Source organism: Flavobacterium sp., assembly GCF_044361015.1.
Classification (GTDB): domain Bacteria; phylum Bacteroidota; class Bacteroidia; order Flavobacteriales; family Flavobacteriaceae; genus Flavobacterium.
In genome coordinates this window covers 1-44248 of sequence record NZ_JBIKJL010000017.1, presented here as the reverse complement: position 1 = coordinate 44248, position 44248 = coordinate 1, and the positions used below count along the sequence as shown (strand labels likewise).

Genomic DNA, 44248 nt, shown 5'->3' with positions numbered 1-44248 from the left:
CCGAAAGAATACACTTCTACCATCAAAGGATTTGAAAGCAACAGCAAGCCGGTAAAAGCTCGTTATGTAAAAGTAAAAGCAACCAATTTTGGAAAATTACCAGACTGGCATCAAGGTTTTCCGTTTAATGGCGAGGCATTTATTTTTGTAGATGAGATTAAGGTAGACTAGATAACCTCCCATCAAACCTTTCCAAAGGAGAGAGACGAGACATATAAAAATTCTCTAAATTTTAAGGGAATAATCCTTTTCAATCTATTTCAATCGTAGCGAATCAAAAAAATTAGCAAAATCTATTAAATCTATTAAAGGCTTAATAGTTTTCAGCAGTAGAAGAAGTTGTCAGAAAAAAACCTAATCTTTCCAGCCCCATGGTGCGGAAGGATTTTCAATTGTTTTTGTCAAATCAAATTTCACCGAAAAAACTCTGTCAGAACCAATTCTTCTCAAATTATAAGTAAATGAAGTTTCGTCAACGGTTATCCACCAAACGTTATTTGAAGCATAATCAATCAAATCACATGTTTGTTGGTCGGCCGGAAATATTTGTATACCGGGTAATCCTGAGTTGGGAGTAGTGCCACCGTATTGGGTGACTTTATCTTCTGTTCCATCTTCATGGCGATGGTCATGTTTGAGGGTAATTAGATCATTATTGAGGGTTAATATCCACGTTCTTGACTTGTCATCTCCAACGAAAAAAGGAATCTTTATGGTGTTTTCAACGCAACTTCGAACATGCATAACCAATCTTTTGCCACGAAAATCATCATCAGCAGGACCTTCTGTAATTTGTCCTTCAAACGATTTTTCGCAATGTGCTTTCAAGGTAGCCCAAAACTGTTGAGCTCCTGATTTTTCTTGTGAAAAAAGAGAAAAAGAAGTTACTAAAAAAAAAAAAACTATTTTTTTCATAGAATAAATTTTGTCTAAGGTAAGAAATAATAAATAATGTATTTTTATAAAAAGTTTTAGACATGAAAATTTCACTTATTCAAGCTCCCATAGTTTGGGATAATCCAATTGCGAACATATTGTATTTTCAGCAAAAAATAATGGAAATTGATGAAGAAACTGCTTTGATTGTTTTGCCGGAAATGTTTACTTCCGGTTTTACGATGGAACCATTTGCTTCAGCAGAAAACATGAACGGAGAAACCATCTCCTGGTTAAAAAAAATAGCCGAAACGAAGAAAGTGGCCATCACCGGAAGTTTAATCATTTTTGAAAATAAACATTTTTATAACAGATTGGTTTTTGTTTATCCCTCCGGTAAAATAGATTATTATGACAAGCGGCATTTATTCACTTTGGCGGGAGAAAATAAAATTTATGAACCGGGAACAACTAAAAAAGTAATTAAATACATGGGTTGGAAAATATGTCTTCAAATTTGTTATGATTTGCGATTCCCTGTTTTTTCCAGAAATACAGAAGACTACGATTTGTTGATTTATGTTGCAAATTGGCCTGAAACTCGAATCAATGCTTGGGATATTTTACTGAAAGCAAGAGCTGTTGAAAACATGTGTTATGTTTTGGGGGTTAACCGAATTGGTTCCGATTTTAATAAATTGGAATATGTTGGCCATTCCCAAGTAATTGATGAATTAGGTTATTTTTTGTTGGAACCGCAAGTAGATGAAGGAATTTTTCAAGCAGATTTAGATATGAAAAAGCTCTTGAATACGAGAAAAAAGTTAAATTTTTTAGCAGACAGAGATGAATTTGTAATTAAACTAAACAAAAGTGCTGAATAATCATTCGCTACTGAATTTCAGCGTTTGATCAACGTCCCAATTTGCACGAACATCAATTTCTGTTGGAAAATAACGTACTTCTTCCGTTTGTCGTTTTTCTAAATAACTTCCGGTATCCCATACTCTGTTTTTGTTGTCATCATAGACGATTCGTACGGTAAACAAAGCCGGCTGGAGTAAATTAAAATCAATCGTAGTTTCACCCTCTGAATAGGCGGACGCTTGTATATCTCCTTTTGCATTGGTTAATTCAACTATGATTGGGAAAGATTTAATACCTTCTAAATGCAGTCGTAAATTACCATAATCCGTCAGGTTTTTGGTCCCAATTGTAAATGCTAGTGAGTCACTTTCTCTTTCTAATAAATCAGTAAATGCACCTTTTTCAAGGGTTAATTTATATCTTTCAAGAGGTTCTTTCTTAAAATCGATAACGACAAGTTGTTTTGGTTCATCATATTGCGTTGTAAAAACAACGGCAACAGAATCTTTATTAGTAAGTTTGATTTTTGACGCATCAATCTTTGTAATTGGGATGGAACTTTTCAGGGTATATTTCTCGCCTAGATGTAAAACGCCACTTTGAACAGCATTAATACGCAGCGAATCTGCTTTTTGGGTATTAAATTTTAGTTTAAATTCTTTTTCCAACACATTTTTTTTCACTTTTATTGAAAGTGAATCAGCTTTAATTGGTTTAAACCAAATTTGTAATGAATCTTTATTTTCAAAAGGAGTAACAACAGTTGGAACAATTTCATCTCCATTTTTGAGTTCGATTTTTACATCATTGGATTTACCTTCATGACCTAAAATAATTCGATTTCCGGATGCTTGTGAAGGTCTAATAGGTTTAAAAGGCAACTCTTCTTTGAATAATTCTAATTCATAAGCTGCATTATCTGGAATAGTAACGATTTCACTATGAAATGCTATTTTGTCTTTTTTCGGATCAAATTTATTATTGTTGTTATAATCTTTCATAGCCACCAATAAGTATTCACCGGCCTTTATATTTTCTAACGTGAAGGTCTTTAGGCTGTCTAATGTATTGGTAATATACCTTGGAACTTCCTTATAAACAATTGAATCATAAAATTTTTCATTCCGCTCATAAAGCATGACGGAAACAAAATTATCTGTTTTTTTGGCGTAAGCATCCTTTATTTGACCTACTAATTGCAGGGAATCGATATATGTTCCGGTGGAAAAAATATATTTAAATTGTTGGTATGGATTGCCTTCATTGTTATCTTGAATGCTTTGTCCGAAATTAAGACTATACGTAGTATTTGGCGTTAAAGTATCATTTAGGGTGATTGTCAAAATTTTTGTAGGCGTAGAAGGCAAAATCAACGGCATATTTTTCATCGGAGGCGAAATAATCAATTGTTTGTTGATGTCTTTCAGCTTGATGTATTCATCAAAATACAATTTTATTTTATTTCCTTTAAATTCGGTAGATAAGTTTTTAGGCTCGCTCATTTTCATGATTGGTGGAATAGAATCTTTCACTCCGCCAGTAATAGTACCTCTTTTTGCGCAACTTGCAAACAAAACCGATAAAATGATAAGGATTAAAACTCTCATGAAATAAAATGCTTTCTTCGTAGCCACAAAATAACAATTATATTTAGTGGAAATGAAATGTTTTAGGTTTTTCTTTGCGTTTTATGAATGAGTATAGGCCATGCAAACAATACTTAATTTAGCTCCGGGTATTTTCAAAATTGCCTTTCCACATTGTTCCAGCGTTGATCCGGTGGTAATAACATCATCAATTAAGAGATAATGTTTGTGATGGTCTTTTTCTGTAAAGTCAACATCAAAAACCGACTTTTTAGTTTCCGTTCGTTCCAAAAAATTCTTTTTGGATTGTGTTTTAGCATAACTATCTCTGTGTAGAATGTTTTCACACAAAGGTATTTGAAGCGATTTTGAGATAGCCTGACCAAAAGTAGTCATTTGATTGTAACCACGTTCTTGCATTCGTTTTTTGTGTAAAGGAACCGGTATAATGGCATCAAAGAAAAGTTCAGCATGAATATTTTTAAGGTCTTCAGCATACCATTCTCCTAATAAAGTGCCAATTTCCTGCCGGTTTTTGTATTTTAAATTGTGAATGAGTTCTTGAACAATGCCATTTTTGTGAAAGTAAAGTAAAGCGGAAGCATGTTCTAAAGTCAAACGGCCGTAAAATTTTCGAATAATTTCATTGTTCTGATTTTCACAATGAAGTGTTAACGGAAAATGATGACGACAAGTTGTGCAAACTATATTTTCATTGGCTAACAAATGTTCTTTGCAAGCCAAACAAACTTTAGGGAAGAATAAATTGAGTAAATCTTTTAGCATAAACAATTATAAACTACAGTCTTTATTTTTCAAAATAAAGATACATTAAATTTATAATTATTCAATTACAAACGAGTTTCTTGATTTCTTTTTTTTAAGCTTACATAGAAAAAGAGTAGATAAAAGATAAAAACGGAAAATAAATTCAATACCAATATGCCCAAAAAGCCACCGCCATAAATGAAAATTATAGAAAACAACATAATAAAAGCATTAACTATTGTTGCTTTTGCCAATGCTTTTTCTCTGTAAACGCGTAAGAATTCAAATTCATTTTTTTCCTTAGAAAAAACAATAAGTCCAAAACCTAGAACAAAAAGAATGAGGGTAATTTCATCTATAAAATTGCTTTGGGATATTACAAAAATTTTAGTTTCTAAATAAATCGAAACTATTGCAAATACGGGTATTGTATAATTTAAATCAAATTTTAAATAAAGTACAGAAAAAACAATCGCAATAAGAACCAAAATAACGCCAACGGCTTTGTAATAATAGGGGAAAAGAAAATTTTTCATTGCAATTTTAAGATAGTAAGTATATTAAATTTTTATATTCGATTAGGCAAGGTAGAAAACCTTACCTAATCGAAAAACAATGTATTAAATTGTTAATTTTCAGCACTGGTGTAAACCGGGAATGTAGAGCTGGTACCATCTTCAAAGTCAACTTTTACACCGACCATTCCAAATTTGTGATTTGCGATGTATGTAATTTTATTGATTCCACTCACTCTATTTGAATTGCCTAATGTTGATTCCACTTGAATAGTTTTAATCATGTAAAAACCATAAGGATAATCATCAACACCGGTTTTACTAACAACGGTTCTTACGTTTCCTGAAGTTCCGGCAGCATAAGTGTCACCAACTGATGAATCATATTTAACTAAAACGCCTGCCAAAGGACCGGTAACACATTTAATACCGCCTGTTGTTTGTTGGATTTTTAAATTGTCAATAGAAACAGAATTGCCATCGATTACTACACCGGGGAAGTTTGAAATCATATTTTTTACTAACGAATTAGTTACAGTGGCTTGAGCACTATAGCTTGAAATTCCGTCTTCAAGGCTTTCAACTACTGCCGAAAAATCACTTACACCCGCAATTTCAGAAGAACTTGAGTGAACAGTTACACCAACTAAACCCATCTCAGACTGAGTCCCATTTATTTCATTGGGATCATCTTTATCAACCAAATCATCACATGATACGCTTAAAATCCCTATAGAAAAGAACATAAGCAAGTTTACTAAATTTTTCATGATATATATTTTAATAATTATGAAATATCAACTTTATCGCTATTAAAGTTAAGAAATTATCAAATTAAAACCTAATAAATTCAGCATAAAAACAATGTTTGCATCAATTAAATTAACTTAAAAAATAAAAGCAATTCTTCTCTTTTTTATCTATTCACTTTTTATATTTTTGTATCATTATGGCAAAACAAGAAGATAATTTTAAGAACGTAATTTCACATGCAAAAGAGTACGGATTCATTTTTCCGTCGAGTGAAATTTACGACGGTTTGAGTGCAGTATACGACTATGCTCAAAACGGAGCAGAATTAAAGAAAAATATCAGGGAATATTGGTGGAAATCAATGGTGCAAATGCACGAAAACATTGTAGGTATTGACGCTGCGATTTTTATGCATCCTACCACTTGGAAAGCTTCCGGTCACGTGGATGCGTTTAACGACCCATTGATTGACAACAAAGATTCCAAAAAAAGATACCGTGCCGATGTTTTAATTGAGGATTATGCTGAGAAACTAAATCAAAAAGCACAAAAGGAAATAGACAAAGCGAAAGAACGTTTTGGAGAAGCTTTTGACGAGGCACAATTTGTGGCAACTAATGCTCGTGTGATGGAATACAAAGCTAAACAACGTGAAATTTTGGAAAGAATGGCTCGTTCGTTAGGAAATGAAGATTTAGCCGATGTAAAAGCTTTAATTGAAGAATTAGAAATCGCATGTCCGGAATCGGGTTCTCGCAATTGGACTGAAGTGCGTCAGTTTAACTTGATGTTCGGGACAAAAATTGGGGCTTCTGCTGATTCTTCTATGGATTTATATTTACGCCCTGAAACTGCTCAGGGGATTTTTGTAAATTTCTTAAACGTTCAAAAATCGGGGAGAATGAAGATTCCTTTTGGAATTGCTCAAACCGGAAAAGCATTTAGAAACGAAATTGTAGCCCGTCAATTCATTTTCCGTATGCGGGAATTTGAACAAATGGAAATGCAATTTTTTGTGAAACCGGGCGAAGAAATGAAATGGTATGAATATTGGAAAGAAACCCGTTTAAAATGGCATTTATCACTTGGTTTAGGAAGAGAAAATTACCGTTTTCACGACCATGAAAAATTAGCTCATTATGCCAATGCTGCAGCCGATATTGAATTTAATTTTCCATTCGGATTTAAAGAATTAGAAGGAATTCATTCTAGAACCGACTTTGATTTGAAAGCTCATGAACAATATTCAGGCAAGAAGTTGCAATATTTTGATACAGAGGAGAATAAAAATTATGTTCCATATGTGGTAGAAACTTCAGTTGGTTTGGACCGTATGTTTTTGGCCGTTTTCGCCAATTCATTAACAGAAGAAACATTGGAAGACGGTTCCACCAGAACTGTTTTGCGTTTGCCATCGGTTTTAGCACCAACAAAAGCGGCTGTTTTACCATTAATTAAGAAAGACGGTTTGCCTGAAATTTCAAGAAAGATTGTAGAAGAATTGAAATGGGATTTCAACGTAGCCTATGATGAAAAAGATGCTGTGGGTCGTCGTTACAGAAGGCAAGATGCGTTGGGCACACCTTTTTGCATTACAGTTGACCACCAAACGACAGAAGATGAGACGGTAACTATTCGTCACCGCGATACCATGCAACAAGACCGCGTGAAAATTTCTGAGTTAAGAGACATTATTACAAACGATGTTTCCATGCGAAACTGGTTGATGAAAATGTAAGCTTCCAAAATTTAAAATAAAAAAATCCCAAGTTTCAAATAATTGAAATTTGGGATTTTAATTTATCAATTAATTTATTAGAATCTATATCCAACAGTTATACCACCTCTTCCAATAAATTCATAATCGCGAGTGTCATTATATTCACTGAATAAGTTTCGGCCAACGCCGGCATTAATTTCAACAAGAACACCTCTTTTAGAAACCCATTTTCCGCCAACGCCGATACCAAAGGCAAAATCAGTGATAGTTTTGTTAGCATCTTGGTAATAACCATTATAATCATAAACATAGTCATCCACTTGATTCAACATCCCAAAACCTTCTAAAAAAAATCCGGCTGCCGGTTTTTTACCAAAATAGAAACGATAGTAAGGTGTAACTGAAAAAACGACATCTTGATCTTTGGTAAAAGGAATGTTTACACTAATTCCAATGCCTGATTCTTCGTTTAATAATCGTTCATAAGTAGCTTCAAAACTCCCCAAAACTAAAAATAAAGCATTTCCTTTCAATTCATTCCTTTTGAATTCCGGAATTTCATTTTCTTGTGCAAAAGACGAAAAGCCGATCAGGCTAATAAGTAAAAAAAGTGTTTTTCTCATAATTTAATTGATTTTTTTTACGAAAGTAACAAATAACATGCCATTTTTCGTATAAAAGTCTGTGAAAATTCTTTATTTTCTTGATTTAATTTATTTCATTCAATGACGTTTTTATAGGGATTTAATTTTTAGTAAAAAGGTTATACTAGTTTTTAATCGGAAATTTTTGCGTGTTATCGAAACGTTAGAAAATTACTTTTTAAAGGACTTTTTTTAACTTATGTTTGTTAATAATTATAATGATTTACACAAAAATACCCCGATTATTATAAGTAAAATTGTTAAAGTGTAAAACCGCCCCTTATTTTTACGCAAATAACCTACAAATCAGCATAATATAACAAAAAAAAAGAACGAAAGGTTGTTGGTGCTTCCTCCGTTTTTGATTTGATTTGATAGGTTTATGAAGTATTCATATATCATTCTTGACGATGATACTAAAAGTATTTTGAAAATACAGTCCGTAATGGAAAGTTTTTCAAATTTTACACTTTTAGGCTCAGCTACACAGTATGATGATGCTTTAAACTTAGTCTTAGAATGTCAACCTGATTTTGTTTTCCTGGAAATCAATCCAATTTCCACTTCTTCCAATCTTTCCTTATTGTTAATCAATGAATTACATCGATATTTAAAAAAAATACCAAAAATTATTGCCATTTCACATGATTCTTCCAAAGCATTTGAAGCGGTAAAATATGATGTGTTGGATTTTTTGATTAAACCATTTGCAATTAGCGATGTTCGTAAAGCCTTATTACGATTTGAAAAAACCATTGATATTCCCGTAATTCCTTTAAATCCTGAGCCACGTAAGCTTCAAGAGTTTAAAAATAGTGAACCGGAAGAAGCGTTTTTAAAGGAGAAGGAGACATCAAACCAGCCAATTTCTTTAAAAGCGGAGCCTACTTCTGACAAATCACTAAAGGATGAGTTATTTTCGCTTTTAAGAAATGAAATAGCCGGACTTAAAGAGGCACTTCTGGAAATGGCTAATAGCCAGAAATCAGAGATGAACACGGAGCTTATTGTAAATCAACTTGTAAAAACGATTGAAAAGCATTTGCCTCAAGACAAAATTACGGTTGATTTAGAACAATTGCTTTCAGAAATTAAAATGATTTCAAAAGATTCTTCTGTAAATAGCAAAGTAAATGAAGAAGTAAGCCGTAATTTAATTTGCATAAAATCGTATGGTGATTATCGCTTTTTAGAGTTAGACGAAATTGCTTTTTTGAAGGCAGATAATAATTCTACGGATATCACCATGAATAATGGAGAAGTCATTATAGCATTCAAAACATTAAAATATTTTGAAGAAAATTTACCTAATTACTTCTTTAGAATTCACAACAGCTATATTGTCAATAAAAATTATGTTTCAAGAGTTCACACGGGAAATACAGTTTGTTACATAAAAAACACGAAAACACAACTTCCGTTTTCAAAGAGTTATAAAGAGAATGTTGAACTTATTATTGCCCAATTAGCGGGGTCAGATTTTAAAGACATTTAAAAAACTCTATTCTACCAAGATTTAATACCAATCCACACCCAAAAGGATTACACTCACCATTTACCCCTTGATTTTATTGGCTGTACTAGAGATGCACTTTACTTTTACGTCCTGATTGAAAGGTATCCCCACGTTAGGCAGCCATCTTTCTGTATAATCACAGTTAATGAGTACATCACACCATTATTCAAGAATAGCACCAAAAATTTAATTTACGAAATAACTTAAAACAAAAAATACCATGAAGACATTATTTGCATTTTTAGGATTGTTTATGTTTGCTTCTGTTTCTTCAACAGATTTAACTGAAAGCACATTAACAAGTAACGAACCTCAGTTAATGGAAACTGGAGAGTATTCAACTAGTCCTGCTAGAAAAAGAGATTTAGTAATGACTACTGAAACAGGAGAATATTCAACAAGTCCAGCGAGAAAAAGAGATTTACCACGTGTATCTGAATCAACATCAGAAACTGGAGAGTATTCAACTAGTCCTGCTAGAAAAAGAGATTTAGTAATGACTACTGAAACAGGAGAATATTCAACAAGTCCAGCGAGAAAAAGAGATTTACCACGTGTATCTGAATCAACATCAGAAACTGGAGAGTATTCAACAAGCCCTGCTAGAAAAAGAGATTTAGTAATGGTAACAGAAACAGGAGAATATTCAACAAGTCCAGCAAGAAAAAGAGATTTGGTTTAGATTTCTGTTAACCTTAAAAATATATTTAAGACTACTTTTTTAAAGTAGTCTTTTTTTTTATTTATATTTGGCCAGCCATAATTTACACAACTTGAAAAAAAGAACGTTTTTTTTAGCCTTTGTCTTTGTTTTTTTGGTGTATTGTTCCGATAATAAAAATACTTTTTCGGACAATTCAAAAAAACAAGATTCTCTTGAGATATTTTTAGAGAATGCATTTAATAATAATTTAAAATTTAATGAACGTTATTTAAATAATGGAAAAGCACTAAAAATAGTAGAGACACTTCCAAATGATTCCACCAATCGAAAAAATTACCTGAGAATAGCCATACGTTATTTTAATATTGACAAGTTTGATGATTTTAAAAAAGTTGCTGAGAAAGCAAAAGATCTTTCTGTTGAAGTTAAAGATACTTTAAACTCTGCAAGAGCTTATACTTTTTTGGGGGATTATTATAAAAAAATAACTAAAAGTGATAGTGCTTTTTTATATTACAATCAAGCAGAGAAAGAATATATAAAACTAAAAGACAACCTCAATATTGGGGAAATGTATTTAAACAAAGCAGAAATCCAATTCAACAATCGCGATTTTAGAGGAGCAGAAAACACGGCTTATATCGCGATGAAGTTTTTACGGTTGGGCAAAGACAGTTATTTAGAATACCAAGCTTTAAGTCTAATCGGGATGTGTTTAACGGAATTGACTGAATATGATAATGCAATTGATTTTCATAAAAAAGCATTGGCAATCGTAGATAGAAATGAAATCCCAACCTTTATGCAAAGAAGAGCGAGCACGCTTAACAATATAGGATTAATTTATAAAAATAAGAATGATTTTGCACAAGCTTTGCAGAATTTTAGAGTAGCTTTTAATGAGCCTAATTTAAAGAAGGACGACCCTTTTCTTTACGCTATGGTTTTAGATAACCTTGCACATGCCAAGTTAAAAGAGAATGATTTTACAGATTTACCCGGTTCTTTTTATACAGCTTTGAAGATTAGAGACAGTTTGAAAATTACAACCGGAATAATTGTTAACAAAATTCACATATCTGAATATTATGATGCTAAAAAGCAAAAAGACAGTGCTTTAAAATATGCTAATGAAGCACATAGTCTTGCATTATCTTCAAATAGTATAGGACATCAGTTGTTAACTTTAAAGCAATTAGGAAATGTTGAAACAGAAAAAAGTAATTTTTATTCAAAAGAATATGTTAGTTTAAGTGATACTTTAATACAAACTGAAAGAAAGGTCAGTGAAAAATTTGCTCGAATTGAATTTGAAACAGATGAATTCAAGCGACAAAAAGAACAACTTACAATTCAAAATCGAAATATTATTTTTTTTGCATTATTAGCATTTTTTATTGTTGTTTTGCTTTACATTATTCGAGATCAACGAAGTAGAAATGCCCGTTTTAAATTACGTGAAGCTCAACAACGTGCTAATGAGGAAATATATGCTTTGATGTTGAGTCAACAAAAAAAATTAGATGAAGTTATTCAAAAAGAGAAACAACGAATCGGTCAGGAGTTACATGATGGAGTGCTAGGCCGTTTGTTTGGAGCAAGGTTGAATTTGGATAGTTTAAATAAAAAAGACGATGCGCAGGCTGTTGCCGGAAGAAATCATTATATTTCAGAATTAAAAAATATTGAACAAGATATTCGAGAGATTTCTCATGAATTGAATAGAGAGAAATATGCCTTGATTAATAACTTTGTGGCCATCTTAACCAATTTATTCGAAGAACAGAAAACATTATCTGAAGATACAGATTTAAAGTACAGCATTGATTCAGCAATTAAGTGGGACAAAGTGGGTAACAATATAAAAATTAATGTTTACCGCATTATTCAAGAGTCGTTACAAAATATTAATAAGTATGCAGCGGCTAAAAACATTTCTATTAATCTGATTAAAGATGCCGATAATCTGCATATCAATATAATTGATGATGGTGTTGGTTTTGATGTTGATAAAAAAAGCAAAGGAATTGGTTTGCAAAATATAGAATCTCGCGTAACTATTTGCCATGGAACATTTGAACTAAAATCAAAAAAAGGAAAAGGAACAAGTATTGCCATTGATATACCATTAGAACAACAACCCACTACATAGCCATGTCAAAAAATTACCAAATTATTATTGTTGATGATCATCCATTCATCATTGAGGCCTACAAAAATGCTTTAAAAAGCTACAGTGCTAATAACTTTGAATATACAACCACTCAGGCCAATAATTGTAAATCAGCTTATGAAATTATTACAACGACATCACAACCGTTTGATATTGCATTTCTAGATATAAGTATGCCTCCCTATGAGGAAAAAAACATTATGTCAGGAGAGGATTTGGCTAAATTGCTTCGTAAGCTGATGCCTGATTGTAAAATCATCTTGTTGACCATGCACACCGAGTTAATCAAAATCAATTCAATTATTAAAGAGATTAATCCGAATGGACTAATTATTAAAAATGATTTGACCTTTGATGAATTATTGAATGCATTTAATAAAATTTTAAATAATGATAATTATTACAGTCAAACAGTAGTAAAGTTTGTGAGTCAATCTCAATACGAAAATCTACAGGTTGATGAATTTGATAAACAAATATTATTTCATTTATCTAAAGGAGTTAAAACCAAAGATCTTCCCAGTTATGTCCCACTTTCATTAAGTGCCATTGAAAAGCGAAAATTAAATTTGAAAGAAATTCTTAGCGTAAAGGGAAGTAGTGATATAGAGCTTATAACAGAAGCAAAAAACAAGGGGTTGATTTAATCACCACCTTTTTTATTTGAACTAACCGTAGTAAAATTGGCGTAAAACCACATTCTTTTTTGTGGGAAACCGTAATTAAAGTATTGAAAATCAATATACTTTTATATCGAGTTAGTTAGCAGATTAGAATTTACAAATCAATCTAAGAACAAAACAGAGTAACCCGATTCAAATACCACCTTTTTGTAAGTCCCCAATGACTTAAACTACTTATCGGTCACTCAAAAAAATCATAAAAGCAATAGGCCCCAAACTATTGCTTTTTTTAATGCCTTTTTTTAATATATAATCAGTAAAATTTCAATTACGGGAAACCACATCAAAAAAATGCGTGAACCCGTAATACATTCTGCGGAGAACCGTATTTGAAAATGAAAAGCACCAGGCTATCTTTACATCATCAATAACAAAGAATTATCATAATAAAAATATTGACCTAAGAACGTAACTAAGTAGTCGAACCTGAAGAAGAAATACCACCCTTTTGCCCCAACGAAAGATCTTATTCAAACCAAAGACAACTACTTAAAAAGTCAAAACTAAAAAAAGCGAAACACCCCAATATCTCGCTTTTTTTAGTTTTTAAATCAAATAGTTATTCTTCCATGGCATTCCAACCTCTAGCTTTCATTTCTATTTTTTGATTGGCTCGGGTAACTAAATGTATTCCTTCCGATTGTTTATTGAAGTGACCAATTACAGTAAGGTTTGGGTTCGCTTTTATTTTATCAAAATCTTCTAAAGCTATAGTGAACAATAATTCATAATCTTCCCCACCATTAATAGCTACAGTAGTACTATCAATATTGAATTCTTCGCAAACAGATATTAATTGAGGATCTAACGGTAATTTTTCTTCATAAATTGTACAGCCAACGTTAGATTGTTTGCAAAGATGCATCACTTCAGATGACAATCCATCTGAAATATCTATCATTGAAGTGGGTTTTACTTCTAATTTTTCTAATAATTCACGAATATCTGTGCGAGCTTCCGGTTTCAATTGCCGTTCGATTAAATACGTATAATTTTCTAAATCGGGTTGATTGTTCGGGTTGACCTGAAATACTTGTTTTTCGCGTTCCAAAACTTGTAAACCCATATAGGCAGCACCAATATCACCGGTTATAACAACCAAATCATTTTCTTTAGCCCCGTTTCTATATATAATTTCTTCTTCTTTAGCTTCTCCAATGGCGGTAATTGAAATAATTAATCCTTTTTGCGAAGAAGTAGTGTCGCCACCCACTACATCCACATTATATTCTTTAGCAGCGTGTGTGATTCCGTCAAATAAATCCTCTAATGCTTCAAGCGGAAATCGGTTGGAAACCGCAATAGAAACCGTGATTTGCGTAGGTTTTGCATTCATTGCACAAATATCGGAAACGTTAGCCACCACGGCTTTGTAACCCAAATGTTTTAACGGCATATAAGCCAAATCAAAATGTACGCCTTCAATTAATAAATCGGTGGTAACAACAGCTTTTTTGTCCTTAAAATCCAGTACTGCAGCATCATCACCAATTCCTTTGAGGGTGGATGGTTGGTTGATTTCGAAATGCTTGGTTAAATGGTCAATTAAACCGAATTCGCCTAATTGAGCGATGGAAGTGCGTTGAGGGTTTTTGTCTTCTATCATAATTAGTTTAGGTAACGAAACAATCGTATTATTTCAAATATAAATTATTTTAAGTTGCAAAGGTACAAAGTTTAAAATACTAAAGGACTAGGTTGGGTTTAGAAACAAATTATATTCTTAAATTTATATAATATTATGAAACGTATAAAAATGAAAAATTTTGACATAGTTACCCTCACAATAAATCCTGCTCTTGACAAAAGTGCTAATTTTTCAGGATTAATTCCTGAGCAAAAAATAAGATGTGAGACACCTAGGTATGATGCTGGTGGTGGCGGAATTAATGTTTCTAAAGCAATTTCTAGATTGAATGGAGAATCGATGTGTATCTATACTTCTGGAGGACCAATTGGTCTAATGTTGCAAGAATGTTTTGAAAAAGAAACAATTGCCTCGCATGTGATTTTAACTAAAAATTGGACTCGTGAAAATTTTGTAGCCTATGATGTTTCAACACAATCACAATATCGTTTTGGGTTTCCGGGTGCCGCTATTTCCGAAACAGAACAAGCGCAAATTATGGCTACAATAACTAATTTAAAACCCAAGTATTTAGTCATCAGTGGAAGTATAAACGAAGGTCTGTCTTCTAGTTTTTATCAAACGATTTGTGTCTTGATGAAAAATTCAGATACAAAAATTATTGTAGACACGGCTGGTGAAGCTTTACAAAAGGTACTTGAAACAGGGGTTTATTTAATAAAACCTAATATAGGGGAGTTAGCAAAATTAATGAATGTTGAGAGATTAGAACTTAATGGAGTAGAAGGCGCAGCTAAAAAATTAATACAAAATCAAAGCGTAGAAATAGTTGTGGTTTCCCTTGGTCCAAATGGTGCCATTTTAGTTACAAAAGATCAAACAGAATTTGTTGCAGCTCCAGCAGTCATCAAAAAGAGTACTGTTGGTGCTGGTGACAGTATGGTTGGTGCGATGGTTTGGGCTTTATCTCAAAACAAATCATTTAAAGAAGTTCTAAAATGGGGAGTTTCATGTGGTACAGCAGCCACCATGAATGAAGGAACACAACTTTTTAATCGGGATGATGCTATGAAATTGTTTGAAGATATGAAGTAATAAAACCCAACAACTCTCGTCATTGGGTTTGTATCGTATAGACGTTGCACTGCAACGTCTCTAATCATTCAACTTCAAAACCGCCATAAAAGCCTCTTGTGGAATCTCTACATTCCCCACCTGACGCATTCTCTTTTTCCCTTTTTTCTGTTTTTCCAACAGTTTTCGTTTACGGGAAATATCTCCACCGTAACATTTGGCGGTCACGTCTTTTCGCAACGCTTTTATCGTTTCACGAGCAATGATTTTTGCACCAATTGCGGCTTGAATCGGAATGTCAAACTGTTGTCTCGGAATCAATTCACGCAGTTTTTCACACATTTTCTTACCAATATTATAGGCATTGTCTTCATGAATCAAAGCCGACAAAGCATCCACTGATTGAGCGTTTAACAACACATCTAATTTTACTAATTTTGAGGTACGCATCCCAATAGGTGAATAATCAAACGAAGCATATCCTTTGGAAACCGTTTTCAATCGGTCGTAAAAATCAAATACAATTTCAGCCAACGGCATATCAAAATTCAATTCAACTCTCTCAGTAGTTAAATAGGTTTGATTGGTAATTACACCGCGTTTTTCAATACACAAACTCATTACATTACCCACAAATTCTGCTTTGGTAATGATGGTAGCTTTAATATATGGTTCTTCTACTCGATCTAATTTTGATGGTTCGGGCAAATCAGATGGATTATTTACAATCAAGATCGTTTCCGGTTCTTTTTTGGTAAAGGCATGATAGGAAACGTTGGGAACTGTTGTAATCACGGTCATGTCGTACTCACGTTCCAAGCGTTCTTGAATAATTTCTAAATGCAACATTCCTAAAAATCCGCAACGGAAACCAAAACCTAAAGCAGCAGAACTTTCAGGAACAAAAACCAACGCTGCATCGTTTAGCTGTAATTTTTCCATCGAAGCACGCAAATCTTCATAATCTTCGGTGTCAACAGGATAAATTCCGGCAAAAACCATCGGTTTCACATCCTCAAAACCTGTAATCATATTGGTGGTAGGATTTTTAGCATCGGTTAATGTATCTCCTACTTTAACTTCTTTTGCTTCTTTAATACCCGAAATTAAATACCCAACATCGCCAGTTGAAATCACGTTTTTTGGAACTTGATTCAATTTTAACGTCCCCACTTCATCCGCAAAATATTCATTCCCAGTGGCCATGAATTTAATCTTCTGACCTTTTTTAATTTCACCATTTTTCACTCGGAAAATCACCTCAATACCACGAAACGGATTGTAATGTGAGTCAAAAATCAACGCCTGCAACGGTTCATCAACATTTCCTTTTGGAGCTGGGATTTTTTCAATAATCGCCGCCAAAATATTTTCTACACCAAAACCGGTTTTACCCGAAGAGTGAATAATATCTTCTAATTTACAACCCAGTAAATCGATGATATCGTCGCTCACTTCCTCCGGATTGGCACTGGGCAAATCCACTTTATTCAACACCGGAATAATTTCCAAGTCGTTTTCTAAAGCCAAATATAAATTGGAAATCGTTTGAGCCTGAATACTTTGGGCCGCATCTACAATCAACAAAGCCCCTTCACAAGCGGCAATGGATCGCGAAACTTCATAGGAGAAATCCACGTGTCCGGGCGTATCAATCAAATTCAAAATATATTTTTCGCCTTTGTACGTATATTCCATTTGAATCGCGTGACTCTTAATCGTAATCCCACGTTCTCGCTCCAAATCCATATTATCCAGCAATTGAGCCTTTTCCTCACGAGCCGTCACCGTTTGCGTAGCCCCCAATAATCGGTCGGCCAACGTACTTTTACCGTGGTCAATGTGAGCAATAATGCAAAAATTTCGTATGTTCTTCATCTTCGTTTAGTTCAATTTTATTGGGCGTTTCCCAAGGGTCGGGCTTTTCGTTCCATGTCCTCGTCACGGTTTCGCTATCGCTACACCGTTCCTGTGGGCTTTCCACTGCAATCCCTAACGCAAACCCTGCTCCTTAGCGAATTGTGTGCAAATATAAAGTAAAGTTTTCATTTTTAGGTTTGAAACTTGAAACCTTAAACCTGAAACCAGTAAAAATTAGTATATTTGTTTACTCAACTACTTAGTTATGAATGCAACAAAGGAAATAATTGTTAGAGACCTAGCAATAATGAACGGAAAACCTACAATTAAAGGAACACGAATTACGGTTGAACTAATTTTAAAAAAATTATCAGAAGGAGCAATCATAGAAGATTTACTTAAAATGTATCCTCAAATTACATACAAACAAATAATGGCGGTGTTGGATTATGCTGCAAATGTTATCAGTAATGAAGAATTATTAGATGTTTAGATGATTATTGCAGACGAAAATATTCCTTTACCAATAATTGAAACGTTGGTTAAAAATAAAATTGAAATGATTTCAATTTTTGATAATTACAGAGGTATATCAGATTTAGAAATAATTAAATTAGCTCAAAATCCTCCAAAAATTATTCTAACCGAGGACAAAGATTTTGGAGATTTAGTATTTGCATACAATCAAAATCAAGTAAGCGTCATTTTATTACGGTATCATTACTCTGAATTAGAGAAGATAATTTCCATATTGTTAAAATTTCTACTTAATCACACGATAAAAAATTATTCATTTGTTGTAATTACTACAAAGAGCATTCGAATTAGAAAAATATAAACTAGTTAGGTTTAAATAGCCCATTTTGCAAACCCCACCCGTTTCCCTATCTTTGCAAAAAAATTCCAATGCCTAAAATCGGAAACATCATTTTACCCGACTTTCCCTTACTCCTTGCCCCAATGGAAGATGTGAGTGATCCGCCGTTTCGTCGCTTGTGCAAATTGCACGGTGCCGATTTGATGTATTCGGAATTTATTTCCTCCGAAGGCTTGATTCGTGATGCAATGAAAAGCAAAATGAAATTGGATATTTTTGATTATGAACGTCCGGTGGGAATCCAAATTTTTGGTGGTGATGAAGAAGCCATGGAACTATCATCCCGAATTGTAGACGCTGTTCAACCCGATTTAGTGGATATTAATTTTGGTTGCCCGGTTAAAAAAGTGGTTTGCAAAGGAGCAGGTGCAGGTGTTTTAAAAGATGTCGATTTGATGATTCGATTAACAAAGGCAGTCATTAAAGGAACAAATCTTCCCGTAACCGTAAAAACCCGTTTGGGTTGGGATGAAAATTCCATCAACATTGATGAAGTCGCAGAACGTTTACAAGATATTGGCGTGCAAGCCTTAACGGTTCATGCCCGAACACGTGCACAGATGTATAAAGGTCATTCCGATTGGTCGCACATTGCCCGTGTCAAAAATAATCCTAGAATTATGATGCCTATTTTTGGTAATGGTGATATCGATTCGCCTGAAAAAGCATTGGAATATAAAAATAAATACGGTCTAGACGGTATGATGATTGGCCGTGCCGCCATTGGTTATCCATGGATTTTTAACGAAATCAAACATTATTTCAGCACCGGAGAACATTTACCGGAACCCACGATGAAAGACCGCATCGAAGCTGCTCGAAACCACTTAATCTGGTCAATGGAATGGAAAGGTGAACGCGTAGGAATTTTTGAAATGCGTCGCCACTACACCAATTACTTCAAAGGTGTTCACGGTTTCAAAGATTACAAACAAAAATTAGTAACCACCGATGGTGCCATGGCATTGATGGATGTTTTTGAAGAAATTGCTCAGGTGTATGCTAATTATCAAACAGTATAATTTATTCCAATAATTTTTTGCTCACTCTACTACTTGCAATCCAAGAAGCTAAAAAGCCTAGTAATGCAATTGTACTAATCACAATCACAATATTGAATATTGAAAAGCGGACAGGATAAGCCATGTTGGCATTTATCATTATAAAACCAAATTTTTGTTGGAGGAGTGTCAATACTATTCCTAAAAACAAACCAATTATTCCTCCAATCAAACAAATTAAAAAGCCTTGGTATAGAAAAATTTTTCTCAAATCACTTAAATCTGACCCTAAACTAAACATTGTTTTTAGGTTTGATTTCTTTTCAATGATTATCATGATTAATGCTCCAATTAAGGTGAAAAGTGTAACAGCAATGACCAAAGAAAAAATGAGGTACAAAACCAGATTTTCGGTATTTAGCATTTTGTAAAGCGACTCATTTAATTGAGCTCTGTTTTTGATGATAATATTATTTTGAAAAATTTTTTCTAACGATTCAACAATAGCTGATTCATCAGCTTTTGGTTCGAGTTTCAATTCAAAACCCGAAATTTGATTGGATTTATAATCTAATAATTCCTGTACAATATTTAAATTGGCAAAAACATATTTTTGATTAAGTTCTTCATTAATAAAATAGAATCCAACAGGAACTAAAACGGATCGATTAAAAGCTCCCTCAGGTGAGTCAATAGTACCTTTTCCCGGTTTTGGAACAAATGTTTCAAAGACATTGACCAAATCAAATAATCCCATGGAAAGTTTTTGACTAATACCGTGGCCAACCACAACTTGCTCAGTGTTTTCTTCTATCCATTGTCCTTGAAAAATGGTTTTTTCTACTTGATTAACTAGAGGGAAATTTTGATCAACCCCTTTGATATTGGCTAATTGATCTTTTCCATTAAAGGTAAAGAGGGCTCTTTCTTCAATAATTTTACTAAAGTTTGCAACACCTTCGAGTTGTGAAATTTCATTTTCCTGTTCAGGAGTGATAAAGATAGTTTTTCCGATTTTAGCAACTACTTTTAAATCCGGGTCAAAATCATTAGCAAACGACAGACTAAAATCTCTAAGCCCACTAAATACTGATAAAACCACAAAGAGTGCCATCGTACCCAAAATGATTCCTGCGGAGGCAATAAAAGTAATGATGTTGATTGCCGTATTTTTACTACCACTAAATAAATACCGTTTGGCTATGTAAAGCGGAAATTTCAACTTACGATTTTTTTCTTTTATCTAAAAGTTCAGGATTTTCAATTGGATTTTCATCGCCAATTAATGCTTTGTCTATTTTTTCAATATAATCCAATGAATCATCAATGAAGAACAATAAATTAGGTACTTTACGTAATTGAAGTTTTACGCGTTGCGACAAATCATGTTTGATTAAGGGTGTATTTGATTTGATTGCCGCTAAAATCACGGCTCCTTTTTCTGTAGGGAAAACACTCAAATATACTTTAGCTACTGATAAATCGGTAGTTACAGACACTTTTGAAACGGAGATAATCAAATTGGATATTCCGTTTTTACGAACTTCACCTTGCAAGATGTCTACTAAATCATTTTGTAAAACACTACCTATTTTCTTTTGCCTATTTGTTTCCATAATGCAAAAATACAGATTTTAATTTTGAAAACAGTTATCTTAGAAAAGCGGATGAAATTATTTATAGAATCTTTATGAACTTAAGCTTTATTGCCTAAATTCAACTTCTTATCTTTGCACAAATAAATAATAATATGAAATTCAATACAAAAGTAATTCATGGAGGTCAACACCACGACCCAAGTACGGGTGCAGTGATGCCGCCGGTTTATAATACGTCGACTTTTGCTCAAAAAAGTCCGGGTGTACCAACTAATCATTATGAATATAGCAGAGCGGCCAATCCAACTCGGCAAGCATTAGAAGATGCTTTGGCGAGTATTGAAAACGGAGTTCGTGGTTTAGCTTTTTCTTCCGGACTAGCTGCGACAGACTCCGTATTAAAACTTTTGAAGCCTGGTGATGAAATTATTGCAATGGATGATTTATATGGAGGTACTTATCGAATGTTTACTAGGATTTATGCCGATTTTGGTATTAAATTTCATTTTGTAGACATGAATGATTTGGAAAAATTTCAGTCATTGATAAATGAAAACACAAAATTGGTTTGGGTAGAAACACCTACAAACCCTTTGATGAAATTAGCAGATATTGCAACCATAGCTAAAATTACCAATGATAAAAAAATCTTATTTGCTGTAGACAATACTTTTGCAACCCCTTATCTTCAAAAACCTTTGGATTTAGGGGCAGATATTGTGATGCATTCCGCAACTAAATATTTAGGAGGACATTCTGATGTAATAGCTGGGGCTTTAATTGTAAGAAATGTAGAATTAGGCGAAAAATTACATTTCGCTCAATTTGCAACGGGAGGAACTTTAGGCCCTCAAGATAGTTATATGGTCTTGAGAGGAATAAAAACACTTCATCTTAGAGTCCAAAGACATTGTGAAAATGGCATGAAGGTAGCTGAGTTTTTAAGCAATCATCCTGAAGTTGAAAAAGTTTTTTATCCGGGATTACCTGATCATCCTTTTCACGAAATTGCAAAAAAGCAAATGATAGGTGGTTTTGGAGGGATGGTTTCATTTACCTTTAAATCAGCTAAAAAATCAGATTCAATTGCCTTTTTAGAAAAACTAAAAGTATTTACTTTGGCAGAATCTCTGGGTGGAGTAGAATCATTAGCAAATCACCCGGCATTAATGACACACGCTTCTATTCCCGCAGAAAAAAGGTTAGAAGTTGGAATAACAGATGACTTAGTGCGATTAAGCGTTGGCGTTGAAGATATTGATGACTTACTGGCCGATATTGAACAAGCCTTTAGATAATAAAAAAGAAACCCCGTAAAGTGATATTTTACGGGGTTTCTTTTTTTAGTCAATTTGTACTAATCTAAATAATAAATATATCCAAAATTTAACCAAACCAACCAATCATTGGATTTATTTTCTTTATATACATCAGGATTTGGATTTAAACCATCCACCCAATTAGAAAAATAATATTGCCATCTTAAATCAATCATTAAATCTGAAAGAATGGTTAGTTTGTAACGTGTTCCAACACTTCCAACAATAGACCACACTGTTCCACCATCATTTGTTACACCATCAATATATTTCGTTGGAGTTACTTCAAGCAATTCTCCTAATCCAGGGCCCATAGTTGAATAAGCTTCAGGATTGTAGTAACTAAATTGTCCACCTAAACTAACAAATGGACCTAATTTACCTGGAGTTGCAGAAAACTCTCTAATACTAAATGGGAAATATTCCAACTGCATACCGATATTGGTTACTGCAGTACTTCCTTTCATTGCTCTTAATTGTTGAGTGAAAAGCCTATTGTTGTCCTTATCAACCCATTCTCCAAAGTGTTCTAAATTTGTTTTATTATAAGAAAATTCAGTTCTCAATTTAAAGTGGTCATTAAAATAAGTTGGTGTGGCATAACAATTACAATCTGCACGATATGAAAAGTTCATATAATGAATTAATCCAATTCCAAATCCGGTATTTCCTAAGTTTGTGCCCGCATCACCACGTACACCATAGTCTGATTGAAAAGCAACTGGCCCAACAATAACTCCAACTTCATGTGAAAAACCAAATTGAGCCATGACAGTATTTTTGACTCCAAAAAACAGTAGAAAAGTAAATATAAGATATTTGGGCATTTGCATCTAGTTTATAATCAATTCTCGACAAATATATAAAAACATAATTCACTTATAAAATAAAATGAAAAAATACTTGTATATATATTGAAATATCTAATAATTGTTATAAATCATGTCAATAACTGTATGTTTTTATCATGAATTCTTAATAAAAAAATAAATCTACTGAGAATATAAAAAAAATTACACCAATATTTTAATAAAATGTATATTTGTTGCATCAAACGAAAACGTTTTTTTAAACGTTACTAAACTAATAATCATGACAGAAAGTATTCACTCTTTTGTTGAAGCAGTAGCTAAAAAAAATCCAAATGAGCCAGAATTTTTACAGGCTGTGAAGGAAGTTGCAGAAACTGTAATTCCTTTTATTGAAAAAAATAAAAAATATCAAAACCAAATGCTACTAGAGCGTATGGTTGAATCGGAAAGAATCATTATGTTCCGAGTTACGTGGATTGATGATGCCGGAAAAACTCAAGTGAATAGAGGATACAGAATTCAAATGAATTCAGCTATTGGACCTTATAAAGGTGGAATTCGTTTTCATCCTTCTGTAAATTTGAGTATTTTGAAGTTTTTGGCGTTTGAACAAACGTTTAAAAACAGCTTAACTACTTTGCCAATGGGTGGAGGAAAAGGAGGTTCTGATTTTGATCCAAAAGGAAAATCTGATATAGAAATTATGCGTTTTTGTCAAAGTTTCATGACGGAGCTTTCAAAACATATTGGTGCAGATACAGACGTCCCTGCCGGTGATATTGGTGTTGGTGGAAGAGAAGTAGGTTATATGTTTGGACAATACAAAAGATTACGTAATGAGTTTACCGGGGTATTAACCGGGAAAGGTATTTCTTTCGGAGGTTCATTAATTCGTCCGGAAGCAACGGGTTACGGAAATGTATATTTTGCCCAAAGTATGCTAAATACTAGAGGCGAAAGTTTCAAAGGAAAAACAGTAACTGTTTCCGGTTCAGGAAATGTTGCTCAATATGCTGCTGAAAAAGCAACAGAATTAGGAGGAAAAGTAGTTACACTTTCAGATTCTTCAGGATATATCTATGATGCAGAGGGTATTGATGCAGAAAAATTGGCACATGTAATGGATATTAAGAATGTTCAAAGAGGTAGAATCAGTGAGTATTTGAAAAAATATCCTAATGCAAAATTTGTAGAAGGAAAACGTCCTTGGGAAGTTAAATGTGATATTGCACTTCCATGTGCTACACAAAACGAATTGAACCAAACAGAAGCAAAAGCATTAATTTCTAATGGTTGTATTTGTGTTTCTGAAGGAGCAAACATGCCATCGACACCGGAGGCTATTGAAGAATTTACAAAAGCAAAAATCTTATTTGCTCCAGGTAAAGCATCAAATGCGGGTGGAGTGGCAACTTCAGGATTAGAAATGTCTCAAAATTCATTGCGTTTAAGCTGGACTTCAGAAGAAGTAGATCAACGATTAAAAGCAATTATGGCTAATATTCACGAATCTTGCGTTAAATATGGTTCAGATGGTCAAGGTTATATTGATTACGTAAAAGGAGCAAACATTGCCGGATTTGTAAAAGTTGCTGATGCAATGCTTGCACAAGGAGTTGTTTAATATCTTTCTTTAATATTATTAAAAGCTGTCTGAAAAGGCAGCTTTTTTTATTCCTTTATATTAAAAGAAGTATAATTTCGTTTTAGCTATATTTGTGTGTCAATTTATAAATGCGGATGAAGAAATTTTTTACTATCATAGGATTACTGTTTTTACCAACTTTCGGATTTTCTCAAAATCAATTATGGAAAGGCTATTTTTCATACAATGAAATTATAGATCTTTCCGAATCTTCTACACGATTGTTTGCTGCTTGTGAAACGGCAATTTTTTCGAAAGACAGAATAAACGATGAACTAAAAACACTAAATACAGTTGATGGACTTTCCGGTCAAACTATTTCAACTATTTATCATAGTAGTCAATATAATAGAACATTTATTGGTCATGATAATGGTTTATTAATTATGATTAATGAAGAGTCAGGGGCAATTCAACTTTTAGTTGGTATTCGTGATCAAACAGGTGGAATTCCGGCTAACAAGAAAAAAATCAACCATATTTATGAGCATGCTGAAAAACTTTATATTTCTTGTGATTTTGGATTGGTAGAATTTAAACTTTCTAATATGACTTTTGGAGATACTTTCTATATTAGTCCGACAGGAGGTCAAACAGAAATTTTAGAAACAACTGTGCTAGATAATCAGATTTATGCGGTCACATTGTATCATGGTTTGAAAAAAGCGGATTTATCTAATCCTAATTTAATTGATTTCAACGCTTGGGAAGTTTTTAATCCTGATTATTGGAAAAAAATTGTCACTTTTAATAATCAACTGGTTGCTATAAATAATAATAATAGAGTTTATCGATTTAACGGTAATATACCTTCTGAAGTTTTAAATTTAGGACAGGTTGGTTTAGATATTAGGAATAGAGAGGCTAATCTTATCATAACAACCGCTTCTAAGGTTTTTGTGCTTAATGAATCATTTGCTCAAACTCTTTTGATACAAAATAGTTCTATTCCTGACCTAAATTCTAATTTCAGTTGTGCCACCATTATTGGGTCAACTATTTATATCGGTACTTTAAACAATGGAGTGGTAGAAACTTCTTTGGATAGCCCAAATATGTTTGAGTTTTTGTTACCCCAAGGACCTTCTAAAAACAATATTTTTTCAATAACTGTTTCTCCCGCAGAAACACTTTGGGCAACCTATGGAGATTATTCTCAATTTAACAATCCTTATCCGTTAGATTCATATGGTATTAGTAAATACAAAGAAAATAGTTGGTTAAATATTCCCTTCGAGGAATTATTAAATGCTAAATCAATTGTTAGAATAACCGTTAATCCTACAAATGAAAATGAAATTTATGCCAGTTCTTATTTTTCAGGTTTATTAAAATTGGAAAATGATGTAGCTACTACCTTATTTAATACCACAAATAGTGGATTAGAATCATTGGTTGATCCAGGTAATCCAACTTATGGCCCGGATATTCGTGTCGAACAAACCGCATTTGATAAAACCGGAAATTTGTGGGTTTCAAATGGTTTAATTGCCAATATGTTTAAGGTTTTAAAAACAAACGGTCAATGGCAGTCTTTTTCAGTTAGTAATGTAATTAGCGGATTTACAAGCAATAACAGAATGGTTATTGATAAAAACAACACAAAATGGTTGGCCACCTTAGACGAAGGATTATTAGCGTTCAATGAGAATTACAATAATAAATTATTAAAAATTACAGAGGGACAAAATGAAGGGAACTTGCCGTCATCGGCTGTTCAAGCAGTGGCAGTAGATAACCGAAATCAACTCTGGATTGGTACCCGAAAAGGACTTCGTATTTTGTCTTCTGTGGATCGTTTTATAAATCAAGAGGAATTAACTACGAGTTCTATTATTATCAATGATGAAGGATTAGCACAAGAGCTGTTATTTGGACAGTTTATTACGGATATTGCTGTAGACGGGGCAAATAATAAATGGGTTGGTACAGCCGATTCAGGAGTTTTTCTATTTTCCTCAAATGGGCAGGAAACGCTTTATCATTTTACGACGACCAATTCTCCAATTCCGAGTAATGTTATTAATGATGTTGAAATTAATGGAAAAACAGGAGAAGTTTTCATCGCTACCGCAAAAGGAATGGTTTCTTTTAAAGGAACTTCAACCAAGCCGAGCGATTCCTTGGAAGATGTCTTTGTTTATCCAAATCCTGTTCGTCCCAGGTTTGAAGGGACTGTCAAAATTTCCGGCTTAACCAGTAAAGCCAATATTAAAATTACCGACATTGAAGGAAATCTAGTGCATGAAGAAATTTCTGAAGGCGGAACAATTGAATGGGATACCACCGCATTCGGGAAATACAAAGTAGCTTCGGGAGTCTACATGATTTTTATTTCTTCGGATGATGCTTTAGACTCCACCGTTAAAAAGGTGATGATTATACGGTAGAAGATAATTGCTTATGAATCTATAAAAAGACTGTCTTTGGATGGTGTTTATTGTTTTGAGTAAAATCATTATTGATTTAAAAAGGGATAAAATAAAAAAGACCAACACTTTCGTATTACTCTTTTTGCTCCACTTCTGAGAGAAAGTTACAATTTTTATACGATCATTGCATTTATAACTATTGGGAAATTAAAGGGTTAAAAGTGGTGCCAAATTGCGAAAGTTATATTTACTTTTTCTTAAAGCTTTGTAACTTCCTGATGTACTATCTTTTAGTTTTTCATAAAAATAATCCAATCCCATTCTGCTGGATTTCCAATTCCAACACTTGGAGTGTATAAAAATAGTTTAACACTAGCGTTCGGATTTGAACTTAAATATTGTCTAACTTTTACCAAACTTTGTACTGAAGTCCATACTTCATTATAACTGTATGTTGTATTATCTGGATTAAATACATTCTCAAATCCTGAAATAGGTGTAACATAATCTGTTGTCATAACTGTATCAAATTGATTTGCATTTAATAAATTTTGAGGATAATTAATTTGTCCAAGACCACTCCAAACAATTGTTCCATCAAATAATGTTTCGTTTAATTCTTGATAAATAATTTTAACACTTCCAAAATCACTAGGAGCAACATATTGATTAGTTAAGTTCATATTAGAGGTAGTATTAGGAAAAGATAATTCTTTTCCACCTTCAAACTGATTTGTATTATAGTCAACTTTCAAAACCAAAACATTGTTTGGATTTGTTGTTGGTGTATAAGTTTCCTCGTTGTCATTTGAACAAGAAATTAATGTCAAAATAATAGCTGTAAATGATAAAATTTTAGTTTTCATATTTTTAGTTTTCATGTTATAATGTTAAGTAGATGTTTTTTTCTTAGAGAGTGTTGGCTAATATTATTATAGAAAAAGAAGTACAAAATAAATAAAATTATTTTTTAAAAATAATTAAAATTGAAAAAAGTTTAATAAAAAGCTAGAGAATTACATATAAAAACAAAAAAAGTCCAACATTTCTGCTGGACTTCTGCTCCCCCTCTTGGGCTCGAACCAAGGACCCTCTGATTAACAGTCAGATGCTCTAACCAACTGAGCTAAGGAGGAAGGTATATAACCTTTTTTGCGAGTGCAAATATAGAGCGAAATTTGTTTTATCCAAATAAAATCTGCAAAAAAATACACATTTTTTTATCTAGGTTCCCTTTATTAAATGCCAAATATCATTGCCAAATACTAAGGCCATCAAACTCAACAAGATAACTACACCAATTGTTTGGGCAACTTCTAGGGTTTTTTCTGTTGGTTTTTTGCGTGTAATCATTTCGATCAGGATAAAAACGGCATGACCACCATCTAATCCCGGAATAGGCAGCACATTTAAAAAGGCTAGCCAAACAGAAAACATTGCGGTGAATGACCAGAAGAATGTCCAATCCCATTCCGGTTTAAAAATTTTAAACATTCGTAACGGACCACTAACTTGTTTGTAGGCTTCTGTTTTTGAATTAAAAATGATTTTAAATTGTTTAATTTGACCTGTTAATGTAGAAATGGTTTTATTAAACCCAGCCGGAATAGCTTCAGAAAAGGATAGCTCTTTTGTTACAAAAGCATCTTCCAGCGTATGAAAATGATTTAAAAAACCAAGTTTAGAGTCTTCAGTCACTCGGGCTCTAATCACAAGAGGTTCTTTATTTCGTATTACATCTAAGTCAATACTATCGTTTTTGTGTAATTGAATCACCGTGGCAAATTCATCAAAAAAATTGATGTGAATTCCATCTAAGCCAACAATTTTATCTCCTTTCTTTAATCCGGCTATATCTGCCGGTCGACCAGGTACAATTGAGTCAATGATGATTTCTTCACGAGCAGACAAGAAGTTCTTTCCGGCTCTTTTGATAACATCACGTTTTCCTTCATCTGATAAATCAAAAGTAACTTCTGCTCCCTCTCTTTCAACAGTAATATTGTCGCCGAAAAGTATTTCTAAAGGTAATTGATCAAATTTAGCTTGTGGTTTCCCATCCACTTTTAATATTTTATCACCATTTCTAAGACCCAATAGTTTTCCGACAGAGTCAACAGCGATACCGTGGGTTATTTTAGAATTGTCTACAAAATTGTCTCCGTGATTTAAAAATAAAAAGATATAAATTATCCATGCCAGAAAAAAGTTAACAATTACACCGCCCATGATGATGATTAATCGTTGCCAGGCCGGTTTACTTCTATATTCCCATGGTTGTGGCTCTTGTTTGAGTTGTTCTTTGTCCATACTCTCATCAATCATACCGGCTATTTTTACATAACCACCCATCGGAAGCCACCCAATTCCGTATTCAGTTTCACCAATTTTCTTTTTTACTAAAGAGAACCAAGGGTTGAAAAATAAATAGAATTTTTCAATACGTGTTTTAAAATATTTAGCGGGTAAAAAGTGACCTAATTCGTGTAGTATCACTAAAAGAGATAAGCACAAAATTAATTGTGCTATTTGAATGAGTATTTCCATTGATGTGTTTTAAAATTCAAAAGCGATTACAAAAGTAAGGTTTTCCCTTTACAAATGAGTAAGGTTTAAACGAATGGGATTAATTTTTTATAAATTTTTTATAAAAAGTTCCTTCCGAGGTAGTTAAATTCACATAATAAACGCCATCTGAAAGGCTTGAAACCATAAGTACTTTTTCGTTGAATGAAGAAACGACTTGTCCTAAATTGTTGAAAACGGTAATGTTTTCAATCTGCATGGTTTCCGGAACCTCAATGGTTAAATAATTTGAAGTCGGGTTAGGAAGTAATTGAATAACATTTGACCAATCTATTGTTTTAATTCCTAATGTAGTTGAATTGTTTTTAGAAATTATATGTTTGTTTGGATCAAAAGTTGCACTGGTGACTTGGAACGGCACATTAACTATAAATTGTTGTCCGTTTGAAGTGTGATTTAAAACGACGTCAAAAGTTTGTCCCCCGGCACCATTCAGTCGTACCTGAATTGGCATTTCAAAGAAACTAACACTTGAATTAGATTGTGTTTGATTTACCGTAATTAAGGCTTGATTCACAGCGTTGTTTGCAACGGTTAAGGTATAAGAAGGATAACCTTGATTGTAAACCCAATCATTAAAAAATTCAGTCAAATTAATTCCTGACGCATTTTCTAAATGATATTGTAAATCCTCGGTAATTGCATATCCGTAAGCCAAACTAGGGTCAGCTAAATAATTTTTTAAGGCTTGAAAGAAAATAGCATCACCTAATTTCCAACGAAGCATGTGAACCACCATCGCTCCTTTATTATAACTTAATCGGCTGCTGAAAATTCTGCTCACATTTAAGGCTTCACTATCGGTTAAATAGACTGCACCACCATTTTGAGAAGTAATATTTTGTATCATCGAATTTTTCCAATTCACAAAAGAAGCTTCATCATCTAAGCCTTCTACTACTAATCCTGAAAGATAAGTTGCAAAGCCTTCGTTTAACCAAATATCTTTCCATGTTCCACAAGTAACTTTATTGCCAAACCATTGATGAGCCAATTCGTGTGCAATTAAATTTCTGCCGAAACTCCCCATAAAAGAAACGGTCGTATGTTCCATTCCGCCGCCCCAACCAAATTGTGCATGACCATATTTTTCATTAGAAAACGGATAGGTTTCAAAAAGATTTTCAAACAATTCCATTATGGATAAGGTAACCGCTAAACTATTTTGTGCAGAAGTCAAATTCTCAGGATAAATATAATTTACAATAGGAAATTCATTAGGTGCTGTCCCTGATTGTTGTGTAAAAACACTGTAATTCGTAATCGCAAGTGCAACTAGATAAGCCGGAATGGGATAATTGTGTTGAAAATGGGTTGTTTTTGTGCCATTTCCATTGTCGACAATTCCCATTTCAAGACCATTTGTAACGCTTATATATTCTGAAGGTGCAGTAATATAAACATCTAAACTATCAATTTTATCATTTAAATCTTGCTTACATGGCCACCAATCTCTTGCTCCAAAAGGCTCAGAGAGCGTCCAAATAATAGGAGTTCCATTATGTGAACTTTTAGTAAAACCTTGTTCGGTGGTATCAGGAGCACCGGCATAACTAACAGCTACACTTTGTAATGTTCCGGCACTAACCGTTGATGGAAACGTGATTATCAACTCTTTAGTTAATACATTGTGAGTAAAAGCTACGGATTGGTTATTCATCATCACAGAACCAACCGTTATTCTATTGGCATAATATTGATTTGAAGTAGAAGTTATGCTGCTTAAATCAAATGTAATCGTATTCATGTTTTCTAGGGCCAAAAATTGGGTCGTCACATTGCCACTAATAAAATAAACAGCCGGGTCAATGGTGAATTCTAATTTTTGATACGTAACATCATAGTTTGCAGTATTTGGATTTGCTTGAAAATTAACTAGTTGTGAAGAAGATTTTAATTCCGCTTCGGCAATTTCATCTACTTCCTTTAAAAAGTCTTGAGCGAATAAAGGATTGATGCATATTAAAAGTGTAATGAGTAGGTATTTTTTCATTTTGTTTGGAAATTGTAGACCAAATGTAGAAAAATTTATTGATTTATAATTTTTTGATGATTTTTTTAGCATTTTTTTAAACCTTGTTTTAGTGTTTATCATTTTTAAAATCAGCATTTACCGTTACAAAACATTTCCGTACATTTGTGCTCGCAAAAAAAGCATATTATGTTACAACTGACAGTCATTCGAGAGAATAAAGAAAAAGTAATCAAAGCTTTGGCTAAAAGAAATTTAGATGCCCAAAGTATGGTTAATAATGTCTTAGATTTAGACGAAAAAAGAAGAACTACACAAGTAGAATTAGATAATATCTTGGCTGAGTCCAATTTGCTTTCGAAAGAAATTGGCGAAATGATGAAATCGGGCGAAAAAGCAAAAGCCGAAATTGTCAAACAAAAAACAGTTCAGTTAAAAGAAAAAAGCAAAGAATTATCAGAAAAACTAGAGTTTTATACTGCTTCACTTGCAGAAGAATTATATAAAATACCAAATACTCCTGCCGATATTGTTCCGGAAGGTAAAACACCCGAAGATAACTTAACGGTTCATCAGGAAGGTGCTATTCCAACTTTACACGAAGGAGCATTACCACATTGGGAATTGGTAAAAAAATATGACATTATCGATTTTGAATTAGGAGTAAAAATCACCGGTGCCGGTTTTCCGGTTTACAAAGGGAAAGGTGCAAAACTCCAACGGGCATTAATTACCTATTTTTTAGATAAAAACACAGAAGCCGGTTATTTGGAATACCAAGTGCCTCATTTAGTAAACGAAACTTCCGGTTTCGGAACTGGACAATTACCTGACAAAGAAGGGCAAATGTATCACGACGCAACCGATAATTTATATTTGATTCCAACCGCTGAGGTTCCGTTAACTAATATTTTTCGGGATGTGATTTTAAACGAAAATGAGTTGCCAATTAAATGTACCGGTTACACGCCTTGTTTTAGAAGAGAAGCCGGTTCTTATGGTGCTCATGTTCGTGGTTTAAATCGTTTACACCAATTTGATAAAGTAGAAATTGTCCGCATCGAACATCCAGATAAATCATATGAAGCCATAGATGGCATGGTAGAACATGTGAAAACTTTATTACAGGAATTGAAATTACCCTATCGAATTTTGCGTTTGTGTGGTGGAGATATGGGTTTTGCATCTGCTCTGACCTATGATTTTGAGGTTTTTTCAACCGCTCAGGAGCGTTGGTTGGAAATCAGTTCTGTTTCTAATTTTGAGACATTCCAAGCCAATCGTTTGAAATTGCGTTTTAAAGATAAAGAGGGTAAAAACCAATTAGCCCATACCTTGAATGGAAGTTCTTTGGCTTTACCAAGAGTATTGGCCGGAATTCTTGAAAATTATCAAACACCAGAAGGAATTGTTATTCCGGAAGTGTTGCGTCCCTTCACCGGATTTGACATCATCAACTAAAAAAGTTAATCTTTATACAAACAATGTACTAATTAGCGAAAAAAAAGCTATTTTAGTACATTGTTTTTTATGTCCTATGCAGAAAATTATCCTCTTTTTGGTTTTTTTATATTCAACGATTGTTTTATCTCAAAATGATCAGTTGGCACAAAACTATTATGACCGAGGGGAATTTGAAAAAGCATTGTTGAGTTACGAGGAGTTGCTCAAAGTACAACAAGGAAACAGTATTTATTTTCAACGGATTATAGATTGCCATCAACAACTACTTCAATTTGATAAAGCAGAAAAGGCTATTCAAGAACGTATTGACAAATACAGAATGGCCAATATGTATGTAGAATTAGGCTATAATTTTCAACTTCAAAAAAATCAAGTAAAAGCCGAGTTGAATTACAAAGAAGCAATTGAAAAAATTAAGGAAAATACATCAAATGTTTATAGTGTCGCCGGTGCTTTTGAAAAGAAAGTATTGTTAGATTATGCATTGCAATCCTATCAATTGGCCATTTCCTTAGACCCTAGAAATAAATTCAATTATCAAATGGCATTGTTGTACGGACAAATGGGAAAACCGGATTTAATGATTGAAAAATACCTCGAGGAAATGTATGAGAACCCACAAAACACTGTAATGGTTCAAAATCAGTTGTCGCGGTTTATGAATGAGGATGCAGATGAATCGTTTAATGCTATGCTACGAAAAGCATTATTGGTTCAAGTGCAAAAAAACCAGGATATTTTTTGGAATCAAATGTTGAGTTGGTTTTTTGTTCAACAAAAAGAATATGGTAAAGCATTTATTCAGGAAAAAGCAATTTATAAAAGAGAACCTGAATCTTTTTCTAATATTGTAAATCTTGCTGAGTTGGCCATTGAAGAAAACGAAAATGAAGTTGCTTCAGAAATTCTGACTTTTATAATAGAAAACTCCCAGGATTTAGATTTGCAAATATATGCTCACCACTATTTAATGAGTATACAAATTAGTAAAGCTAAAAATACAGATTATGCTGCAATCAATGCTGAGCTTGAAAATTTATTGAAACAATATGGTGTCAATCCAAATACCCTTTCATTGCAAAGACTGCAAGCAGAATTTCTCGCTTTCAAGTTGAAAATGCCTGATGCCGGTAAAGCAGTTTTGCAAAAGGCGATGGAATTACCATTGAATAAATTCCAAGTAGCGGAAGCTAAAATGGAATTAGCGGATATTTTGTTGTATGAAGAAAAATTTAATCAAGCATTATTGTATTACACTCAAATAGAGGAAGATTTAAAAAATGACGTACTTGGTCATGGAGCCAGTTTAAAAGCAGCAAAAACAAGTTATTATAAAGCCGACTTTAATTGGGCTTTGACACAACTAAAAGTATTGAAATCAGCATCCACTCAACTTATAGCGAATGATGCCTTAGAATTATTTTTGTTGATAAATGATAATACGGTGGCCGATTCTACCCAAATTGCACTGAAGAAGTTCGCAAAGGCTGATTTTTTATTATTTCAAAATAAAAATCAGGAAGCATTAGTTCAATTTCAACAAATAGTAAAAGAACACAAAGGAGATGTTATTGAAGATGTTACTTTGTTACGAATAGGTAAAACCTATGAACAATTAGCCGATTTCAACACTGCTTTGTCGTTTTACCAACAAATCATTGATAATTTCCCGGAAAGTATTTATAGAGATGAAGCATTGTTTTTTTCAGCGGAACTATATAACAAACAGCTCAATCAACCTGAAAAAGCCAAAACATTATACGAAGCCGTACTTTTTAATCACCAAGACAGTATTTATTATGTTGAAGCTCGAAAGAAATTTCGTCAACTTCGTGGTGACTCTAATTTGTAATTCAAAAAATAAAATTTTTAGTCCAATTTTGCTCCATTCTGCTATGATTGGTGCTGATAAAAAATAATTATGATTTTATACAACGTAACCATCAACATCGATTTAAGCGTTCATGACCAATGGATGAAATGGATGCAAACAAAACACATTAATGATGTTTTAGCAACCGGAAAATTCACCTCGGCCCGAATGGTTAAAGTATTGGTAGAAGACAAAGGAAGCGTTACCTATTCTATTCAATATACAACCGAGAGTAAAGAAAAATTGGAACGCTATTATCAAGAAGACGCTCCTCGTTTAAGACAAGAAGGCCTTGCTCTATTTGCGGATAAAATGTTAGCTTTCCGAACGGAATTGCAAGTGATGAGTGAACATTTTCCAAAATCTGCATTGCAGTAAAATAACATTCAAAGATAATTCAGCAACTCCGCCAATAAAAATGGAAAAAGTAAAAGCAAAAAAACACCTTGGGCAACATTTTTTGAATAATGAAAATATTGCTCAAAAAATAGCCGATTCATTGACTTTGGTTGGGTATCAAACTGTCTTGGAAATTGGACCGGGAATGGGCGTGCTGACCAAATATTTACTGGAAAAACCAATTACAACTTTTGTCATCGAAATCGATACAGAATCAGTAACCTATTTACAGAATCATTTTCCTAAACTTGATGGAAAAATTATAGCTAAAGATTTTTTAAAATATAACCTTTCAGAAGTATTTGGAACGGAACCTTTTGCCATTATCGGAAATTTTCCTTACAACATTTCTACCCAGATTGTTTTTAAAACATTAGAACTTCGGCATCAAATTCCTGAATTTTCAGGGATGTTTCAAAAAGAAGTGGCTGAACGAATTTGCGAAAAAAAAGGAACAAAGATCTACGGAATTCTATCTGTTTTAACCCAAGCTTTTTATGAAGCCGAATACCTTTTTACGGTTTCTGAACATGTTTTTATTCCACCCCCAAAAGTAAAATCAGGGGTATTGCGATTGCGTAGAAAAGAAAATTATCAATTACCGTGTGACGAAAAAATGTTTTTTTCCGTCGTGAAAACCGCCTTTAACCAACGAAGAAAAACACTTCGTAACAGTTTAAAAACATACCAATTGAGTGATAATTTAAAAGAAGATAGTATCTTTGACCTCAGACCGGAACAACTTTCAGTCAAACAATTTATTGAACTCACTCAAAAAATAGCCGCAGATGGAGTTTAAAATCAGCAGAGAATTTCTCACGCAAATTGAGCAATTAATTGAAGGGAACAAGGAGCAGGAATTACACGATTTGCTCCATGAAATCCATTATGCTGATATTGCTGAAATCATGGAAGAACTTGACCATGTAGAAGCAAGTTATATTTTTAAAATTCTTGACAGCGAAACAACTTCAGAAGTTTTATTAGAACTTGATGAAGAAGTTCGCGAGAAAATATTAAGGGATTTATCACCGAAAGAAATTGCCGAAGAATTAGATGAACTTTCCACGGATGATGCGGCAGATATTATTGCAGAACTTCCACAAGCAAGAAAAGAACAAGTAATTTCTGAATTAGAAGACGTTGAACACGCCAAAGATATTGTCGATTTATTGCGATATGATGAAGATTCTGCCGGTGGTTTGATGGGAAAAGAGTTGGTGAAAGTAAATGAAAACTGGACCGTACTTACTTGCGTGAAAGAAATGCGGATTCAAGCAGAAAATGTCTCCCGTGTTCATTCTATTTATGTTGTTGATGATGAGAATAGGTTAAAAGGACGATTGTCTTTGAAAGATTTATTAACCACATCGACTAAAACACCCATTAGCGATATTTATATTCCAAAAGTAGATTATGTAAAAGTAGATACGAAGGATGTTGAAGTTGCCCGTATCATGCAAAAATATGACTTGGAAGCCATTCCGGTTGTTGATGAATTAGGGCGATTGGTTGGACGAATCACGATTGACGATATTATAGATGTTATTAAAGAAGAAGCCGATAAGGATTATCAGCTAGCTGCCGGTATTTCTCAGGATGTTGAAGCGGATGACAGTATTCTCCAACTTACTAAAGCACGGTTACCTTGGTTAGTCTTAGCCTTATTAGGAGGATTTATAGCCGTGAAAATTTCCGGACAATTTGAAGGAGCCATGAAAGATTTTGGTGTATTGTTCTTTTTTACACCTTTAATTGCTGCGATGGCCGGAAATGTAGGGGTACAATCTTCAGCAATTATAGTTCAGGGTTTAGCTAATAATACCTTGGGAGGAACCATTTGGCAACGCTTGTTTAAAGAAATGAAATTGAGTTTGTTTAATGGTTTTATTTTATCCATAATTCTTTTATTAGGGAGTCATTTTTTGCTTGGAGTTGAATATATAATCGGAATTACGGTTTCCATATCGTTAATTACGGTTATTGTTATCGCTTCTCTTATTGGGACATTTGTGCCCATCACTTTAAATAAATATGGTATTGACCCTGCTTTGGCAACAGGACCATTTATTACTACAAGCAATGATATTTTTGGAATTTTAATTTATTTTTCCATTGCTAAAATGATTTTAGGATTCTAAAAAGGTATTAATAGTTACTAATTCAAACCAAATTGAAAACTGCTTCTGTAAATATCCTTCATATTGATTCAAACCATCCTTTGTTGTGGAATCAGTTAGAACAAGCCGGTTTTAACAATCACCAAGATTATCAATCATCGAAAGAAGAAATAGAAAATAAAATCCAACACTACCAAGGAATTGTCATTCGTAGCCGCTTTAAAATTGACAAAACTTTTTTAGATAAAGCGATAAATCTTCAATTTATTGCTCGGGTTGGAGCGGGTTTAGAAAGTATAGAGTTTGATTATGCCAAAGAAAAAGGGATTCATTTAATAGCTGCACCGGAAGGTAATAGAAATGCCGTGGGTGAGCATACCTTGGGCATGTTACTTTCCTTGATGAACAATTTAAATCAGGCGAATCTATCAGTTCGTGACGGACATTGGATTCGAGAAGGACATCGCGGTTATGAGTTAGAAGGAAAAACCGTTGGTATTATTGGATATGGCAACATGGGAAAATCGTTTGCTAAAAAATTGCAAGGATTTGATGTTGAGGTGATTTGTTATGATATTCTTCCAAACATTGGCAATCAAAATGCAAAACAAGTTTCTTTGAAAGAATTACAACAAAAAGCGGATATACTTTCATTACACACCCCTTGGACATCCGAGACAAATAAAATGGTTAATCGAGGATTTATAAATGCCTTTGCAAAACCGTTTTGGTTTTTGAATACTGCCAGAGGAAAATCTGTTGTAACAGCTGATTTAGTTGAAGCTTTACAAACCGGAAAGATTTTAGGAGCCGGATTAGATGTGCTGGAATATGAAAAACTATCCTTTGAAACGCTATTTGAAAGTGATAAACCGGCTGCCTTTGACTATTTATTGAAAGCAGAGAATGTTTTACTCACGCCACATATTGCCGGTTGGACTTTTGAAAGTCATGAAAAATTAGCTCAGGTTATCGTTGACAAAATAAAAGCAATTTATCTTCCGAAAGAAGAGAAACAAGAATTCACGAAAGTAACCGGAATAGGTGGATTCTTTTTTAAAGCTAAAGATTACAAAAAATTACTGGATTGGTATAGTGAAAAATTAGGACTAAAAACGGATCAATACGGCTCTACCTTTTGGTGGAAAGATAAAGAGGGAAATGATTGTTCAACCCAATGGTCCCCTTTTGCTGCCGATACCACTTATTTTTTGCCTTCTGAAAAACAGTTTATGCAAAATTTTAGAGTAGAAAATTTATTGCATCTATTAGATGAATTAAAGAATGAAGGTGTAACAATTCTAGGTGATATGGAGACTTATGACTATGGAAAATTTGCTTGGATTTTAGACCCGGAAGGAAATAAAATTGAACTTTGGGAACCAATTGATAAAGCATTTCAATAAATTTTATATTTTTATAAAATAGTTTTAATCAAATCACTAACCAAATGGAAACATCAAAACCAAAAGAAGATTGGAATACACCAAGTTCAGAAATGCCTAATCAAGAAAACAAAAAAATCCTAGCAGGAGTTTTAGCCTTATTATTAGGAGGAATAGGAGTTCATAAATTTATTTTAGGATATACTAATGAAGGAATTATTCAAATTGTAATTTCTATCGTAACGTGCGGTATTGGAGGAATTATTCCATTTATAGAAGGAATAATTTATCTTACAAAGACAGATGAAGAATTTTACAATACCTATCAAGCCAATAAAAAAGCCTGGTTTTAATTATAAAAAAAGTCCCTTCACTGGGACTTTTTTTATTTTAATTTTTCTCTTTTTTCTCTAATTCCGCTTGAAATTCTTCCATCACGGGTTTTACCGTACTTTCGGGTAAGTCGGAAATTCGAATGTACATTAAACCATCAACAGCATTATTAAACAACGGATCGACATTAAAAGCTATTACCCGAGCATTTTGCTTGATGTATTTTTTAATTAAAACCGGTAACCGTAAATTGCCCGGTTCTACTTCGTCTATGATTTTGTCAAATTTATTTAAATCAGCTTCCGTTTCGTTAAATACGAAATCTTTATCGGCATCTTTCAGTTTAACTTTATATTCTTTTTTTGGATGGATATATTGAGCCACATAAGGGTCATAATAATGTGATTTCATAAATTCAATCATCAACGATTTTGAAAAATCAGAAAATTGATTACTGATGCTCACCCCACCAATTAAAAATTTATGTTCCGGATAACGAAGTGTCGTATGAACAATTCCTTTCCAAAGCAAGAACAAAGGCATTGGTTTTTGTTGGTATTCTTCGATAATAAAAGCCCGACCCATTTCAATGGATTTGCTCATCATATCATATAATTCCGGTTCAAAACGAAAGAGCTCATGTAAATAAAAACCATCAATACCATATTTAGCATAAATTTCTGATCCTAATCCCATGCGGTAAGCGCCGGCAATCATTTGAGCATTGTCATCCCATAAAAACATGTGGTGATAATATTTATCATATTGATCTAAATCCAGTGATTCATTCGTTCCTTCCCCAATGGCACGGAATGTAATTTCACGTAATCTCCCTATTTCATGCAAAATATTAGGAATTTTATCAGCAGTTACCAAGTAAACCTGATAATTTTTACTTTGTAACAAACGATAATCACTGTTTTCTTTCAACATAGCCATTTCCTCCAAAATTTTGTCGTGATTGGCCGGTTTAGCGATTTCTTTAGGACTTTTAGGGAATTTTAAATTAGGAGCAGCCAATAATTTATTTCCTTTTTCAAAAGCATTGGCCAACATATATGTTTTTTTGCGAAGAAAATCAGAATAGGATTCTAAGCTTTCATATTCATTTTGTTCAGCAACAGAAATAGTTTTTCCAATGCGAACTTTAATTACTCTTTTTTTCTGAGTTAACAATTCAGAGGGCAATTTAGCTGTTCGTAAAGTATCGTTTATTTTAGATAAAAAATAAAATAATCTACTGTTTTTTGCATGAAAATAAATTGGAACAACCGGGACTTGTGCTTTACGTATCACTTTAATTGCTCCTTCTTCCCAAGGTTTGTCAACCACTAATATGTCGTCTTTATAGGTGGAGACTTCACCGGCCGGAAACATTCCCAACGGTTTCCCATCGCTTAAATGACGCAATGTTTCTTTGATTCCCAAAACACTTGATTTAGCATCTTTGTGATTTTCAAATGGATTGACCGGCATTATATAAGGTTTCATGGGTTCAATGCGGTGCAATAGAAAATTCGCAATGATTTTAAAATTCGGTTCCCGTTCCAACATTAATTTTAATAACAAAATACCATCAATTCCTCCAAGTGGATGATTGGAAACGGTGATATACGGACCTTCTTTCGGAAGACGTTTTAAATCTTCTTCTGGAATATCAAACTTTATTTCAAATTCATCTAAAATAGCATTCAAAAAAGGCACATCAGCTAAATGTTTGTTTCGGTTATAAATATCATTAAGTGTAGATATTTTAAGCACTTTCATAATAATCCAGCCAATGAAAGTTCCAACGAAACCGTATTTGTCAACATTTATTGCTTTTGCAACTTCTTTAGCGGTTACTAAACCCATACTTGTTTTGTTGTTTATTTTTATGGAAGTAACAAATATAGTAATTATAGAGAAAGTAAAATTTAAAAAGCAGCGAATTACAAGCATCTTGTTAAACATTTATTATAATTCCACCAGTCTGTTTTGATACTCAAGGTTTTTATCTATTTTTGAAAAACTTTACTGAAAATTCCAAATGCGTATTATTTCTTATAATGTAAATGGTCTACGAGCAGCCATTACCAAAGGTTTTTTAGATTGGCTTCAGCAGGCAAATCCGGATGTGATTTGTTTACAGGAAATTAAAGCTACTGAGGAACAGATTCCTACAGTGGAAATAGCCAAAGCGGGTTATCCTTATCAATATTATTTTCCGGCTCAAAAAAAAGGATATAGTGGGGTTGCTATTCTATCTAAAATTCAACCAAAAAATGTAGTTTTCGGAACAGGAATTGCCTCGATGGACTTTGAAGGGCGAAATGTTAGAGCTGATTTTGATGATTTTTCTGTAATGAGTTTATATTTACCCTCAGGAACCAATATTGACCGGTTGGATTATAAATTTAATTATATGGATGAATTTCAACAGTATATTAATGCACTGAAAGTCGAAATTCCCAATTTGATTATTGGTGGTGATTATAATATTTGTCATCAAGCAATTGACATCCACGACCCGATACGGAATGCAACAGTTTCAGGTTTTTTGCCTGAAGAACGACGTTGGTTAGATGGTTTTATGAAAAGTGGTTTTATAGACAGTTTTCGTCATTTTAATAAAGAACCGCATCAATATTCTTGGTGGAGTTACCGAGCCAATGCCAGAAACAATAACAAAGGTTGGCGAATAGATTATCATTTAGTGAGCGAACCAATGCGTAATCGATTAAAAAGAGCGGTTATTCTTCCGGAAGCAAAACATTCTGACCATTGTCCGATTCTATTAGAAATAGAATAAGTCAATAATTTTATTAATAAAAACCTCAAATACTTTAAATAATGATTAAAAAAGTTTCATTACTAGTTTTAGTTGCCGCCTTGGCTACTTCTTGCGTGTCCAAAAAAGTGTATAATGAATTAGAGAGCAAATTTGCGGCTTTGAAAAAAGAGCAACGTCAACTTTCTGATAAAAACCATGATTTAGAAAAGACCAAAAATAAATTAGAAGTTGATTTAAAAGCAAATCAGGATGAGTTAGCCCGAATAAAAGCGGAAAGAGACAAATTGCAAAATGAATTAGCAACAGCATCTACTAATTTAAAAACATTGACCGCTTCTTATACCGCCTTGGAGAAAAATTCTGATAAAGCTTTGCAAGATAACATGCAGAAAAACAGAGAATTATTGGCACAATTAGACGCAAAAGAAAAAGCATTGTTAGCAGAACAAGAACGCTTAAACAAGTTACAAGCTGATTTAAAGGAGCGTTCGCAACGGGTAACTGATTTAGAAAACCTAATTTCTTCGAAAGAGGAAAGCATGCGAAAATTGAAAGAAACACTTTCTAAAGCCTTGAATAGTTTTGAAGGGAAAGGGCTTACTGTGGAACAAAAAAACGGAAAAGTGTATGTTTCCATGGAAAATAAATTACTATTTCAAACCGGAAGTTGGGCCGTAGGAACTGAAGGGAAAAGAGCCGTTGTAGAAGTTGGAAAAGTATTAGCTCAAAACCCTGATATTTCTGTTTTAATTGAAGGGCATACCGACAATGACAAAATAGTAGGTTCAATAGGTGGAGGAATTGAAAATAACTGGGATCTCTCAACGAAAAGAGCTACTGCTATTGTGAATATTTTAGCTGAAAATAAAGGCATAAATAAACAAAATTTAACGGCAGCCGGAAGAGGAGAATTTGCTCCATTAATGTCAAATGACTCTCCGGAAGGAAAAGCCAAAAACCGACGAATTGAAATTATTTTAACACCAAAATTAGACGAGATTTCTAAAATGTTGAATGAGTTGTAGAATAGGTTCTGAGGCACTAAGGTTCTAAGTCACAAAGGTTATTACCTCAGTCCCTTAGAACCTTAGTCCCTTAGTACCTCAAAAAATAAAAATGAAAACCATCACCATTCCCAATACCTCTCTTAAAATCAGTAAAATTTGTTTAGGAACCATGACTTTCGGAGAACAAAATTCCGAAATTGAGGCTCATCAACAATTAGATTATGCTGTTTCCAGCGGAATAAATTTTATAGATACAGCGGAAATGTATCCTATTGCAGCTCGTGAAGCAACATTGGGAAGCACTGAACGATACATAGGTTCTTGGTTGAAAAACCGTGGCAAAAGAGACGATTTGATTATTGCTACAAAAATTGCAGGTCCCAATCGCGGGATGGAGTATATTCGTCAGCCTTTGGATTTTTCATCTAAAAGTATTCGTGAAGCTGTTGAGTTGAGTTTAAAAAACCTGCAAACCGACTACATCGATTTGTATCAAATGCACTGGCCGGAGCGGGTAATGAATATGTTCGGACAACGCGGATTAACAAAAATTGACACCAATTGGCAGGAAAATTTTGCGGAAGTTTTAACCGCTTATGAAGCACTGATTCAAGAAGGGAAAATTCGGTACATTGGCGTTTCCAATGAAGCACCTTGGGCAGTGATGAAGTTTATCAGCGAAAGCGAAAAACACAATTTACCGCGTATTGCAACGATTCAAAATCCGTATTCACTATTAAATCGTTTGTTTGAAGTAGGTTTAGCAGAAGTTTGTTTGCGAGAACGAGTGGGATTACTGGCCTATTCTCCGCTTGGATTTGGTATTTTATCCGGAAAACATTTGGCGGAAATCCAACCTAATTCCAGAATAGGATTGTTTCCTCAATTTACACGGTATACTTCAGAAAATTCAACAAGAGCAACCCGATTATATCAGGAATTAGCTTTTGACAATGACCTGACTTTAACCGAAATGGCATTGGCTTTTGTGCAACATCAATCGTTTGTTACCAGCACAATTGTTGGAGCAACTTCGTTGGAACAATTAAAAGAAAATATCGATTCTCACAACATTGTTCTTTCTGAAGCGATTTTGAAAGAAATTAACGTGATACAGGAAATGATTCCAAATCCGGCACCTTGATTTTTTTAAATTAAGAGATAAATTTTAAAACAGTAAAGAATAAGTTTCATTAAAAACAAGCTTATTCTTTAATGTTTTAATAATTATTTCACCACCAACTTACTCTTAAAACTAGCCCCATTCAACGATTCTACCGAAACAAAATACAAACCGGGAGTAAGGTTATCAATGGATACATTAGTTAATTCTAAACCATCCATTGTTTGATTAGCCACTCTCTTTCCCATGGAATCATAAATAGACAATTCATTTAAATTTAATAAATTAGTATTTCTTATCGT

39 protein-coding genes, 1 tRNA gene and 1 pseudogene are annotated in these 44248 nt (G+C 33.5%); 24 read left to right on the top strand and 17 right to left on the bottom strand.

Going from position 1 to position 44248, the window contains the following annotated elements:
• Nucleotides 1–354: 354 nt before the first annotated feature.
• Nucleotides 355–915 (bottom strand): hypothetical protein, encoded by a 561-nt coding sequence (locus ACIQ2Z_RS06305; protein ID WP_396183303.1) that lies wholly within the window; start codon nucleotides 913–915, stop codon nucleotides 355–357.
• A gap of 62 nt (nucleotides 916–977) precedes the next feature.
• Between ACIQ2Z_RS06305 and ACIQ2Z_RS06300 the strand changes: the two genes are divergently transcribed.
• Entirely contained in the window at nucleotides 978–1760 is a 783-nt protein-coding gene (locus tag ACIQ2Z_RS06300; protein WP_396183302.1) for an amidohydrolase, read from the top strand.
• Here the strand turns inward: ACIQ2Z_RS06300 and ACIQ2Z_RS06295 are convergent, their stop codons facing one another.
• The 4 genes from ACIQ2Z_RS06295 to ACIQ2Z_RS06280 all read right to left on the bottom strand — a co-directional run bounded on the left by ACIQ2Z_RS06295 (nucleotide 1761) and on the right by ACIQ2Z_RS06280 (nucleotide 5382).
• Nucleotides 1761–3350 (bottom strand): Ig-like domain-containing protein, encoded by a 1590-nt coding sequence (locus ACIQ2Z_RS06295; protein WP_396183301.1) that lies wholly within the window; start codon nucleotides 3348–3350, stop codon nucleotides 1761–1763.
• 81 nt (nucleotides 3351–3431) lie between these two features.
• Nucleotides 3432–4115, bottom strand: coding sequence for a ComF family protein (locus tag ACIQ2Z_RS06290; protein ID WP_396183300.1), 684 nt, complete (start codon nucleotides 4113–4115; stop codon nucleotides 3432–3434).
• A gap of 65 nt (nucleotides 4116–4180) precedes the next feature.
• A complete protein-coding gene (locus tag ACIQ2Z_RS06285) occupies nucleotides 4181–4633 on the bottom strand; it encodes a hypothetical protein (RefSeq protein WP_396183299.1) in 453 nt (150 codons plus the stop codon).
• Nucleotides 4634–4725: 92 nt separating this feature from the next.
• A complete protein-coding gene (locus ACIQ2Z_RS06280; protein ID WP_396183298.1) occupies nucleotides 4726–5382 on the bottom strand; it encodes a hypothetical protein in 657 nt (218 codons plus the stop codon).
• 179 nt (nucleotides 5383–5561) lie between these two features.
• Between ACIQ2Z_RS06280 and ACIQ2Z_RS06275 the strand changes: the two genes are divergently transcribed.
• Nucleotides 5562–7103, top strand: coding sequence for a glycine--tRNA ligase (locus tag ACIQ2Z_RS06275; protein ID WP_396183297.1), 1542 nt, complete (start codon nucleotides 5562–5564; stop codon nucleotides 7101–7103).
• A gap of 77 nt (nucleotides 7104–7180) precedes the next feature.
• Here the strand turns inward: ACIQ2Z_RS06275 and ACIQ2Z_RS06270 are convergent, their stop codons facing one another.
• Nucleotides 7181–7708, bottom strand: a complete 528-nt coding sequence (locus tag ACIQ2Z_RS06270; protein ID WP_396183296.1) for a DUF3575 domain-containing protein — start codon at nucleotides 7706–7708, stop codon at nucleotides 7181–7183.
• 403 nt (nucleotides 7709–8111) lie between these two features.
• Here ACIQ2Z_RS06270 and ACIQ2Z_RS06265 point away from each other — a divergent pair, with 403 nt between their 5' ends.
• The 4 genes from ACIQ2Z_RS06265 to ACIQ2Z_RS06250 all read left to right on the top strand — a co-directional run bounded on the left by ACIQ2Z_RS06265 (nucleotide 8112) and on the right by ACIQ2Z_RS06250 (nucleotide 12729).
• Entirely contained in the window at nucleotides 8112–9224 is a 1113-nt protein-coding gene (locus ACIQ2Z_RS06265; RefSeq protein WP_396183295.1) for a LytR/AlgR family response regulator transcription factor, read from the top strand.
• Nucleotides 9225–9465: 241 nt separating this feature from the next.
• On the top strand, nucleotides 9466–9927 hold the full coding sequence (locus ACIQ2Z_RS06260; protein ID WP_396183294.1) for a hypothetical protein: 462 nt from the start codon (nucleotides 9466–9468) through the stop codon (nucleotides 9925–9927).
• Nucleotides 9928–10018: 91 nt separating this feature from the next.
• On the top strand, nucleotides 10019–12061 hold the full coding sequence (locus ACIQ2Z_RS06255) for an ATP-binding protein (RefSeq protein WP_396183293.1): 2043 nt from the start codon (nucleotides 10019–10021) through the stop codon (nucleotides 12059–12061).
• A gap of 2 nt (nucleotides 12062–12063) precedes the next feature.
• Nucleotides 12064–12729, top strand: a complete 666-nt coding sequence (locus ACIQ2Z_RS06250) for a response regulator (RefSeq protein ID WP_396183292.1) — start codon at nucleotides 12064–12066, stop codon at nucleotides 12727–12729.
• Between the two features lie 595 nt (nucleotides 12730–13324).
• Here ACIQ2Z_RS06250 and thiL read toward each other — a convergent pair.
• Nucleotides 13325–14371: a thiamine-phosphate kinase gene (gene thiL / locus ACIQ2Z_RS06245; protein WP_396183291.1), complete on the bottom strand. Its 1047-nt coding sequence runs from the start codon at nucleotides 14369–14371 to the stop codon at nucleotides 13325–13327.
• Between the two features lie 150 nt (nucleotides 14372–14521).
• On the opposite strand from thiL, the gene ACIQ2Z_RS06240 reads away from it, so the two are divergent.
• Entirely contained in the window at nucleotides 14522–15448 is a 927-nt protein-coding gene (locus ACIQ2Z_RS06240) for a 1-phosphofructokinase family hexose kinase (protein ID WP_396183290.1), read from the top strand.
• Between the two features lie 60 nt (nucleotides 15449–15508).
• Here the strand turns inward: ACIQ2Z_RS06240 and lepA are convergent, their stop codons facing one another.
• Nucleotides 15509–17305 (bottom strand): translation elongation factor 4, encoded by a 1797-nt coding sequence (lepA, locus tag ACIQ2Z_RS06235; protein WP_396183289.1) that lies wholly within the window; start codon nucleotides 17303–17305, stop codon nucleotides 15509–15511.
• A 247-nt stretch (nucleotides 17306–17552) separates the two neighbouring features.
• Between lepA and ACIQ2Z_RS06230 the strand changes: the two genes are divergently transcribed.
• From ACIQ2Z_RS06230 to dusB, 3 genes are all read left to right on the top strand, one after another.
• A complete protein-coding gene (locus ACIQ2Z_RS06230; RefSeq protein WP_396183288.1) occupies nucleotides 17553–17780 on the top strand; it encodes a DUF433 domain-containing protein in 228 nt (75 codons plus the stop codon).
• Nucleotides 17781–18125, top strand: coding sequence for a DUF5615 family PIN-like protein (locus tag ACIQ2Z_RS06225; protein WP_396183287.1), 345 nt, complete (start codon nucleotides 17781–17783; stop codon nucleotides 18123–18125).
• A gap of 68 nt (nucleotides 18126–18193) precedes the next feature.
• The gene (gene dusB, locus ACIQ2Z_RS06220) at nucleotides 18194–19186 is read left to right on the top strand and encodes a tRNA dihydrouridine synthase DusB (protein ID WP_396183286.1); all 993 of its coding nucleotides are present in this window, start codon (nucleotides 18194–18196) and stop codon (nucleotides 19184–19186) included.
• Nucleotide 19187: 1 nt separating this feature from the next.
• Here the strand turns inward: dusB and ACIQ2Z_RS06215 are convergent, their stop codons facing one another.
• Complete coding sequence (locus tag ACIQ2Z_RS06215) at nucleotides 19188–20387, bottom strand: ABC transporter permease (RefSeq protein WP_396183285.1); 1200 nt, start codon at nucleotides 20385–20387, stop codon at nucleotides 19188–19190.
• A gap of 1 nt (nucleotide 20388) precedes the next feature.
• A complete protein-coding gene (gene rbfA, locus ACIQ2Z_RS06210) occupies nucleotides 20389–20781 on the bottom strand; it encodes a 30S ribosome-binding factor RbfA (protein ID WP_396183284.1) in 393 nt (130 codons plus the stop codon).
• Nucleotides 20782–20915: 134 nt separating this feature from the next.
• Here rbfA and ACIQ2Z_RS06205 point away from each other — a divergent pair, with 134 nt between their 5' ends.
• Nucleotides 20916–22061, top strand: a complete 1146-nt coding sequence (locus ACIQ2Z_RS06205; protein WP_396183283.1) for a cystathionine gamma-synthase — start codon at nucleotides 20916–20918, stop codon at nucleotides 22059–22061.
• Between the two features lie 59 nt (nucleotides 22062–22120).
• On the opposite strand, the gene ACIQ2Z_RS06200 is transcribed toward ACIQ2Z_RS06205, so the two are convergent.
• On the bottom strand, nucleotides 22121–22909 hold the full coding sequence (locus tag ACIQ2Z_RS06200; protein WP_396183282.1) for a THC0290_0291 family protein: 789 nt from the start codon (nucleotides 22907–22909) through the stop codon (nucleotides 22121–22123).
• 265 nt (nucleotides 22910–23174) lie between these two features.
• On the opposite strand from ACIQ2Z_RS06200, the gene gdhA reads away from it, so the two are divergent.
• Entirely contained in the window at nucleotides 23175–24518 is a 1344-nt protein-coding gene (gdhA, locus tag ACIQ2Z_RS06195) for an NADP-specific glutamate dehydrogenase (protein WP_396183281.1), read from the top strand.
• A 116-nt stretch (nucleotides 24519–24634) separates the two neighbouring features.
• Nucleotides 24635–26929, top strand: a complete 2295-nt coding sequence (locus ACIQ2Z_RS06190; protein ID WP_396183280.1) for a two-component regulator propeller domain-containing protein — start codon at nucleotides 24635–24637, stop codon at nucleotides 26927–26929.
• A gap of 272 nt (nucleotides 26930–27201) precedes the next feature.
• Here the strand turns inward: ACIQ2Z_RS06190 and ACIQ2Z_RS06185 are convergent, their stop codons facing one another.
• The 4 genes from ACIQ2Z_RS06185 to ACIQ2Z_RS06170 all read right to left on the bottom strand — a co-directional run bounded on the left by ACIQ2Z_RS06185 (nucleotide 27202) and on the right by ACIQ2Z_RS06170 (nucleotide 31490).
• Nucleotides 27202–27777, bottom strand: coding sequence for a hypothetical protein (locus ACIQ2Z_RS06185; RefSeq protein WP_396183279.1), 576 nt, complete (start codon nucleotides 27775–27777; stop codon nucleotides 27202–27204).
• Nucleotides 27778–27973: 196 nt separating this feature from the next.
• Nucleotides 27974–28047, bottom strand: a tRNA-Asn gene (locus tag ACIQ2Z_RS06180).
• 88 nt (nucleotides 28048–28135) lie between these two features.
• A complete protein-coding gene (gene rseP, locus ACIQ2Z_RS06175; RefSeq protein ID WP_396183278.1) occupies nucleotides 28136–29458 on the bottom strand; it encodes an RIP metalloprotease RseP in 1323 nt (440 codons plus the stop codon).
• Nucleotides 29459–29537: 79 nt separating this feature from the next.
• Nucleotides 29538–31490, bottom strand: coding sequence for a M1 family aminopeptidase (locus ACIQ2Z_RS06170; RefSeq protein ID WP_396183277.1), 1953 nt, complete (start codon nucleotides 31488–31490; stop codon nucleotides 29538–29540).
• Between the two features lie 168 nt (nucleotides 31491–31658).
• On the opposite strand from ACIQ2Z_RS06170, the gene serS reads away from it, so the two are divergent.
• The 8 genes and pseudogenes from serS (at nucleotide 31659) to ACIQ2Z_RS06130 (ending at nucleotide 39063) form a co-directional block, all read left to right on the top strand.
• Nucleotides 31659–32930 carry a serine--tRNA ligase gene (gene serS / locus ACIQ2Z_RS06165; RefSeq protein ID WP_396183276.1) on the top strand — a complete coding sequence of 424 codons (1272 nt, stop codon included), beginning with the start codon at nucleotides 31659–31661 and terminating at the stop codon, nucleotides 32928–32930.
• A 76-nt stretch (nucleotides 32931–33006) separates the two neighbouring features.
• Entirely contained in the window at nucleotides 33007–34785 is a 1779-nt protein-coding gene (locus tag ACIQ2Z_RS06160; protein WP_396183275.1) for a tetratricopeptide repeat protein, read from the top strand.
• A gap of 69 nt (nucleotides 34786–34854) precedes the next feature.
• A complete protein-coding gene (locus ACIQ2Z_RS06155) occupies nucleotides 34855–35184 on the top strand; it encodes a DUF4286 family protein (protein ID WP_396183274.1) in 330 nt (109 codons plus the stop codon).
• 40 nt (nucleotides 35185–35224) lie between these two features.
• Entirely contained in the window at nucleotides 35225–36004 is a 780-nt protein-coding gene (rsmA, locus tag ACIQ2Z_RS06150; RefSeq protein ID WP_396183273.1) for a 16S rRNA (adenine(1518)-N(6)/adenine(1519)-N(6))-dimethyltransferase RsmA, read from the top strand.
• Nucleotides 35994–37346, top strand: coding sequence for a magnesium transporter (gene mgtE / locus ACIQ2Z_RS06145; RefSeq protein ID WP_396183272.1), 1353 nt, complete (start codon nucleotides 35994–35996; stop codon nucleotides 37344–37346). The genes rsmA and mgtE overlap by 11 nt, the downstream gene beginning before the upstream one ends.
• Before the next feature lie 32 nt (nucleotides 37347–37378).
• Nucleotides 37379–38323 (top strand): annotated as a pseudogene (locus ACIQ2Z_RS06140) (2-hydroxyacid dehydrogenase); the annotation flags it as partial.
• The gene (locus ACIQ2Z_RS06135; RefSeq protein WP_396183304.1) at nucleotides 38297–38731 is read left to right on the top strand and encodes a VOC family protein; all 435 of its coding nucleotides are present in this window, start codon (nucleotides 38297–38299) and stop codon (nucleotides 38729–38731) included. The pseudogene ACIQ2Z_RS06140 and the gene ACIQ2Z_RS06135, both read left to right, overlap by 27 nt.
• Before the next feature lie 44 nt (nucleotides 38732–38775).
• On the top strand, nucleotides 38776–39063 hold the full coding sequence (locus ACIQ2Z_RS06130; protein ID WP_396183271.1) for a TM2 domain-containing protein: 288 nt from the start codon (nucleotides 38776–38778) through the stop codon (nucleotides 39061–39063).
• A gap of 37 nt (nucleotides 39064–39100) precedes the next feature.
• Here the strand turns inward: ACIQ2Z_RS06130 and ACIQ2Z_RS06125 are convergent, their stop codons facing one another.
• A complete protein-coding gene (locus ACIQ2Z_RS06125) occupies nucleotides 39101–40897 on the bottom strand; it encodes a GNAT family N-acyltransferase (RefSeq protein WP_396183270.1) in 1797 nt (598 codons plus the stop codon).
• Between the two features lie 175 nt (nucleotides 40898–41072).
• Here ACIQ2Z_RS06125 and ACIQ2Z_RS06120 point away from each other — a divergent pair, with 175 nt between their 5' ends.
• From ACIQ2Z_RS06120 to ACIQ2Z_RS06110, 3 genes are all read left to right on the top strand, one after another.
• Complete coding sequence (locus ACIQ2Z_RS06120; protein WP_396183269.1) at nucleotides 41073–41834, top strand: exodeoxyribonuclease III; 762 nt, start codon at nucleotides 41073–41075, stop codon at nucleotides 41832–41834.
• Nucleotides 41835–41875: 41 nt separating this feature from the next.
• A complete protein-coding gene (locus ACIQ2Z_RS06115) occupies nucleotides 41876–42841 on the top strand; it encodes an OmpA family protein (RefSeq protein WP_396183268.1) in 966 nt (321 codons plus the stop codon).
• A gap of 91 nt (nucleotides 42842–42932) precedes the next feature.
• Entirely contained in the window at nucleotides 42933–43967 is a 1035-nt protein-coding gene (locus ACIQ2Z_RS06110; RefSeq protein ID WP_396183267.1) for an NADP(H)-dependent aldo-keto reductase, read from the top strand.
• Between the two features lie 83 nt (nucleotides 43968–44050).
• On the opposite strand, the gene ACIQ2Z_RS06105 is transcribed toward ACIQ2Z_RS06110, so the two are convergent.
• Nucleotides 44051–44248, bottom strand: a 198-nt coding sequence (locus ACIQ2Z_RS06105) for a T9SS type A sorting domain-containing protein (RefSeq protein ID WP_396183265.1), incomplete at its 5' end; no start/stop codon positions are given.

What these genes read in the sequence shown, in the direction of transcription:
- rseP (WP_396183278.1), bottom strand. Translation starts at nt 29,458, where the DNA reads ATGGAAATACTCATTCAAATAGCACAATTAATTTTGTGCTTATCTCTT.
- ACIQ2Z_RS06305 (WP_396183303.1), bottom strand. Translation starts at nt 915, where the DNA reads ATGAAAAAAATAGTTTTTTTTTTTTTAGTAACTTCTTTTTCTCTTTTT.
- ACIQ2Z_RS06250 (WP_396183292.1), top strand. Translation starts at nt 12,064, where the DNA reads ATGTCAAAAAATTACCAAATTATTATTGTTGATGATCATCCATTCATC.
- ACIQ2Z_RS06280 (WP_396183298.1), bottom strand. Translation starts at nt 5,382, where the DNA reads ATGAAAAATTTAGTAAACTTGCTTATGTTCTTTTCTATAGGGATTTTA.
- ACIQ2Z_RS06290 (WP_396183300.1), bottom strand. Translation starts at nt 4,115, where the DNA reads ATGCTAAAAGATTTACTCAATTTATTCTTCCCTAAAGTTTGTTTGGCT.
- ACIQ2Z_RS06130 (WP_396183271.1), top strand. Translation starts at nt 38,776, where the DNA reads ATGGAAACATCAAAACCAAAAGAAGATTGGAATACACCAAGTTCAGAA.
- ACIQ2Z_RS06300 (WP_396183302.1), top strand. Translation starts at nt 978, where the DNA reads ATGAAAATTTCACTTATTCAAGCTCCCATAGTTTGGGATAATCCAATT.
- ACIQ2Z_RS06185 (WP_396183279.1), bottom strand. Translation starts at nt 27,777, where the DNA reads ATGAAAACTAAAATTTTATCATTTACAGCTATTATTTTGACATTAATT.
- ACIQ2Z_RS06275 (WP_396183297.1), top strand. Translation starts at nt 5,562, where the DNA reads ATGGCAAAACAAGAAGATAATTTTAAGAACGTAATTTCACATGCAAAA.
- ACIQ2Z_RS06230 (WP_396183288.1), top strand. Translation starts at nt 17,553, where the DNA reads ATGAATGCAACAAAGGAAATAATTGTTAGAGACCTAGCAATAATGAAC.
- ACIQ2Z_RS06200 (WP_396183282.1), bottom strand. Translation starts at nt 22,909, where the DNA reads ATGCCCAAATATCTTATATTTACTTTTCTACTGTTTTTTGGAGTCAAA.
- ACIQ2Z_RS06225 (WP_396183287.1), top strand. Translation starts at nt 17,781, where the DNA reads ATGATTATTGCAGACGAAAATATTCCTTTACCAATAATTGAAACGTTG.
- ACIQ2Z_RS06110 (WP_396183267.1), top strand. Translation starts at nt 42,933, where the DNA reads ATGAAAACCATCACCATTCCCAATACCTCTCTTAAAATCAGTAAAATT.
- ACIQ2Z_RS06170 (WP_396183277.1), bottom strand. Translation starts at nt 31,490, where the DNA reads ATGAAAAAATACCTACTCATTACACTTTTAATATGCATCAATCCTTTA.
- ACIQ2Z_RS06120 (WP_396183269.1), top strand. Translation starts at nt 41,073, where the DNA reads ATGCGTATTATTTCTTATAATGTAAATGGTCTACGAGCAGCCATTACC.
- serS (WP_396183276.1), top strand. Translation starts at nt 31,659, where the DNA reads ATGTTACAACTGACAGTCATTCGAGAGAATAAAGAAAAAGTAATCAAA.
- ACIQ2Z_RS06115 (WP_396183268.1), top strand. Translation starts at nt 41,876, where the DNA reads ATGATTAAAAAAGTTTCATTACTAGTTTTAGTTGCCGCCTTGGCTACT.
- ACIQ2Z_RS06270 (WP_396183296.1), bottom strand. Translation starts at nt 7,708, where the DNA reads ATGAGAAAAACACTTTTTTTACTTATTAGCCTGATCGGCTTTTCGTCT.
- thiL (WP_396183291.1), bottom strand. Translation starts at nt 14,371, where the DNA reads ATGATAGAAGACAAAAACCCTCAACGCACTTCCATCGCTCAATTAGGC.
- rsmA (WP_396183273.1), top strand. Translation starts at nt 35,225, where the DNA reads ATGGAAAAAGTAAAAGCAAAAAAACACCTTGGGCAACATTTTTTGAAT.
- ACIQ2Z_RS06285 (WP_396183299.1), bottom strand. Translation starts at nt 4,633, where the DNA reads ATGAAAAATTTTCTTTTCCCCTATTATTACAAAGCCGTTGGCGTTATT.
- ACIQ2Z_RS06205 (WP_396183283.1), top strand. Translation starts at nt 20,916, where the DNA reads ATGAAATTCAATACAAAAGTAATTCATGGAGGTCAACACCACGACCCA.
- mgtE (WP_396183272.1), top strand. Translation starts at nt 35,994, where the DNA reads ATGGAGTTTAAAATCAGCAGAGAATTTCTCACGCAAATTGAGCAATTA.
- ACIQ2Z_RS06155 (WP_396183274.1), top strand. Translation starts at nt 34,855, where the DNA reads ATGATTTTATACAACGTAACCATCAACATCGATTTAAGCGTTCATGAC.
- gdhA (WP_396183281.1), top strand. Translation starts at nt 23,175, where the DNA reads ATGACAGAAAGTATTCACTCTTTTGTTGAAGCAGTAGCTAAAAAAAAT.
- ACIQ2Z_RS06295 (WP_396183301.1), bottom strand. Translation starts at nt 3,350, where the DNA reads ATGAGAGTTTTAATCCTTATCATTTTATCGGTTTTGTTTGCAAGTTGC.
- ACIQ2Z_RS06240 (WP_396183290.1), top strand. Translation starts at nt 14,522, where the DNA reads ATGAAAAATTTTGACATAGTTACCCTCACAATAAATCCTGCTCTTGAC.
- lepA (WP_396183289.1), bottom strand. Translation starts at nt 17,305, where the DNA reads ATGAAGAACATACGAAATTTTTGCATTATTGCTCACATTGACCACGGT.
- ACIQ2Z_RS06125 (WP_396183270.1), bottom strand. Translation starts at nt 40,897, where the DNA reads ATGGGTTTAGTAACCGCTAAAGAAGTTGCAAAAGCAATAAATGTTGAC.
- ACIQ2Z_RS06160 (WP_396183275.1), top strand. Translation starts at nt 33,007, where the DNA reads ATGCAGAAAATTATCCTCTTTTTGGTTTTTTTATATTCAACGATTGTT.
- ACIQ2Z_RS06260 (WP_396183294.1), top strand. Translation starts at nt 9,466, where the DNA reads ATGAAGACATTATTTGCATTTTTAGGATTGTTTATGTTTGCTTCTGTT.
- dusB (WP_396183286.1), top strand. Translation starts at nt 18,194, where the DNA reads ATGCCTAAAATCGGAAACATCATTTTACCCGACTTTCCCTTACTCCTT.
- ACIQ2Z_RS06190 (WP_396183280.1), top strand. Translation starts at nt 24,635, where the DNA reads ATGAAGAAATTTTTTACTATCATAGGATTACTGTTTTTACCAACTTTC.
- ACIQ2Z_RS06265 (WP_396183295.1), top strand. Translation starts at nt 8,112, where the DNA reads ATGAAGTATTCATATATCATTCTTGACGATGATACTAAAAGTATTTTG.
- rbfA (WP_396183284.1), bottom strand. Translation starts at nt 20,781, where the DNA reads ATGGAAACAAATAGGCAAAAGAAAATAGGTAGTGTTTTACAAAATGAT.